Here is a 57,671-nt window from a genome sequence, read left to right as displayed (position 1 = left end):
AACAAATAAGCAAAGTAGAATTTTTGCATAATATCCTCATATTTAGCCTAAAAATAGGACTTTAACTCCTACAAAACAAAAAAACAATGTTAATTTTATATGTTGTTTTGTGAATAGTTATTTTTTTGTTGTTCTAAAATGCTTTGGAAGGCTTTTAATTTTTCAAGATTTTTGAGAGCAGGAGAGTCCTCAAAACGGCTATTGAGATCTATTACCTCAATCAGTAATTGTGGATGACTTTCTAAAAATGTGAATAACTCTTGAATGTTTTCCAAGCTTATTCCGCCACTTATCCACAATGGAACATTCAAATTGTAGTTTTTTAAAATATTCCAGTCAAAAGAAACGCCATTTCCACCTCTTTCCTGACCTTTGGTATCAAAAAGGAAGGCATTTACATAAGTAGAATAAGACTCTAAAATGGAGAAATCAAAATCTTCAGAAACTCCAAATGCTTTTATGATATTTAGAGAAGTTTTTGAAGCCAATTCTTCACAAAAATCCATAGTTTCTTCTCCGTGCAACTGAATTGTGGATAACCCATATTTCTTTGTTTTTTCAAGGATATTATACACATTTTCATTGACAAATACACCTACTTTGTGGATAGATATAGGCAGAGAAGGTATACTGAAATTTTCACCTACAAAACGTTTGGAAGCTGGATAGAAAATAAAGCCCATATAATTGGGCTTTAAATGGGAAATCAATTCGATGTTGTGAGTATCTCGCATCCCACAAATTTTCCAAGAAATATTCATTGTTTAATTGCTCTTTTCTGTGGGTAAAGTAAAAGTAAAAATAGACCCTTTATTGAGTTCGCTGATTACGGAAATTGTTCCTCCACTTTTTTCTACAAAATCTTTAGAAAGCATAAGCCCCAAACCTGTTCCTTTTTCGCCTAATGTACCAGGAGTAACATGTTTGTTATCCCAACGGAAAATAGATTTAAGCATTTGTGGGTCAATACCAACACCTGTATCAGAAACAGAAATTTCTACATAACCATTTTTAGTCTTGGCTGTTACTTTTACTTCACCACCATTAGGAGTAAATTTCATGGCATTGGAAACTAAATTTCTAATTACCATATCTGTATAATTGGGATCTGCATATACAGTAAGATTTTTAGATGCAATATATTTCAATGTAATATTTTTGGATTGAGCATATACTTTAAACAATTGTAGCTGTTTTTCTACAAGATCTTTTAAGTCAAAATGTTGTGATTGGAAACCAACTTCTTGCATTTGTATTTTTGCCCATGTGAGTAAATTATTGATAAACTCAAAAAGGTTATCAATGGATTGGTTCAAATCTTCAGCTGTTTGTTGAATTTCCTCTTTGGTTATTTTATCTGTAAAACGATATAATAGACCCGTAAGAGCTTTGAGTGAATTGAGAGGGCTTTTTAAATCATGAACAATAATTGAAAAGAACTTGTCTTTCATCAAATTACTATCTTTTAACTCATGTTGCGACTTTACAAGCTCACCATTGGTTCGGGCTAAATTTTCTGCATTTAATTTTAGTTGAGATTCGTTTGCTTTGATTTGGTCGTAAGCAAGTTGTAAATCCTGATTTTTCTTATTTACTTCTTCAATATAGCTCTTGATAGTATTGGCAGCAGGTCTGAAAATAATAATAGCTTCTAATAATAGCACCAATAATGTAAAAATAGTAAGCCAAAATTCTACTCTACCCCAATAAGCAAGCTCATCAGCAGCTTTTTGGTCGTAAGAAAAGCTCAAATCAAGCATTTTATTGGAAAAATCGCTGGCTGCTTCTGTAAGTTTTGGTTGAATACCTCTGATACTGGTAAAAAATAAAAGGCTATCTTTGGGTAAAACTTCGTTTTTTAGGCTTAATATGTCTTTGACTTGCGTAACCATTGGATTATAGTACAAATCTGTATTTTTGAAGTCAGCTAAAATATCTGGGGTATTAAAACGGGCATTCAAACCATAATCATCATCACCTTGCTTTAAACCTTTATAGGCTTTATCTAAAAGTTCCCACTTGAATTCCATTTGTTCTATCAGAGTAGCTGCTGAATCTTTGGTAGGGGCATTGCAAGCAAGCATAGAAAGTAAAGCTATTTCTTGACTATAGGTGGCACAAGCTCCATTAAAATTGATCATCCTACCTATATGAGAACGTCTATCAGAAGGATTTTCAGGGTCAGTTACAAGATATTCACTTACAAAAAAATAGCTGAGAATGGTCATTAATGCAATAATACTTAACGCAATCGAATAGGTAAGTGTTAATCTTTTATAAGGATTGTATGCCATTATGCACAGTTGTTTAAGTTCTTAAATTTAAAGTTTTTTTATATCTCTTTTTTTTGCGTTATTGACAAACTGAAAAATACATATTATTTCAAATTTAACACAAAATTATACAAAAAAAGAAACTTTTTAATTTTTTATGGGTTTAATAGTAAAACTATTAGTAGCATGAATAGCCACCACATAGACCAAATAGTACGGAAACTTGCATTAGGTATCGAACACAATTTCAACGAGTTTGATATCAAAGAATCTTATTCAGATAAACGAGATTATACAATTGATGAAATATATCATTTTGTGGATGACTTGGGTGATACAGCAAGAAAGATTAATTTGAATATTCTTAAAAACAACATGCCTCTGCAAGATTTTGATTTGTTTGTAGAGCAAGCAGAATTTCCCATGTTGGTTTTTTTGAAAAAAGATGAGCAAAAGGCAGAGCCCTTACTTCTTAAAAAAGATAAAAAAGGTAGGACAGTTGTTTATAACTTTCATACACAATCAGAAAAAGAGTATTATGATTCTCGCTTGGATGTGAATAGTTTGGTGGTTTATCAGAATAACCCTCATCAAGAGTTAAATGGGCAAATTATTATCGTTACATGCTTTCCAATGGAATATTTGGAGGATGACTATTATAATAAAGGTAAAATACCAACACCTGCTCAAAGAGTATTCAGATTACTGCGTTCAGAACGAAAAGATATAGCTTATATCTATATTTATTCCATAGTAATTGGACTTTTATCACTTTCGTTACCTCTTGGTATTCAGGCTATTATTACGCTTATTTCAGCAGGTTCTGTTGTAAGTTCTACGGTAGTTTTGATGGTACTTATTATAGTTGGGGTAATGATTACAGGAGGTTTACAAATTATGCAGATGACAGTTGTGGAAATTTTACAACAACGTGTTTTTGCAAAGACAGCCTTTGAGTTTATTTATAGGTTGCCACGTATGAAGCCCGAAAAATTGAGCAAATATTATCCTCCTGAGTTAATGAACCGATTTTTTGATATTTTAACAATCCAAAAAGGTTTACCAAAACTCTTGATTGATATCTTGGGGGCAATTATCCAAATTCTTGCGGGTTTGTTATTACTTGCCTTTTATCATCCATCTTTCATGGCATTTTCAATCATAACGATTGGTTCATTGATAGCAACTTTTTACTTTGCTGGAGCGAAAGGTTTAGAAGCAAGTATGATGGAGTCAAAATATAAATATAAAATTGCTCATTGGCTTGAGGAAGTAGCAAGAACGGTGAATTCGTTTAGACTAGCAAGTAATTCTAATTTGCCTTTACAAAAAATGGATAATTATGTAAATAATTATCTTTATTACAGAAAAAAACACTTTAAAGTACTTATTGGGCATTATTTAAGCATTACCATATTTAAAATTGCTGTTACAGCTGGTTTATTGATAGTCGGTACTTTTTTGGTAGTAGATGGACAAATCACGTTGGGGCAGTTTGTAGCCTCTGAAGTCGTGATTATCTTGGTAGTGGGTTCAGTAGAAAAATTGGTTGTGAGTATGGATATTATTTATGATTTGATGACTTCTGCAGAGAAAATAGGAAATGTTACAGATGTACCCTTAAACAAAGAACATGGTATTAAAGTAGATTTGACAAAAGTACATGGGGGCTTATCATTACATCTTAAAGATTTATCTGTACATTATGGGGATAAATATATGCTTAAGAACATTAATTTGGATATTTCTTCTAATGAAAGAGTCTGTATTTCTGGAGGGGATGGAGCAGGAAAAAATTCCTTGATTAAAATGATTTTAGGTAGTTTTGATGAATTTGATGGAGTAGCAACCATAGCAAATTGTTCTTTAAGAGACATTAATATTTATAGTTATCAGGCTGTAACAGAAGATAATTTCTCTGAAGATGAGATTTTTGCAGGAACAATTCTCGATAATATTTCAATGGGTAAAGGTAAAGTAACCTATAGCGATATTGTTTGGGCTTTAGAGAATGTAGGCTTATTGGAGCAAATAAATGCTTTGCCTGATGGTTTACATACTGAAATGACTGCAGGAGGGAAAGAACTCTCATCAGTACAAAGACGTAAGCTGGTTTTAGCAAGATGTATAGCTTCTAAACCTAAAATGCTTATTATCAATGACTTTTTGAAGGACTTTTCTATAAATGAGAAAAATAAAATTATTAACTTCTTAATGAACCCTGAGAATGAATGGACACTTATTTTAATATCTAATGATATTACCATTTTAGCCAATTGTCCACGCATAGTTTTAATGCAAAATCGAACAATTGCTAAAATAGGAGATTATAATGAAATGCTTACCAATGAAGATTTTAGAGAATTGATTTCACAGCAAAATGTAGTATTAGACATTTTACGTAATGTAGCTCCCAAACGTACAGAAAGATAATAACCTTGATAAATAAAAATATAATATATGTTGAAAATATCGAATGAACATATCAATGCCCAAGAAGTAGAAAAAAAGGTTTATTCTTTAAGGCTTTTGCAAACACCTCGTTCAGCAAGAATTCTAACATATTGGATAACAGGAATTATGGTGTTTGGCTTTTTCTGTTTATTTTTGCCTTGGCAACAAAACGTTAGAGGAAATGGAAGAATAACGGCTTTTGCACCACAAGACCGTCCCCAAGATGTTACAGCCGTTATTGCTGGACAAATAAAAGAATGGCATGTTCAAGAAGGACAATTTGTAGCTCAAAACGATACAATTCTTATTTTGTCAGAAGTTAAGACAGATTATTTTGACCCAGAACAACTCAAAAGAATAGAAGAACAGGTTCTTGCAAAAGGAGAAAGTATAGAAGCGACCATGAGAAATATTAATGCTATTGATAATCGTTTAGCAGCTTTGCAAGAAGGGCAAATATTTGGTTTAGAGAAATCAAGGGCGAAAATAGCACAAAATCGTAATAAACTCTCTGCTGATAGTATGGATTTTCAAAATGCTAAATTGCAATATGAGCTAGAAAAAACACAATTTGATAACTCTAAAAAACAACATGAAGCAGGTTTAATTTCGTTGAATGAGTTTTTGAAAAGACAAGGTACATTCCAAGACAAATTTGCCAAATACAATTCTTCCGAAAATAAATATTTAGGAGCAAAACAAGAGCTTTATCAAAGTTTGGCTGACTATAATTCTACAAGAGCCGATTATATGGATAAAATAGCCAAAGCTGAATCGGAAAAAAGTTATTATCAGTCTTATTTGGCTACTTCCAAAGGAGAACTCTCCGAAAAACAAAACAAATTCTCAAATATTCAAATCCGTAATAATCAGTATTTTATATTAGCTCCGCAAGCTGGTTATGTGATAAAAGCCTTAAAAGCTGGTATTGGAGAAACTGTAAAAGAAGGGGATGCTGTGGTTACCATTCAACCTGCTCAACCCAAAAAGGCAATTGAATTGTATGTAAAAGCAATGGATTTGCCACTGATTTCAAAAGGTACAAAAGTTCGTTTGGAATTTGATGGTTTCCCCGCATTACAATTTTCTGGTTGGCCTGCTGTAAATATTGGTACATTTGGAGGCGAGGTAATCGTCATTGATTATGTCAATACCAAAGATAACAAATATAGGGTACTGATAGCTCCAGACGAAAAAGAAAAACCTTGGCCTACTCAACTGCGTATAGGTACAGGAACTTATGGTTGGTTTATGCTCAGAGATGTTCCCATTTGGTATGAAATCTGGCGACAACTCAATGGTTTCCCTCCTAGTTTAGATGAAGAGCCTCGTATCAAAGATGAGAAGCTTCCTCCTAATCTAAAAGAACAAAAGAAAGATAAAAAATAATATTTTAATATCTTAGGGCAAATGTATATTTGCCCTATTCATTGTTATATTCTTTGAAGGCTTAGATGGTAATTTTATGCATTTTATATATTTTTTATTTATTTTTTTAGTTTCATTTACTACCCTTGCTCAAATTGATACTGCTGGCAAGAAGGTATTTAGCATTAAAGATTTGTACGCTCAAATGCTAAAAAATCATCCAATGGTAAAGGCAACTGATTATTTGCCTCGTATAGCTCAGGAAGAAATCAGAATTTCTAGGGGGAATTTTGACCCAAAAATAGAAGTAGATTATGCACAAAAAACTTTAAAAGATAAGTTTTATTATAGTTATTGGGACAGTCGTCTAAAAGCTCCCATTTGGATAGGAGAACTCAAAGCTGGATATGAACTCAATGAAGGTTCCTTACTTGGTGAAGATGAAAAATCGCCACAACAAGGACTTATGTATGCTGGTATTAGTATTCCTTTAGGTCAAAATTTACTCATAGATGCCAGAAGAGCAACACTCAGACAAGCTCAGGTAGCTCAAAAAATAGCTGGAGCTGAAAGAATAAAAATATTAAATAAATTGTTTTATTCAGCGAGTAAAGATTATTGGGAATGGTTTTTTGCCTACAATGAACTTGCATTTATTCAAAGAGGTTATCAATTGGCAGAAGACCGATTCAAATTTGTAAAACAACGCATTTCTTTTGGAGAATCACCAGGGATAGATTCTGTAGAGGCTAAAATTACTTTTCAAGAACGTACAATACAACTCAGGCAAGCTGAAATTGACTTCAAAAATGCAACTTTGGTGTTATCTAATCATTTATGGCTTGAAGATCAACCTGTTGAACTTCCAACTAATGCAATTCCTCAAAATTTAGATATCACGGAAAACTTGACAGAAGCTCGTTTGAACCAACTGCTTGCATTTGCTCAAGAAAATCATCCTGAACTCCAAAAAATACGATTCAAAATCACACAATTAGAAATTGAAAGAAAGTTTCAGCAAGATAGACTAAAACCAAGAATCAACTTAAATTATAATTTGCTTGCAGGGTATAATCCTAATAAGCTTGAAGTAAGTGGAGAGTATTTTTCTAACAATTATAAAATAGGTTTTGATGTAAGTTTTCCTGTACTTTTACGAAAAGAAAGAGGAAAATTATTCCAAACACGTTTTAAATTAGATCAAAATAGACTTGATCAAAATCAGACAGCAAGAGAAATTATCACAGAAATCAAAGCTACTTACAACGAAACACTTCTTTTACAGCAAAATATAGTTCGTCAGCAAGATATTGTAAGTAATCAAGAATTATTAAGAAGTGCTGAATATCAGCGTTTTACTAACGGAGAAAGTTCAGTATTCTTAATCAATACTAGAGAGAGTAAACTCATTGAATTACAGATAAAATTGGTGTCTTTACAAAGTAAATATGAGAAATCAAAAGTGATGCTTCGTTGGGCTGCTGGAGAAAGATTTTGGGAATAATTTGATGTAAGCAAGATTATTGGTTACATTGCACAAAATGCTACGAAAACATTTTATAGTTTTGCGTTTGCAAAAATAAAAAATATATAGCATATTTGTTTTCTTGAAAATAACATGACAGACTCTAAGCCCGCAGACGATATGATTGACCTTGTAATGCTTGTAGATGATAATGATACTGACAATTTTATCAGTAAACGTATCATTGAAATTACAAAATTCGCTAAACGAGTAGAAATTAAAAATTCAGGTAAAAGTGCTTTACAATATCTACAAGATAATCAGGGTAATGTAGAAAATCTACCTGATTTGATATTTCTGGATATCAATATGCCAATCGTGGATGGATTCGTATTCTTATTTGAATTTGAAATGTTTCCTGATGAACTTAAAAATAAGTGCAAGGTTGTCATCCTTTCCAGTTCAGATAATAAACGAGATATTGAGAAAATAGTTGATAATGAATATGTAATCAAGTTTATTACTAAACCATTGACAGACAATGCTTTGAATGAAGTAAAAAATTTACTCTCAGCATTAAATCAACAAAGCTAAAAAGACAATTAAAAATAAAAAGCCTGATTAATCAGGCTTTTTTTATGATAACAAAGGTTGCTTTATAGCTTAAATGTAATAGGTCGTGTAACTTCAACTCTTACAGGCGAACCTCCTTGTTTTCCTGCACTCCATTTAGGAGCACTCTTAATAAGTCTAATAGCTTCTTCATCACATCCACTTCCTAAACCTTTGCTTACTTGTACATTACTCAAAGAACCATCAGCTTCTACAATGAATGTAACATGTACCCTACCTTCAATTTTTTTTGCTTTGGCATCTTCAGGGTATTTAAGGTTAGCACTAATATAATCATAGAATGCTTTTAAACCACCAACGGGCTCGGGCATTTGTTCAGCAGACTTCAATACATCTTGGGAATATGCAGATGAAAAAAGAAAAAAAGAAAAAAACAGTAAAAATATTGACTTTGCCATTTTGAAAGAATAGTTTTGTTCTGTCAGAAATATAGCAAAATTCTTTCCAAATTTTTTAGTTTAGGAAAAAATAAAATTGCTCTTTTTGAGTTACCGAGTATTTGTCAAAATTTCAAAAAAATAATATGGCAAAATTTATATTTGTGGTACAAGGAGAGGGCAGAGGACATCTTACTCAAGCTATTTCCTTACGAACTATCCTGCATGATGCAGGACATGAGTTAGTGGCAGTTTTGGTAGGCAAAAGCCACCGAAAAATTCCAACTTTTTTTGAAGAGCAAATCAAAGCTCCTATTCATTACTTCGAAAGTCCCAACTTTGTAAAAGATAAAGATAATCGTAAAATTCTTATTGGAGCAACTATCAAATATAATACGTTGAAAATAAGAACTTTTATTAAAAGCTTGAAAGAACTCAATACTTGGTATAAACAATATCAGCCTGATGTAATCATTAATTTTTATGATTTTTTAGGAGGTTTCTATAATATTTTTTATAGAAATCGAATTCCAATGGCTGTGGTAGGGCATCAGTATTTTTTAGAACATTCGCAGTTTGAGTACCCAAAAGGACATCAAATAGATAAATTTTTACTTGCTCAAAATACCAAAATAACAGCTTGGGGAGCAAAAACGAAGTTAGCTCTTTCATTTGCTCCATATCTCCAAAATGAGGGTAAAATAAAAGTTGTTCCACCTCTTTTACGCAAAGAAGTACTCAAGTTAGAGCCTGAAAAACAAGATTTTATACTAGCTTATGTCAATAATGACGGTTATGGAGAAGATATCATGGATTGGCATAAAAAGAATCCTGAAACTAAAATAGAATGTTTTTGGGATAGAAAAGATGCACCAGCAGAAGAAAAATTTGATGATACGCTTATATTCCATCAAATCAGTGACGTGAAATTTTTAGAGAAAATGCGTACTTGTAAAGCTTTTGTGAGTACAGCAGGTTTTGAATCTGTTTGTGAGGCAATGTGTCTAGAAAAGCCAACCATGATGATGCCTGTAGAAGGGCAATTTGAACAAATGTGTAATGCTTTGGATGGTGAAAGAGCAGGGGCAGGTATCGCAAGTAATGATTTCAATATTACAAAACTTCTCGATTACATAAAAAATCATCAACCCAAAGGAAATCCAAAAGAGTGGGTAATGAAGGCTCCAAGTATGTTTGTTGAGGAACTTGAAAAGCTTGTAAAAAAATAATTTACATTAAATGATTAGCATAAAAATTTTAGGCTAATCATTTTTATATACGAATAATCTTTTTCTCTGAAAGGATTGATGTAGTAAGTACTTCAGAATGAAAAGAAACATACTTTTCTACCTCCCAAACATATAGTACATGGTCACCAGTTTGCTGAAAACTGATTTTTTTCAGTAAAAGACAAGCGGATATATTTTTTAATATTTCATAGTCATTCCATAATTGTAATAAATCTTTTTTAGAAAGATAGGCTTGTTTATCATAGTTTTTTCCACTCTTTTTACCCAAAACATTAACTAAGGCATATTGTGAAGGATGTAATAATTGAAGAATGGCATACTCCGATTCTTGAACGTTTTCAAGAGTTTGTGTATGATGATAGACAGCCACCCCATACAGTTTAGGTTTCATGCTCAGAGCTGTAACATACGTACAGATATTCATGTTTAACATATTCTTATAGGTTGCCAAACTATAAACAGGCATATCAGGAATATTCCAAGGGCGTTTCATAAGCTATTTTTTACTTGAATATTTAAACAAAGAGTTTAAATAATAGTTTCGAAAAGAAAAACTAAGACAAGTATGAAAATATCTGAAAAATATACTTTATCAGAACAAGATATAGATAGAATCATTGAAATGGCATGGGAAGATAGAACACCTTTCGAAGCCATAGAATTACAGTTTGGTATCAAAGAAAAAGAAGTAATAGAACTGATGAGACAGGAAATGAAACTTTCATCTTGGAAAATGTGGCGAAAAAGAACGAATACACGAGGTACAAAACATATAGCCAAACGTAATGAGGAGGTAAATCGTTTTAAATGCTCTCGCCAAAAATCCATCTCATCAAACTATATTTCTAAAAGATAAATTTTTGTATTTGAAAAGTTTACACTAATTTTGCATTCATAAAACCCTCTAAAGTGCATAGTTATGTAATCGCTAATACCATTCAATCTTAATAAACCTATATAAAAGTATAGGCTGCCATGGTATTATCTAAAAATTACAACTATGTCTATTTCAACTAAGTACGGTCGTACTTATCACTATCCATTTTCACTAGGGACAACTTCAGATGACCGTTTTAATTATCAATATTGGCAAGATTTACAAAAAATAAACTCAGTCGTACATACTGAAAAATTAGATGGAGAAAATAACTGTCTGAGTAAATATGGTGTATTTGCTCGTTCACATGTGGCTCCAACCACATCAGCATGGACTACCCAACTTAGACAACAATGGTCTTCACTCAAAAACGATTTGGGAGATTTGGAAATCTTTGGAGAAAATCTGTATGCAATTCATTCTATTGAATATCAAAAACTTGAGTCTTATTTTTATGTTTTTGCTGTTCGGTTATATAATGTGTGGCTTTCTTGGGAAGAAACTAAGTTTTATGCAAATTGCTTTGATTTTCCAACTGTACCTGAAATAAAAATTATAGAAAAGCCTCGTGATGAGGAAATTTATACTCAAGATATTCTTCAAATAGTAGAGCAACCAAGCATTTTTGAATCTTATGATATACATACTCAAAAGCCTTGTAGTATGGAGGGAATTGTTACAAGAAATATAGAGGAATATGAAGTTTCTGATTTTGAGCATAATGTATTTAAGTATGTGCGTAAAAATCATGTAAAAACAGATGAGCATTGGACTCGTAATTGGAAAAGAGCGAGTTTGGTATGGGAAAAATAAATTAAAATAACTATGTGGAAATTATCAGAAAATAAAGAATGGCAATACCTGACTGAGAGATTCAATTGGGTAGAAGATATGCATGGTGTGCCTCAAGATCCACACCATCACGCTGAAGGAAATGTAGCAATTCATACACAAATGGTAATTGCAGAGCTTTTAAAAACAGAATTTTATCAGAATACAGATAAACAAACACAAGAAATTCTCTGGACATCTGCTTTGATGCATGATATAGAAAAACGTTCAACCACAGTTATAGAAGCAGATGGGCGAATAGGTTCACCTAATCATGCTAAAAAAGGAGAAATGACAACCAGACAAATCTTGTATAAAGACATTCAAACACCATTTGATACTCGGGAGAAAATTGCCAAAATAGTTAGGTATCATGGTTTACCTTTATGGGTATTTCATAAACCGAACCCAATAAAGGCTATTATACAGGCAAGTTTGGAAGTAGAATTACCTTTACTGGCATGTATTGCAGAAGCTGATGTAAAAGGGCGAATTTGTGAAGACAAAGAAGATTTACTTTATAGAATAGAAATGTTTAGGGAATTAGCCAAAGAACAAGATTGTTGGGATAAAGCGAAAGCTTTTCCATCAAATTTGGCTAAATTTGAATATTTTCAAAAAGAAGATAGTTTTCCTGATTATCAACCATTTGATAATACGAATAATGAGGTGATTATGCTTTCTGGGCTACCAGGGGCTGGTAAAGACACATATATCAAAAATAATCTCAAAGATTGGAAAATAGTGAGTTTAGATGCTATTCGTAGAGAAATGAAAATTTCACCTACCGATTCTAGTGGTAATGGAAAAGTAATTCAGGTGGCCAAAGAGCGAGCTAAAGTATATTTGAGAGAGAAAACATCCTTCATTTGGAATGCTACCAATATTACAAAATCTTTGCGTATGCCTCTCATTGATCTTTTCGCTTCGTATGGTGCTAAAGTGAAAATTATTTATTTAGAAGTTCCTTATAATAAACTAATGAGCCAAAATGCAGATAGAGAGCATATTGTTCCAGAAAATGTAATGCATAAACTTATTCAGAAACTGGAAATTCCAACACTTTCAGAGGTTCATGAGTTAATTTATGAAGTAAAATAAAAATGGAGAGAAAATTTTCTCTCCATTTTTTACCTGATATATTTGTAAAACAAACTCAAAACTCAATCAATATGGCTTGGCAAGAAATTGATAATCAGTTAAAAATGAAATTCTTATTCAAAGATTTTGTACATGCTTTTGGCTTTATGACGCAAGTGGCACTTGTTGCTGAAAAACACGACCATCATCCTTGGTGGGCAAACGTATATAACCAAGTAGAAATTGCTTTAACCACCCACGATGCGGGCAATATTGTTACTGAAAAAGACAGAAAGCTTGCACAAGCTATTGACGAAATTTATAAACTATATCAATAGCCATTATTTTGAAATAACTATTTTTTTTACCCATACAGACTGATTTTTCTGGATATGAACATGATACATTCCAGACTTTAAAACAATATTGGGATTATATAAAGAGCTAAGAACATGAGATTCTTCAAATACAACTTTGCCCATAATATCTGTAATCTTAATATCGTAATCAGATAAATCAGTCTCTAGGGTGAAATTTTGAATACTTGGATTTGGATAAACCTTGAAAGAATCATCTTTTAAATCATTGATTGAGGTGATATTACAAGGATTTCTTACTAAATTGACTCTTTTCCATATTTCATTGCATAAGCCCACAGCAACCAATCCATCATTTCCGTTATTGGTAGGGCTTTCCCCCATTCTGATAACAATAAGTCCTGTACTAGGCGAAATACTTAAAATTTGTCCATCTTTACCCAAAGCTGCATAAATATCAGCAGGAGCATTAGGAAATAAAGCCCCTTGAAAAGTTAGTTGACTTTGAGGGAGCATATAACTGCTTTTTCCATTGAGCCACCATAAATAGCCATAAGAAGGATTCATGGTTTGAGATGTATTTCTTGCTTGATTAAGGTAGTTTAAATCTCCTAAAATAGTTTGACCATTCCAAACTCCATTATTTTGCATCAGAATTCCAAAACGAGCCATTATTCTGGGCTTGCTATAAAAAACGTTGTTATATCCAGATTTAAACCATAAACCTGTAATTCCTGTTTTACTTTGAAGTATATTTGTGGTATAAGCTTGTAAAGTCTGCCCTGTTGCTCCTTCAATTACACCATCCAACAAAGTATAAGGTCCGTTATGATAAGCCCAACGAGTATTGGGTGGAGCAAGATAAGTTAAACAACTAGGTAATGTACAAAAACTGTCACCAGCGTCATTCAACCCAGAACTCATAGAAAGCTGATTTTTAATAGTGATAGCATTTTCTTGAGCTGTTGTACAGCTTGTCCAGCCTGCTCCTAAATATTGAGAAGCTTTATGATTGATAGATAACAGACCATCTTCTTGAGCTTTTCCTATTAAGAAAGAGGTAAGTGTTTTGCCAGCAGAAGCCCAATACCAACTATTATCAGCTGTAAAGCTTCCAAAATACCATTCGACAACAATTTTGCCATCTTTTAATATGATAAAAGCTTTTGTATTTTGAGCAGAAAGATAAGTTTTTAAAGAGTCAAGATTTGACTCACACCAACCAAGACTATTAGGTGTAGTTGTCTCCCAAACATTTGAAGTATTGGGAGGAAAATATAGATTTTGTGAGTGTAGAAGGGATAAACCCCAAAAATAAAGAATAATAGAAAGTAGAAATCTTGCCATAAGTTTTAAATATCTATAAACTTATAGACTAAAAAAGACTCAAAAGGTTTAATCAAGCATGTTGATAATTTTAATCAATTTTTTTTGAATAGGGGCAAAATCTAAAGGTTCTTTAGCAATATACATAATAGCTAAAGAAGAAAGAGGAAATAAATGACTTTGTAAAGGTTCTTTGTTGAGGCGATAAGCTTCTTTAATTCTTCTTCGTACAAGATTTCTATCTACTGCTTTTTTAAAATGTCTTTTGGATACTACAAAAAGAACATGAGGAAATGAGGAATCAACAGTTTCTGTGCTTTTTTTTTGAAATCTAATTTGAAAAGGGTATAAATACAAAGAAGAACTACTCTTACGGAATAGTTCTTGAATGATTTTTTTGCTTCTCAGAATTTCTGATTTAGGAAGGGATTGATTCATAAAAGTACACAACTGAAATTAAATTAGTAATTTATAAAAAAGTTACTATATTTACATTTCGTGTATTTGTACATTAAAGATTATCCTTTATGTCTTTTTTCGTCAGAAACAGTCAATTTTTTTCTGCCTTTAGCTCTACGGCTAGCCAATACACGTCTGCCATTTGCAGAAGCCATTCTATCACGGAATCCATGCTTATTGCGGCGTTTTCTATTCGAGGGCTGATACGTCCTTTTCATAATATGAATATTTTAATTGTTACTAACTGATTTTGAGCCTGCAAATATAGAATATGCAGTTGGAAATTCCAAATTTATTTTTCTTTTTGTAAAAATCGTAACAAAATCTTAACATAAACTACAAACCTATACTAAAAAGAATATATAAATTTGCCCCATCAAACCAAATAACAATATGAAGCAAACCAAACATCTAAAGAAACTATGGATTTTCTGCTTTGTGCTTTTATCTCACTTTGCTTTTTCTCAAGGTGTTACAACAGCCAGCATGAGTGGAAGAATCCTAGACAACAAAAAACAAGCTGTGCCGGGTGCCACAGTTGTAGTGATACATCAGCCTTCAGGGTCTAAATACGGAACGTCCACTCAAGAAAATGGAAGTTTCAATTTACCCAACCTGCGTATTGGTGGTCCTTACACAGTAGAAGTATCTGCAGTAGGGTACAACACTATAAAAGAACAAATTGCAACTTTAAGTTTAGGACAAAATGTGTCAGTAAACTATGAAATGAAAGAAGAAAACAGTGAAATTGTAGGAATTCAGATTGTGAGTAAAAAAGATGCTGTATTTAATGCAGACCGTACAGGTGCTGCAACCAACATCACAAATACTCAACTAATGAGCATGCCTACTATCTCACGTAGTTTTACAGACATGACTCGTCTTGTACCTCAAAGTTCAGGAAGTAGTTTTGGAGGTAGAAATAACCTATTCAATAACTTATCTATTGATGGTTCTATTTTCAATAACTCTTTTGGACTTGCTTCATTGCCTGGTGGTCAGACAAACTCACAACCTATCAGTTTAGATGCTCTTGACGAAATTCAAGTAAACCTTGCTCCTTACGATGTACGTCAAGGTGGTTTTACAGGTGCTGGTATCAATGCTGTAACTCGTAGTGGTACAAATGACGTGAAAGGTTCTGCTTATTACTTCTTCCGCAACAACAATTTAGTAGCTGATAAAGTAGGCGATAACAAACTAAATATCGCTAACTTCGATTATTATCAAGCTGGTTTCCGTTTAGGAGGTCCTATCATTAAGAATAAATTATTCTTTTTCGTAAATGCTGAATTAGAAAAACGTAACGACCCAGTAGGTCAGTTTGTAGCAAATCGTGGAGCTACAGGCTCTAATGTATCTAATGTTAGTGGTGAAGCTGCTGATGGATTAAGTCAGTTCTTAGCAAATCAATTTGGATATAATACAGGAGGTATTGATGGGTATGATTTAGAAACAGAAAGTCAAAAAATCTTAGCTCGTTTGGATTGGAACGTAACCAAAAGCACAAGAGCAAGTTTACGTTATACTTATCTTAAATCTTATAGAGATGTGCCCATGAGTGGTTCTGGCTCACAAGGCGGTAGAAACAATAGTGCTTTATCATTACCTTTCCAAAATGGTAATTATAATATCAATAACAATTATAACTCTATTGTTGGTGAAGTAAACAGTACAGTTGGTAATAAATATTCAAATAATTTAATTATAGGTTGGACAGGCTTCAGAGATTTTCGTGGTTCTAAAGGTGGTATCTTCCCATTTGTTGATATAGAAAATGGAAGTAATCAAACTGCAACTTCTTTTGGTTATGAATTATTTACAGCTAATAACCTTTTAGATTCAGATGTTTTTCAATTGTCTGATAACTTTAATATCTATAAAGGAAAGCATACTTTTACAATTGGTACTGCTAATGAATACTACAAATTCCGTAACGGATTCATGCCTAATTTCTACAGCCGTTACCGTTTTGCTAATTTAGAGTCGTTCTATAACAGTTTACCTGCTGGCACAGCTATTCCTACGGGAGCTGATATTACAGGTACTGCTATGGTAAACCAAACAGGTTTGAGTACAGGTGCAGGCAGACCTACTTTGTTTGGTTATAGATATTCTGCAGTAGAAGAGGAAGTTCCTTTTGCAAGATTTGAGGCAGCTCAAGTGGGTTTATATGTACAAGATGAGTGGAAACCCAATGATAGAATTAAAGTTACTTTGGGTGTAAGAGCTGATATGCCTTTCTTCCCTAAAGATCCTATTGACAATGCTGCCGTAAAAGATTTATTCTTTGAAAACCAAGAACAATTTAATGTTGGTAAATTCCCTGATGCTCAGGTATTATGGTCACCAAGAGTTGGATTTAACTGGGATGTAAAAGGTGATAGAACTTTCCAAGTACGTGGTGGTACTGGTGTATTTACAGGACGTGTTCCTTTTGTTTGGATGAGTAATCAAGCAAGTAATACAGGTGCTTTATTTGGAACAATAGATGAACAAAGTGCTACAGGTGTAAATAGACCTTTCCCTGCAGATGGAAGTCCTTTTGCTTATAAACCTGCCAATACAATTGGTCAAGTTCCTGCAAGTTACGAAATTAACGTAACAACTAATAAATTCCGTTTCCCTCAGGTTTGGAGGTCTAATTTAGGTACAGACTTTACATTTGGTGAAGGTTTAACAGCGTCTTTAGACCTTTCTTTTACCAAAGATATCAATGCAATCTATGTAAGAAATGCTAACTTGGCAGCTCCTATTGGTGTCATTCCTGGTGATGGAAGACCTCGTTATGCGGGTAATACAGGTAATGCAAATCGTATCAATGCTAATATTACAAATGCATTTGTTTTGGATAATAATAGCCAAGGTTGGTCTGGTGCAGTAACAGCTCAAATTCAAAAACAATTTGATGGTGGGTGGTTTACATCATTGGCTTATAACTATGGACCTTCTTGGGATATTAATGCTGCTCAAGCTAGTACAGCATTTAGTTTCTTTACAGGAAACCAGATAGTAAATAACCCAAATAAACCTGAACTTTCGTTCTCTTCTAACCAACAATTACATAGAATTGTGGGTGGTGCATCTTGGAAAAAAGAATATGCTAAATATTTTGCAACTGGTATCTCTGTTTTCATAGAAGCTCGTTCTGGTGGTACATTCTCTTATGTAAGTGGTGGAGATATGAATGGTGATGGTGTAAATGCTAACGAACTAATTTACATTCCTAGAAGTAGAGATGAAATTATTTTAGCTCCTACCAATGCTTCAGATACAAGAACTCCTGAACAAATCTGGAATGAATTAGATGCATATATCAATCAAGATAAGTATTTGAACAATAATAGAGGTAATTTTGCAGAGCGTAATGGTGCAGCTTCTCCTTGGGTATTCAAATCAGATTTGCGTATCACGCAAGATTTTAAATTCAAGAAAAATACATTGCAACTTACGTTTGATATATTCAACTTTACCAATGCTATTTCTTCTTCTTGGGGTGTTGTTAAATCACCTATCAGAACCCAATTGCTTAACTTTATTGGTTACGAATCGCCAAGTGGAAGACCAGTTTATACTTTTGCACCTGTAGTAGATGGCTTGACAGGTAGAAGTAATGTAACATTCCAAAACAATATCAATAATTTTGCTTCTCAATGGCAAATGCAGTTTGGTATTCGTTATATTTTTGAATAATCTATCAAAAATAAGGGTATAGAATTCTAATTTCTATACCCGAATTTTACAACCAAAAAAAAGCAAGTATATGAAGAATTTAAAATATATATTTACTGCTGGAGCTTTAGCAACTTTAGTATTTTCTTGTAGCCCGGATTATCCTGAGCCTCAAGTAAATAAAGCATTAGTTGCTCCTTTAGCAAAAACAAATGCCAATAATGCTAGAATCATGGTATTCAATGCATTGGTAGATTTGAGCCCAGATGAAAACAATCCTCAATCTCGTTTTCAAATAGCTTTAGATGGTACGCCACTAACAAACTTTGATGGAACACCAGCCGTTGTATTTAGTAATCAGTTTCGTTTGGATGGAGCCACAGTGGTACCTTTGATGAGAAAATATCCAAGTGCTGTAACAACCCCCATCGGTCTTGCAGGTGCTTTAGAGCAATCAAGTCAATATGTACCAGCAGCAGCAAACCCTGGTTTTACAGCCGCTAATACAGCATTTACCAATTTTGCAGCTGCTGTGCCTGCTTCTATTTTAAATAGTATAGAGATTACTCCTGCACAACCAGAAAGAGGTATGTTTATTTCAGCAGGTAGAAGAGATATTTCATTCTTAGATGTTGAAGGTGTTTCTTTAAATGCTTTGAGAGTAAATACCAACTTAAATGCAGGAAGTTTAACTACCATATTTTTAAGAGGTAAATTAGGAACAACATCTGGTACAGATGCACAAGGTTCAACCACAATTACAGAAACTATCCCAACACCTACAGGTGCTGCTATTCGTTTTCTTAATTTAGCTTCAGATTTGGGTGAAGTACAGTTACTTACAGCAGATGCAAGTAGTCCTGCTCCATTTAATATCAGTAGAAGACCTATGATTGTTTTCCCTAATGCTCCTACAAATACTCGTTATTCGTTAGACCAAGGAAAAACAGCACTTCAACAAGATTCTTTAAGAGCAACTAGAGATTCTTTGGCTTCTCGTAGAAGATATAATGTTTTGACTAATACTATAGCAGCTACTTCTGCAAGACAAATAAGTGTAGAAAGAACATCTGATGGAACAGCTATACCAGGTTATACTCAAGCATTAACATTTAGCAATTATACAAATATCCCTGCTGGAACTTTCTTATTTAACTTTTATAATTTGAATAGAAGACATACAGCAGCCATTGTAGCTAAAAATATTGGTTTTAACTTTGTTGCAGGTGGTGTATATACTATTGTATTGCATGGCTCTGCACAAGAGGGTTACAAATGTGATATTATCAGAATGAACTAATAGCTCATTTAAAAGTATTATGATAAGAAAAGTACCCAGTTGGGTACTTTTCTTTTTTGTTAAAGCATTTTTCTTTATTTTTGGCTTTTTAGCTTAAAATCTATGAAGTATATTTTTATTTCTATCCTCTATTTATTTCTATCCTCTACTATATCAGCTCAAGATAAAATAGATAGCTTACAAAAGGTTCTTCAAAATAATACAAGAGAAAAAGAAATTGAAACCTTATTAGCCTTGAGTCAAGAATGGCTATTTAAAAATCAAGAAAATGCGTTTAAGTATGCATACATGTCATTACAAAAAGCTCAAACTATCAAATATAAAGCAGGAGAGGCAGGAGCATACAATGCTTTGGGTAATGCTTATTTGTTACGAGCTAAAGAAGGAGATATAAAAGAAGCTCATAAAGCATACAGTAGAACTTTAGATGTTTTGACAAGTACTAAAACTGAAAAAGAAGAAACTGAAAAAGCAAAAGCTATGAGTGGACTTGCCAATGTATATTATCAATGGGGTGAGTATAAAGAAGCTACAGCACTAAATATTACTTCTTTAAAAATTAGAGAGAAATACAATGATGAATTTGGAAAGGCAAGATGCTATACTACAAGTGGTATAATTTATGATGCTTTAGGCGACTATAAGAAGGCAACACTTGAATATACCAAAGCTCTTAATATTTATGAAAAACTTAAAAAGAAAAGAGAAATTGCAGGTATTTTAAATAATTTGGCTGCTTCTTTAAAATTACAAATAGAAACTTCAGAAGAAGGAAATATAGATTATTCTCAAATTGTAGATTATTATAATCGCTCTCTAAAAATTAGTGAAGAGATAAATGATAAGGCAGGAATAGCAAGAATCTTTAATAATCTCGGTGTTTTAGCCCAAAGTCAAAAAAACTACGAAAAAGCTCTGATGTTTTATGAAAAATCCGTTGAAGTTTCTTTGAGTGTTGAAGACAAACAAGGGCTTGCCAGTACTTATAACAATATTGCTAAAGTTTATAAAGAACAAAATGATTTAGACAAAGCTCTTAGATTTTACGAAAAAGCCTTAGAAACAGCGGATGAATCAGAATCTAAATTTGAACTATACATTACACTCAAAGAACGTTCTCTGGTTTATGCAGAGAAAAATATGTTCTCAGAAGCATATTCAGATTTATTAGCTTCCAATGCTCTTAAAAATCAATTGGATGAAGTTGAAAATTTACGTGCAATTACAAGCTTGACCAGTAAATATGAGATAGAAAAATATCAAAAAGAGAATAATAAGTTACGATACGAAGCTGAAATCAAAAGACAAGAAGATCAAATTTTATGGGGTTTCTTAGCTTTTTTATTTGTAATGATAGGCTTGGTAGCAGTATTTTTATATCGCCAAAACCAATTGAAAGAAAATCATAATAAAAAATTGGAAAAGGTAAACCATGAATTACAGGATAAAAACACCGAAATCAAGAAACAAAGTTTAGAGTTGAATCAGCAAAAACAGGCTATTGAAGACAAAAACAAAGAAATAGAAGAAAAAAGTAGAGCTTTACAAGAGAACTTTGGGAAGTTAGCTGAAAAAAATCAAGCTCTCCAAGATAGTATTGTGTATGCAAAGAGTATTCAACAAACTATTTTGCCTACACAAGAGCAACTCAATCTGGTTTTTGAAGACATGATGCTTTATTATCGTCCTAAATCTATGTTGAGTGGTGATTTTTACTGGATAACACAAACCCAAGATTATAGAATACTTGTATGTGGTGACTGTACTGGGCATGGTGTACCAGGAGCCATGATGACTATGATGGCAACAGCTTTACTCAATGAAATTATATTAGCTCATCAAATCTATGAGCCTGCTAAAGTGCTTAATATGATGGATGAAAAAATAAAGCTTTATAAATCAGATAGATATGGTGCAGATGGAATGGATTTGGCTATATTGTGTGTAAATAAACATAAAAAAGAAATTGTATTTGCTGGAGCAAAAATGGGATTACTATATTACCAAGATGGAGTAATGAAGCAAATCAAAGCCAACAGATATGCTATCAGTGGTTTAGTTTCTGAAAATAAACAATTTACACAAGAAACATTAGAATATACAGATTCTATATTATGTTATATGCATTCTGATGGAATCATAGACCAATTTGGAGAAGAAACGAACAAGAAGTTTAAAACAAATCGATTGGAACAAACACTCTTACAAAATATTCATTTGCCACTTGCTGAACAAAAAACACAATTGGGTAAAACACTTACTATTTGGAAAGGAGAGCTTTCTCAAACAGATGATATGATTTTAGTGGGGGTAAGAGTATAAATTATGCAAAAACTAATCAGTTATTTGAGTGTTTATTTGATGGCAAGTGTAAAATTTGCACTCGCTCCTCCTATGGGTTATGGTTTAAAACTTTCACCCATTGAAATAATTATATGCACCATAGCGGGCATGATGACAACAGCTACTATCGTACCTGTTTTGGGGCAAAAACTTATTATCTATTTGCGAAATAGACGTTTAAAGAAAGGAAAACCTATCAAAGTTTTTACGCCCAGAAAACGCATGATTGTAAAAATATGGCAAAAATTTAGTATTTGGGGAATAGCTTTGCTTACTCCTATACTATTTAGCCCTATTGTAGGATGTATTATTGCTGTTTCGTTTGGTGTGAAGAGAAATAAAATTTTACTGACCATGTTTGTAAGTGCTGTTTTTTGGGCTTTGGTAATGACTTTTGGAGTGAATTTCTTTGGAGATATTTTTTTTAAAAAATAATTACACCTTTTTGAACTTTTTTTGAAAAGCTTTAGTTTACACTTTATACTTGGGGACGACCGGTCTTGACAGGCTGAGTTCTTTAAATGTATAAGCACGCCGAGAAATGGGAGTATTCTCGTCAAAATTCCTTCCAAACCATAATAGGCGAGTCTAACTACGCCCTTGCTGCTTAATTAAGTTAGTTAACAGCATTGCATCTCACTTGCACTTTACTCTGTCCTGCAAGTAATAGAGGTGTCAAACTTACAGAGTTAGTGAGTGATTTGTTGCGGATTACTTGCGAAACCCAAGCAACTAAGAAATAAGGAGTCGTTTGTTTTGTACCTTTTTTATTTCCGACAATTGAACAAAACTAAGCGTGTAGAAGGCATTTGAAAACCTTCTCTGGACGAGAGTTCGAATCTCTCCGTCTCCACTAAAAGCCCTTAAAACTATATTTAAGGGCTTTTTTATTGATATGAACCCCTAAATTCAGGCAATACAATTGCCAACAAGTATTTAAAAATAGCCGTTTCATGCATTTCCAAATAAGTTTTATTTGCACCTAAATTTTATAAAGTTTTGAAACTGGTAAAAAGGAAATTTTAGAAAAAGTTACCAGCTAATCACTTACGGATTTAGAAAAAAGTGAAAAAAAGATAAAAATCTTACACCTTTTTAGCAATCCTAAAAATACATAAAAAGCCCTTAGGATTACTCTTCAAGATTTAAAAAATACAATCTTATACTTTTTCTTACACTCCCTAAAAATCAGGGATTCCCTGATGCGTGGAAGTTTTTTATTGCTTAGATTAACAAGAAAAAAAATCTATGGAATTGCTTTATATCTGGATAGAAGAATACAAAAATATCAAAGAGCAAGGCTTTAATTTTAGCTCCAAACACCGTTTTGAGTTTATCCCTGAAAAAGATAAAGATGGTAAAATAATAGGAGGCGAACTCCACCACGAAAACAACCCCAACCATATCGAAAACTTTTTTGGTGAAAACATCACCAATATTACCGCCATTATCGGCGAAAATGGAACGGGGAAGAGTACGTTGATAGAATTTACAATAAATATTTTCGTGAATTCTATTTTTGACGGAAAACCTGATGGAATAATTTGTGTTACAAAACGTAATCAAACAGATGAAAAATATAAAATAGAAGGTTATGAAGAGTTATTAGAAAGTGTAATACTAATAAGTAAACAAGAAACCTTATTTGAAAAGTATTTTCATGATAAAACTAAAGGTGGAGGATTTAGTCTTCCTTTTGCAAAAACTAAAGTGGTAAAAGATTATAATCCACCAGTTTTATTTTACTCTAATATTTATGATGGGAAAAGAGAGTCTTATCTTAGTTCTCATATTGTATCTATTTCTACTAATTATTTGATAGAGAATGAAGTCATACGTTCTCAGGATATTCTAAGACAACTTCTATTTATTGAAGAAAACCCTAATATAAATATAAAATTTAGTTTGCCTAAGGAGTTAGTAATTGATTTTAATCCAATATTTATAAAGGTAAGAATGGCACTTGATAAGGGAAATATTATAGAAAATTATCACACAATACTTTCTAATTATATTTCTAAAAGCTTAACAGATAGATTATGTCAATCTTTGCTCATAATCTTTATAGACTTATTTGAAAATTCTGGCAGTTTTTGGCAAGAGACATTAATACAGATATTAAAAGAATTCCAAGAACAAATCCTCAAAGGAAATTTAGGAGAAGTTACAAAAGCAATCTTGAAAAAATATAAATTAAATTATGATAATAGCCCCTTAAATAAGGAAATAGATGCAATGTTTGAAATAATAGATATTTTAGAGAATGATGAAAAAAGTGGTAAAATCCAGCCCAAAAAACATCAAGGTTTTTCTATTATATATGATATTGGTGATATTTCAAATCGACAGAACGTAAAGAAAATTTTAAAAAACTATCAATTAATCAGAAATAATAAAAAAGGAACATTTTTCTTTATTATGGATTGGCGTAGTTTAAGTTCAGGAGAAAAAGCTCTATTAAACTTATATTCAAGATTTTATAGTGCTGTTGAAGATAAAAAAGAGCTTAAGCCTAATGAATTAATAATTTTAGTAGACGAGGGGGAAACAGGTTTCAACCCACAATGGCAAAAAGAGTATTTAAAGATTTTGATAGATTTTTTGCCTCAGATATTTCCAGATAAGAAAATCCAAATTATTATTACTTCTCATTCGCCGTTTTTGGTATCCAATTTACCCAAAGAAAATATCATATTCTTGAGCAAAAATGAAAAAGGTGAGTGTATGGTTTCTAAACTTCAAGACCGTAAAGAGACTTTTGGAGCTAATATTCATACATTGTTCACAGATTCCTTTTTTATGAAAGGCGGACTGATGGGAACTTTTGCCCAAAAAAGAATAGATGAAGTAATTGCTTATTTAAACAGTGAAGAGTTAGAGGGTTCACTTTTTAAGGGGAGAACACAAAAAGACCAGCAAGATTTAGCTCAAAAATACATTTCTATGATAGGAGAGCCTATTATTAAAAATATGCTCCAAAAACAACTCAACACCAAACGCCTCGAAAAAGTAGAAAGCCATGAGGAACGAATACAGAAATTAGAAGAAGAGTTGGAAAAACTAAAAAAAGACAAAAAATGATACCTATTAGACACCCAAATCTCAATGAATTAGCTCAAAAACATTGGGAGGCGATAAAAAACAGAGATATAACTGCTTTTTCTAAAAAAGACTTTCAAAATGTAGAAAACTGGTTTTTGAACAAAGGTTATACTTTTGAAAACGTAGTAAAAGCAAAGCCTCATGAATTGGATGAAATAGCATCCAAATTACAACAAAAGCAATATCATGTACATATCTCTAAATTAATAGATTTGTATAAAGACTTTGCTAAATTTTCAAGTAACTGGAATGTGAAAGGAGGAGATAAATATAATGCTTATGAACTTGTAAAGGAACTTGGTATGCAAGTTTGTCCATACTGCAATCGAAATTACATCAGAAATCTGCAAGAAAAACGTACTTGCGAATTTGACCATTTTTATCCAAAGGAAGCATACCCATTTTTAGCAATGTCCTTTTACAACCTAATACCTAGTTGTAAAACTTGTAATCAGACATTGAAAGGCTCAAAAGAAATTTCTATAAACCCTTATGATACAGATTTTTTTGAGGAAAAATTCAGTTTCAAACTAAAAATTAAGAAAGCAAGTTTCTATCATGATTCAAAACAGGGGTTTGAGTTAGATTTTACAGAAGTTAAAAATAAACTTCAAGAAAATTTTACAGTTTTTGAAATAGAAAACCTCTATAATCAACATAAAGATATCATTCTAGAACTTATCCAGAAACAAGTGACATATTCTGATGATTACATAGACGATTTATTCAAACGTTATGAAGGTACACTTTTTAAGAATAGAGAAGATGTGTTAAGACATATTGGAGGTAACTATGTTTCTGAAGAAAACTTTCATAAACGTCCACTATCCAAACTTACTCATGATATAGCTGAAGATTTAGGCTTTATTTAAACTTACACCTTGCAGTTTTATCTGCCTCTATCTTTCTTGAGGATATTTGCTTTAGAGCCTAAATCTCGATAAGGGATTTTCTTTACAAATTTTGCATAAAAAAAATCTAAATTTTAGTTTTTTGTAACTTGTTTTTAATTACTTTCACATAAACTACAAAACCCCTTTTCGGCTTTATCATACTTTCCAAAGCCAAAAAAATATAATTGTATAACAAAACAATGAACATTATTTTTTAACCCCAAAAACATTTTCTGATATGAAAAAATTAATTATGTTGTGGTTGCTTTATGCAAACTGCTATCAATTATTTGCACAAAATACTCCTTTGAATCCTGCAACAGAACGTAGTTATTTACTTCAAAATGTTAAAGAAGTTCCAGCCATAGGTACTTGGGGCGAACTTATCTTGCTTAATAATAGCTTTCCTATTTTAGTAAACGCTCAAGGAGCAAGAGAAGCCATCGTAGGTGGTGCTATGATGGGCAAAGGAAAAGTAGTAGCTTTTGGACATGATGGCTTTTTTGATAAAGAAGGCTTAAAAAATACTCAAACAAAACAACTAATCAATAATGCTATTCGTTGGACAGCAAACAAAAAAGACAAACCTGTAATTCTTATAAGAGGTTTAGATGTTTTGGCAGATTATTTGGTAACACAAGGTTTTTCACTTCAGAAAATAAATAATGAAACTGTACTTTCTGCTGAATTATTGAATACCGTAGATGTGATTATATTAAATCCTGATAGATTAAAAACAGAAAATAATGAAATAGAAATCCTAAAAAAAGCCCTCAAAAGTGGAAAAGGTGGATTATTTGCAGGGCTTGGTTGGGGTTGGCAACAATTAAATCCTAATTTAAGCCTTAAAGATGATTTTAAAGGGAATATTTTACTTGCTGATGCAGGAATAGAATGGGGAGAAGAGGCAAGTTATGCCAAAAAAGTCGTTGCAGATGTAGAGCTTGAAGGTATTTTCTCATATACAGACGCCAAAAAGTATGTATTGGCTAATAATTTAGCACAAGCAGATAAGAAAAAATTTGGAAGTGCCTTGAAAAAATTAATGCAAGTATTACCTGCAATCATTCAAAATGAAAAACCATTTGTAATTCCTTCCGATTTCCCAGGGAATGCTCCTGCCAATACTCCAACAGTTACAAAAAATGTTACGATAAACACACAAATTCCTTATTGGCATTGTACTGGATTATATGCACCAGCAGGAGCCATGATTACCCTCATTACACAAAATAACATAAAAACAGGAAAATATAAAGTAAGAATAGGTTCGCATACTGATAAGCTATATGAGGTTAAAGAAAATTGGCAAAGAGTACCAGAGGTAAGTTTAGCCTTTTCATTACAAAAAGGTACTACACAAGTATTTAATCCGTTTGGAGGCATGATTTATATAGAAGTTCCTGAAAAAAATCAGGAAAATATAAAACTAAATATTAGCATTTCAGGGGCAATAGAAGCACCTTTTTTCAAACTGGGGCAAACTTCCATAGAAGACTGGAGAAGCAAAATACGCAATTTTTCTGCTCCTTGGGCAGAAATTGAGGGTGAAAACTTTGCTTTTACTATAGAAAGTGAATATATCAGAAACCTGAACAATCCACAAGAAGTTGCACAATTCTGGGATAAAATTCAAGCTGCCAACAGGGAACTTGTAGCTTGGAAAACAGACAAACCACACAAAATGAGACTTGTATTTGACAGACAAATTTCATTAGGTTATATGCATTCAGGCTATCCTATTATGGCACTCACAGGCAAAGCATACGCAGATGAGCAAGCAAGTATTATTGATATAAAAAATCCGAAAAAATGGGGCTTTGTGCATGAGTTGGGGCATAATCATCAAGAATCTGCTTGGACGTTTGATGGTACTGTAGAGGTTACTTGCAACCTTTTTTCTATGTTTGCTTTAGAAAAAGTAATGAATCTCAAACAAGAAGAGATGATAGATGCCTTAACTCCTACAGAGACAAAAAAAATGTGGGATGAATATACTAAATCAGGAAAATCCTTTGAAAAATGGAAAAAAGAGCCTTTTATTGCTTTGATCATGTATCAACAACTGATCAATTATTATGGTTGGGAAAACCTCAAAAAAGTATTCAAAGTTTATCGCAATATGCCTGAAAAGGAACTTCCAAAAGATAATAAGAGCAAAATGGATACTTGGCTCAAAACATATTCAAATGTTGTAGGGGAAGATTTAAGTGATTTCTTTGATATTTGGAATCTCCCTGTATCTATGGATGCTAAAAACAGCCTCAAAAATTTACCAAAAGCCAATACCAAAAAAATTATGGGTTTTTGAAAATAACTTAAATCTATGATAATTTTGAGAAGTACATGAAAGCAAAATCATCTATTTTCTATCACGGTTGGTATAACACCAATCGTGATTTTTATGATGAACCATTATTTTCTATCATTTTAAAATTGACTTTTTTGTATTTTTACTTCTTTCTTTACTCATTTTCCAAAAAGTCTCCCATAAGAACTTTATCTACATGAGCCATGGTTACAACTTTCCACCAATTAGGGCTGTCATGGTTATCAGGAACAAGATTGTACAATTCTACTAACTCTTTTGTAATATCCTCATTGCGAATAGATACAATATTCATGTAAGGATTATAGTAGTAATCTATACCCTTTTTAGATAGCTCATCACAAAGCCATTTGGTTCTATTAACCATTTTCAAAACTTTTTCTCTTAAACCACTGGAACCATAAGTCATCAAAACCATCCAAATGGCAATAGCACTAGCCCCCGAACGGCTACCAGAGAGAGTTAAATCTGTTTCAGTAAGAAAGGCTTTTTCTTCAGGTTTTAAATACTCAAAATAACCTTTACGTACAATAAACATACCTGTCCCATAAGGCGTTTGAAGCATTTTGTGAGCATCAAGACTTACAGAAGCTATTCTTTTATTGGCAAATGAAAGTTCATTTTCAGCATTGGTAAAAGGATATATAAATCCACCAAAAGCAGCATCTACATGCACTTTATAAAATACTTCAGTTTTATCAAAGATTGAAGTAATCATCTCTATATCATCCACTGAGCCAAACATAGTCGTACCCATATTGGCTACAAAAATGAAATATTTTTTACCATTTTCTTTGGCGGAGATTATTTTGTCTTCTAATACATGAGGTTTAATTTGACGAGTGTTGTTATCTACTTGAAGGGAAACAACATCTATGCCTAAAAGATTGCCTCCTTTATAAATAGAATAATGAGTATCACGAGAGCAGAAAATAACCATCTCGCTACTTTTAGCTTCATAGCGTCTTTTAAATAAGTTTCTGAAAATCCACAAGGCTGTGATATTAGCTTCTGTACCTCCAGAAGCGATGTAGCCATCTTGCATACCAGCTTGTCCTCTCAGGAGCTCCTCAGCACAAATTCTAATAACATCTAATTCAAGCTCTTTTGTACCTTCAAATAAACCACCATTGACATTGAGTGTATGGCAACCCCGATGGTCAGGATTATGAATCATGGAAGTCAAGAAAGGAGCGTTACGCATGTACTTTTTGTCAAAGACTATGGGATCTAAAAAAGAAATAGATGCCCCCATGATTTTATTTTTATCAAAACGAATATTTTTACTAAGAGCCTGATTCACTTTAGAAGTGATAGCTTCTTTTGAGAGCTTTTCCCAATACATCATAAATAAGAATAAGGTAAAATTAATAAACAGTATATTTGCTAGAAATAATTTTGAGAAATTTTTAATCTTTAATATTCAATAAATTCATCAATCAAATGTTCTCGAACATGCTCCATTACTACCACACGCCACCATTGAGGATTTTCTTTATCATTAGGGGTTAAACCATATAACTGCTCTATTCTACGTGTAATATGTTTATCGTGTATGGCAACAATGTTTAAGAATGGATTTCTGAAATAGGTAATATTTTTTTTATCTAACTCTTGACATAACAAATCTGTTCGGTAGAGTATGTGGTTTATTTTTTGTTTTAAACCTTCAGAACCATACGCTTTTAAAAGCATCCATACGGCAATAGCATTAGCCCCTGAACGACTTCCAGAAAGAGTATAATCTTTCCCACTAACATAACTAGCTTCTTCTGTTACGACATAATGCAATAAATTCTTACGAATAAGTATAATACCTGTTCCAAAAGGAGCTTGTAAGATTCTGTAAGCATCAACAGAAATAGAAGAAATATGTGGGTGAGTAAAATTAAGAGGGTTATCAGGATTGGCAATGGGGTATATAAATCCACCAAATGAAGCATCTACATGAATTTTGAATGGAACTTGAAACTCCTGTAAAACTTCTACAAATAATTCTATATCATCTACTTTGCCAAACTTCAAATTACCCATATTAACTATGCAAATGAAGTATTTGATGCCCTGACTTAGAGCTTTTAGCAATTGATCTATAAAAGTTTGGCGTTGGATAGCTCTAGTAAATGTTTCAACATTTAGTATAATTGGCTGAATTTCTAAAATATCAGCTCCTTTTACTACAGATACATTAGAATCTTGACTAAACAAAACACCAATTTCTTCTGTTTTAGCTTTGTATTCTTTTTGAAAGAAATTACGATATACCCACATAGCTTGGATATTGCCTTCATAATCGATAGGAGCAACATAGCCATCATAACTATTGGGTTCTGCTTTGAAAATCTCTTCTGCACACATACTAATCAGCTCTTTTTCAATTTGATGTGTACCTTTGAAAAAACCTTCAGAATCACCAAATGTATGGCACCCAATATGGTTGGGGTTTTCAACCATTGATTCTAAAAATGGGGAATCAGCTGCAGCTTCTAAGTTAAAAACGGAAGAGTCAAGATAAGAACCTGGTACTCCCATAATTTTACTTCTCAAATAAGAAACATTTTGAGATAATGCATCTTTTACCTTTTCTTGAATTTCCTCTTCTGTGAATGCAGTCCAATACATGATTTATTAATAAAATTAAGTGATAATTAAAAAGCATTCTGTATGTTCTTTTCAACTAGTTTACAAGCTGAAATTTCTTTAATTCCCTCAAAAACGAGTTTTTCTTCAAAAACAAATGTTTTGTAAGGGATAGAAAAAAAGTCTTGATAATGAAGTTTTTGTAAAGTAATATGTTGACTTGCTAAACCCGTTACACAAGAAACTATTTTCTGAAAACCATGTTTAGAAGCTACATTTTCGCTAGCTCCCCATAAAATTGTAGAAATTCCTCTATTCCAATAAGTAGGAACAGTAATACCTACCAATAACTCCATGATGTATCCTTTTTCTATATTAGGGTTTTCTTCAAGATAACGCCCTACAAGTTCACCCATAAGAGCAAATACTGGTAAAAGTTTAGGACAAACTTCTGGGACATCAATTGGTAAATCCTCTACAAAATCTTTTAGAATAGTTACAGATACCACTTTTTGAGTCTTTTTATCTTTAGCGATTAAAGAAAGCTTTTTTTCTATCACATAGTTTGTCATTAATTCAGCAAACTTAGCAAAATCTTGTGTTGTGATACCCACACTATGATTCATGGGCTCAAAAGGACCAAAATAATTTGTCAAAATACTGATAACTTGATCTCTATCAGTTTCTTGAATAGTATCGTAATGTATATCTTGATGTTCAAAGGGTAGTTGATAATGAAGCATAGTTACAATTTTTAAGTGATAATAGGTTTTATAATACTTTTTCCATGAGGACACATGTTGGATTTGACCCTTCAGGGAATTTGGCAAATACTTTTTCTCCTTGGTATTCAAAATCCTTGTAACGAAGCTCAAACAAAGGCTTAAATTGAAATCTTTTTTTAGCAAAGTTTTGGGAATAAATACCTGTTACTTCTGTAATCATTTTTTCATAATGAAGTTTTTTAGCTTGTTTGACAGTAATATCAAATAAAGGAAATGTAAGATTTTTACCTTCATAGTCTTTATCAACACCAACAGTAAATGCCACAATTACTTTACCTTTCTCTGTAACATGGTAGTCATCAATATATTTTTGTTGTAGTCCACCCAACAATGAAAATATAATATCTAAACCTTCATGAAGGTTATCAAAAGTGAGTTCGTCTTCTAAAGCATCTTGAAGAATACTTATCCCTACAACTTTCTCTTCATGTATTGCTACCAAAGCCATATCTTGTTCCAAAGCTTTTTTGCATACATTAAAAGCAAAATTATAAAAGTCTTCATAAGGGATTTCTAAAGCCTTTACCATAGGTTCTCTTTGAAAGGACAAAGTAAAACATTCGGTAGCTTGATGTATCTGATTTTCTTGAAGCAAGCTAAAAGTAATACCTTGTTCCAAAATATTTTCAATATTCATATTATTTTTACTATTTGATTTTTATAAAAAATTATTATCTTTAAAACAACCTGATTTGTATAAGGCTTTTTATAGTTATGCAAGATATTCCTAACAATGCAAAGTTAATAGCTAATACTGTAAATTCCCAAATTTACTACACAGAAAGTGGTGAATATCAACTCCCTATTGTTATAAAGGTACTTAAATCGGAATTTCCTAGTACTAAACAAATTGTACAACTCAAAAATGAATTAGATTATACAACTAAAGTAGATATTACTGGAATCAGAAAAGGGTACAAACACATAAAGATAAATAATCGTCATGCTTTATTGTTAGAATATTTTGATGGATGTAGTATTAAAGACGCTATTAAGCAAAAATTATTTGATTTAAGGTCGTTTCTTGAAATTTCTATTGCAATTACAGAAATTTTGGGTGAAATACACCAAAAAAATATTATTCATAAAGATCTCAATAGTAACAACATACTTGTTGATATAGCCAAGAAATCTATTCGTATAATAGATTTTGGAATGGCTGTAAACATGGATTTAAAAAACCAAAAATTAGAAAGCCCTGAAACATTAGAAGGTACGCTTGCCTATATTTCTCCTGAACAAACAGGAAGAATGAATCGTGTTGTAGATTACCGTTCGGATTTATATTCGTTGGGTATAACTTTTTATGAAATAGTTACAGGACATTTACCATTTGAATCCCAAGATGCAGCTGAACTTGTACACTGCCATTTGGCAAAAACACCTCAGGCTCCTCATTTATTAGAAAATACTTCATTTTCTGTTCCTGTGATAATTTCTAATATTATTTTAAAACTTTTAGAGAAAAATGCAGAAAATCGTTATCAATCTGCACAAGGACTCAAAAAAGATTTGGAAAACTGTTTAGAACAACTTAAAAAGTATGATAAAATCACATTAGTAGGTATTGGTGAGAACGACCATTCAGGCAGATTTCAAATCAATCAATTCCTTTATGGTAGAGCAAAAGAAATACAAACCTTGATACAAGCCTTTGGGAATGCAAGTAAAGGTAACAACGAGATAGTAATGGTTGGAGGCTATTCGGGCGTTGGAAAAACAGCTCTCATACACGAAATACACAAACCTATCACAGAAAGTAAAGGATACTTTATCTCAGGAAAATTCGAACAATTACAAAGAAATATTCCATATAGTGCTATTAATCATGCTTTTACTGAACTGGTCGATATTTTGTTAACAGAAAGCCAAGAAAAACTAGCATATTGGAAGGCTATTTTAAATCAGGCTCTCAAGCCCAACGGAAAGATTCTAACAGATGTGATACCTCAGTTAGAGCTTATTATGGGTGTCCAACCAGATATAGAAATCTTAGCACCTTCAGAAGCTCAAAATAGATTTAAAACTGTATTCCAAAAATTTCTAAATACCATTGCTTCTAAAGAACACCCATTGGTTATCTTTTTAGATGACCTTCAATGGTCTGATATAGCATCTTTCAATATTATCAAGGAAGTGATGGACGACTATCGTCAGTCACATCTGATGATAATAGGGGCTTATAGAACCAATGAAATCCATGAAACACACCCATTACAACAAATTTTAAATAATTTAGCAAATAACAAGTTTTATCATCATATTCATTTACAAAACCTTACACAAGAAAATACCAATCAATTGGTTGCTGATACATTAAAATGTCAGGTAGATGAAACCATTGCTCTAAGCGAGTTGATATTTAATAAAACACAAGGCAATGCATTTTTTGTAACTCATTTCTTAAAAGCTCTTCATGAAAATAATTTATTAAAATTTGATTTTGATAGAAAGGTATGGAAGTGGGATATGGCTCAAATAAAAAAATTGCATTTACCTAATAACATAGTAGAGTTCATGGCATCCAAAATACAAAGCTTAGATGATTCTACACAAGATGTCTTGAAATTAGCGGCATGCATTGGTAATAAATTTGATTTAAAAACACTATCAATTATTTATGAAAGGTCTCTTATAGACACTTTTTTTCATTTGGGAAAAGCTATTAGCGAAGGTTTTATCATACCTTCGGAAGGTAAGATATTTATGTTAGATGATGAGATTATTCAAGCAGAGGACTTTACATATAAAAACTACGAATACAAATTTGTCCATGATCGCATTCAGCAAGCTGTTTATTCGTTAATTGAAGAAGATAAAAAAAGCGTTTTTCATTATAAAATAGCTAAACTTCTCCATAATATATTTCAAAAAGAACCATCAAATGTGGGACTTTTGGACATTGCTAATCATTTTAATCAAGGGCAAACACATATCCAAAATGATGAAATCATTACATTGATAAAATTAAATTTAGAAGCTTGTCATTTAACAACTCAAGCAACAGCATTTGAGGCAGCATTGATATATATTAATCAGGCATTTAATCTTTTCAATCAATATGCAATCTCTGATGATGAGCTAAAATATCAATTATTATTAAGAAAATCAGAATTAGAATTTTTGAATGGTAATTTAGAGCAAAGTTTAGAGATTTCTAATGAACTACTAAGTTTAGCTGATTCGGAGTTTGATAAAGCTACTTTGTATAATCGTCTGATATTACACATCACCATGAAAGGTGATTATCATGCTGCTACAGAATATGGAATTAAAGCTTTACACCTTTTAGATATGCCTTTTTCTATTGAGCAGATAGAGATTCAAATTGGAGCGGAAATACAGGAGATAGGAAAATTATTAGAAGGTAAAACGATAGATTCTTTAATTCAATTACCAGAATTAAATGATACAAAAAATAAATTGGCTATTGCAGTATTGATGAATATGCAAACCTCTGCATTTTATACAGATAAAGGCCTATGGACATTACTTAATTTAAAAGCAGTTTCACTATCAGTAAAACATGGCAATGTACCAGAGTCTGCTTCTGCATATTTTGGTTATGGGGTAGTGCTTTGTGCTGTAATGGGTAATTATCAAGCAGGTTATCAGTTTGGTAAACTTGCTTATGATTTAAGCTTAGAATTTAATAGCCTTTCTCAGTTATGTAAAAGTTGTAATATTTTTGCCAATTTTATTACCATTTGGACCAAACACCTTTCTTATGCAGAAAGACTGAATAATTTAGGTTTTCAAGCAGGTGTAGATTCAGGAGAGCTACAATTTGCAGGTTTTTTATTGGTTCATAAAACACTTAATCCTTTTTTTCAAGGAAAAAATTTGCAAATTATCAATCAACAAGTTACAGAATATATCAGATTCGCTCAAAAAACTAACAATAGAGCTTCTTTTGATTCCCTCTCAGCTACAAAAGTGATTTTAGATAATCTTTTAGGCGATACAAAAAGTATGTTTCATTTTACTAACAATTTTTTTGATGAAAATCAGATTGAAGTAATGAAACAAAGAAATGAGTTTTTACCATTAGGGGTTTTTCTTACACTAAAAGGAATTGTATACTGTTTCTATGATGAATTCTATAAGGCTAAAAGCTTATTGATAGAAGCATCTCAATTTATTTTTGTTTTAACAGGCTCTTTTTTCAATATAGAATATAATTTCTTTTACTCACTAAGTTTACTTCAAACATTTGAAAATATTGATATAGAAGAACAAAATGATATTCTACAACAAATAAATGATAACCAAAAACAAATGAAGGCTTGGGCAGATAGTTGCCCAGAAAACTTCTTACATAAGTATTATTTGGTAGAAGCTGAACTTGCTCGTGTTAAAGGTAATACGCTTGAAGCAATGGATTTGTATGATAAGGCCATTAAAGGTGCTGAAGAAAATGAGTTTGTCTACAATGAAGCTATTGCTCATGAGTTAGCAGCCAAGTTTTGGCTATCACTTCAAAAGTTTGACTTTGCAAAATTATATCTTAAAAGGGCATATTATTTATATGATCAATGGGGAGCAAAAAGAAAAAAAGAATTATTATTCAAAAGTATTCTTATCTCTTAACAGAAGAAATTAGTAAAAACTCATTATTTGCAGAACTAACCACTATCGCTACTACCAATTCAGGTAATGCATCTAATATTATAGATCTAAATAGCATTCTTAAAGCATCTCAAGCGATTTCCAAAGAAATAGTCTTAGAAAGTCTATTAAAAAATATGCTTAAAATTGTTATAGAGAATGCTGGGGCTGAAAAAGGATACCTAATAGATTACGAATTGGGAGAGTTAAAAGTATTGGTAAAAGGAACAACGGATGACCAGCAGATAGAATATAAACTTTCTGTTAACAAATATCAACAGAGTTTACCTTTATCTATTATCAATTATGTAGCAAGAACACGTAAAAATGTAGTTATCAAAAATGCCTCAGAAGACCTGCTTTATAACCATGACTTATACATTCAGAAATCAAAACCAAAATCTGTTCTTTGTTTTCCTGTAATCCGAAAAGGAGAATTAAGTTGTGTTATATATTTAGAAAACAATTTGGTGGCGGGTGTTTTTACAGATAATAGAATTGCCATTTTAGATATTCTGTCATCACAAATAGCTATTTCTATTGAAAATGCTTTACTCTACGAAAGCTTAGAAAACAAGATTAAAGAATTAACCATTGCCAATAAAGAATTAGATTTATTTATTTATAGAGCTTCACATGACCTCAAAGGCCCTATAGCCAGTTTATTAGGGTTATCAGAAATAGCACAACAGGATGTAAAAGATGAGGAAGCCAAAGGGTATTTTGATATGCTCCGAAGAACAGCTCAAAATATGAATAAAACATTAGAAAAGCTCCTTATAGTAAATCTTATTAATCAAGAAGAAGAAAAAAGTGAAATAGATTTTGTCAAAACCCAAAAAAATATTGAGCATAAATTTGAAAACATTGCTTCTACAAACAGTGTACATTTATATTTTGATATAGAATCTAACTTATCCTTGTATTCTTATGCATACCTTATGCATATTGTTATTGAAAACCTTATAGAGAATAGTATCATCTTCAGAGTATTGCATCATAATCATCAAGAGCAGTATATACATACACGTATATTCTCTCAAAACAAAAATATAATTATAGAAGTAGAAGATAATGGAACAGGTATTCATCCAGACCAATTACCTAAAATATTTGAAATGTTTTATCGTGGTTCGGAACTATCCAATGGAAATGGTTTGGGATTGTATCTTGTAGATAAAATTATTAAACGTATGGGTGGACGTATTGAAGTAAATACTACTTTAGGTATTGGTTCTACATTTACAATCTACTTGCCTATCGTTTAAACTAGAAAAAAGGCTATGAAAACAAATTCATAGCCTTGATATAAAAAAGATTTACATTATTCTTCTTCTGCTCCATCATAAGTGAAATTATATTCACCATCAATAGCATATTCTTCACACAATTGTTCTAAATCTGCAATAAAATCATCTAATGCTTCAGTGTTGATTTCAAAATTAGAAATCTCTAAAGAAGTTTCGTCGTACTCATAATCGAAATAAAAATCTTCTTCTGATTCTACATATTCCAAACAGAGATTTTCCAGTTGTGCTGCAAAATCTTCGGGGTCTTCGCATGTAATGTAAAAGTCGTAGAGTACAAAAGCCCCTTCTTCTGCTAAATAAGAGCCTTCATCTTCAACCCAAATATCACTGCTAAATTCTAAATCACTCACAGATTTGATAATCCAAGAATCATGTCCATTGTATTCTTGATGAATCATATAAGCATAAGGAATATAACAATATCCTCTATCTCCCCACTGTTCACCCCAAGAATTCCGAACAATAAACATTTTGTCCTTATCAGAGTAGCCTACGCAAAGCATGGCATGCCAGCCATGTGTTTCACGTACATTATCTGTTTTTTTAGGCATAGGTACTTTGCCTTTATTTTGGTTAGCCTCATCAAAAGATTCAAAGGTGTTTAGAGCAAATGCAATGGGATAGCCTTCTGCAAGCGTATGTCTCCAAAGGTCTAAATCTGTTTCAATGTATTCTGCTTCTTCGATAGTAAAACGAGCTGCATGTTCGTAAGCTTCATCAGGTGGAGATTCTATAATCATATCCTCATTATTAGGCCACACATCTTCAGCACAAGCTCCATACTCTTTGAGACCTTCAATGGCATGGCTCATAATTGAACCACAGTCTTCATCTTGCATTTCTTCCGCTGCTCTTGCATTGTAGTAAATAAAAAGCCTACTTACATCACCAGAATCACCTAAATGCCTTTTTGCTAGATACTCATAAGCTCCTGCAAAAGCATTGGCAACACAACTATTGCCCACTTGCTCTTCAACTGATGTCATAAACTTGCGTAAATCTACAATAGGAGGAAGTTCTTCATTTGTAAATTTTTTAGAAGATTTCTTTTTTGCATTGTTGGAAGAGCCACCAGCTCTGTAACCTCCAATTCTATTCTGTTTGTTCATAAAGATTTGTCCAATTTTTTTCTAAAAAGGTAAGAAAAAAAAGAATATAGGTAAAGAGTTTTTTTTATTTATATTATCAATAACTTTGAAAAACAGAGTTTGTCAATCTTTTAACCAAACTAATAAATGGTTTTTATCCACAATACTCCAAGAATGTGGATGAACAGTTCCATTGGCTCTGATACCCTTATTTTCAGTTTTAATAAATTCTATGGAATGACTGCCTAGGCTACGCAATAAATCATAGGCTTTTTCGAGTATATAGGCATTGAGATCTTCATAAGACTTGTTTCTGTTTTTGTTCTGCCACTCTAAAGCGGGTTCTGTATAAAATCGTACTTTGATATTTTTTAAATAATCCATATTGGTCGTAGAGTTTTCTGAAAGTAAAAAAGCAGAAAACTCTCTAAGTTTGGCTAAGTTTTCAGGTGACTTACCAAAATTATGCTCAATTAAATTTACGATAAAAACACTTTCGTTGTAAGAATCTTCAGAGGCTTTTTCTATGATGCCTTTTTGAGCATTTTTATAAAGTTGTTCTATATCAAGTGGTGAATCTACTGCAAAAATTCCCTTAGGTTGAATGACATCACGATTTTTTAATAAATAATTTGCTAAAATAACAGCAACATTGCCACCACTTGAAAAACCACCTAAAAAAATGTTTTTCTTTTCTACTTTATTACTGTCTAAAATCTTGTTGATGAGTTTACTATATTCTTCTTTTTCGGCTTGTGTGAGCCATAATTTTTGATTGATATTGAGTAGCAGTGTTGTAATACCTTCTTTTTCTATATTTTCTAAAAATTTAGCCTCATGTTTTGTATGCTCTATATCACATGGATAACAAGGAAAAACAATCAAAATAGCTTTTTGATTGGGAGCAATTTTGAGTTCGTATTTCTCTTTTTTGATGGTTCTGATTTTCTGTGCAGATGGAGTACACGAATAAGATAAAACAATAATGATTATTGCTAAGCAGGCTACAAATATATTTTTAAGCATATTTTTGAGATATACCAATTCGAACGTTGTTTTTGCATATTTTATTGAAAAATACTGGCTAAATCTGATAACACTGTTTGAGGGTGAGCATCAATGATTTTTATTTCTGGATTCCATGCTGAAAATTCTGTATGGAATAAGTTTCTGCTTTCTGTATCTACACCTCCTCCAATAACAACAGCCTGAATATTATTTTGCTTGAATGTAGTAATGGCATTTTCATTGGTAAGCTCTCCAATAGCTTCATAACCTTCATTTTGAAGCATTTTTAAGACTTTCTGCATCATATCTTGGTGTCTGCCAATTACCAAGACTTTTTGTGTATGTTCCATAAAAAAGATATTTTATCATAAAACATCTTTTTTGCTTTTTTTATTTATATAAATCTAAAAAACAAATCTAGCCCACCGAAAATACTTGCCAATATGATAATAGACCATGAAGTCCAGTCTTTAAACTCATTTTTTTGATGTTTTAAAAATAGGATATGGAGAAAACAATGAATGATTAGAAAAATATCTAGACCTTTTTGAAAAGCCATATTTTCTAAAAAGTAAAAAATGATAAAAAATAAGGGTACATGAGCAAATATAAAAATAGTCTGCCCAAGTTTATCATCTAACAAAGAAAGACCAGGGAATATACGCCACTCTTTGCAACGAATAGCGTCCATTTCATGCATCAATATAAAAGTAAGCCCTAAATACAAATATATATTTTCCATAACTAAAATTACTTGATAGCAGCAAAATGGATAGCATCTTTATCCCAAGGCATAGCATTTTGAATGGCTGGAATCACTTCTTCGGGTTCATTTACAAAATCGAACATTTTGAGATGTACAGCACCCATGAAGTTTTCCTCCACACAACGCTCAAGCATGGTTTTGAGAGGGTCGTAGTAGCCTTTTGTATTTAAAATGACAATTGGTTTTGTGAAAATGCCTAATTTTTTGAGAGTAATGGCTTCTAAAACTTCTTCTAGAGTACCTGTACCACCAGCCAACGTAATGATTCCATCAATACCCTCTAAAAACTTGGCTTTGCGTTCGTGCATGGTTTCGGTATATTCAAAATCTGTTACTTGTTTGTGTCCCCATTCTACCTCATTCATAAATTTGGGCATAATCCCTTTTATTTTTCCACTATTTTCAAGGACTACATCAGCGAGTTTGCCCATCAATCCCGTTCCACCACCGCCATAAACCACCTCAATATTTTGTTTTACGAGTTCTTTGGCAAGTTTTTCGGTTGCTTCAAAATAAGCATTGTCAATTTTATTGCTGGACGCACAGTAAACACAGACTTTCATGGGATTGAAATGTTAAATATTTGTAAAAATTTGATGCAATGTGTTTTCAAGATTTTGAGGAATCTGATATGATACTTTTAGTAAAAAACTTTCAATTTCGTACTCAATTTCAATTTTATACCATGAATCGTTAAAACTCCAAACCTTCAAATGCATTAGCTGATTAGAATAATAAGATAAATCATTTTCTAACAAAATACAGGCATCTATGGAATATTTTTGTGGTGCTACAATATGACTTGTTGCACAACGATAATACATAAAAGATTCAGGATTGAGCGTTTCTTCTTTCCAGCTAATTTGAGGAGGTAAAATGTCTTTAAAACCATCTAACGCATTAATTTTCTGATAAAAGCTATTCCAAATGCTTTGATTAAAAAAATCAGTTTCTGAATGAATAGAGAAAGATTGCATGATGTAGTTTTTTAACCAAAGAATTTTTAATACAACTATAACTATTTAAAATGATAGAAAATCTTCAGGTAAGTTTTTCAGTTGCTTCAAAATAAGCATTGTCAATTTTATTGCTGGAGGCACAGTAAATGCAGACTTTCATGGTGTAATGAGTTTTATAAAAACTATTTAATGAGTAATGTACATTTTAACTTCATATTATTTAATCTTTCATTTTCTTTTCTCATGTGTTGAAAATTCTGATTAAAGTTTTCAATTAAAATGTTAATATGTTGAACAGCCATCTGTCTATTATTAGAAAACAATAAACAAACATTTTGTAAATCATGTAAAGTTTTCCACATTTCCTTATAGATACTCGAATGTTCTTCATTGATATTTTCCTCACAAAAAACTAACAATTTTTCAATAGTATCTTGATTAGAAGTTATATTGATAGTTTTAAAATCTTTATAGAGTTCTTTTACTGAGTTGGGTAGTATGGAATAATTATCTATTACAATATTTCTGAATTTATCAAAAGTTTGATTCCACTTATTATTTAATTCTGTTATTTGAGATTTAAAAATTGAGTAAAACTCTAATATTTGTTTTTCATTATTGATAATTATATCCTTTGTTTCAACTAAATTCCTTAAATAATCAGTTTTTTTTATAACATCTTTATCCCTTGTATTAATTGAATAAATTTGCATTAAATCTTTTAACTTAAACTCATCTAACTTATCAAATAATAATTTATTGGTATTTAGGTATGGTAAAATAAAGTTTTCTAAATTTTCAATTTCTTTTTTGAAGTTTTCCAATCTTGTTGTAAATGGACTTATAGTCTTAACAGAATTATCAATCCAACTATAAAACATTTGTTTAGAAGCCATCAATTCTTGTTTTTTACTAATACGGCTTCTAAACCAATGAATAATAGGAGTTAAACCTAAAATAGTCAATGAAGTAGCACATGAAATCAAAACAGAATCTATAGGTGTCATAATAAAAAAGTTTTAATTAAAAATCAAAAATAGAGATTCCTCACTATGTTCGGAATGACTAAAAGAAAAACCTAATTACTTGCAAACTCTTCTTGCAGATTGCGTAAATCTACAGGTACAAGTTTGGAAACACCAGGGTCTTCAGGGAACATGGTTACACCATACATAATATCCGTTGCTGCCATGGTTCGTTTGTTGTGGGTCACAATGATAAACTGAGATTGCTCCGAAAATCTACGAATAATTTTTGTAAATTTATCTACATTCGCATCATCCAATGGAGCATCTACCTCATCAAAAATACAGAAGGGGGCAGGCTTAATCAGATAAATGGCAAATAGGAGAGAGGTCGCTGTCAGCGTTTTTTCTCCTCCTGAAAGCTGATTGATGGTCAAAGGGCGTTTTCCTTTGGGTTTGGCAATAATATCAATGGGGCTTTCGAGTGGATTATCAGGGTTTACGAGTATCAAATCGCAGGTGTCTTCTTCTGTAAACAAAGACCTGAAAACTGTCTGAAAGTGTTGTCTGATGGCTGCAAACGTAGTCAGGAAGTTTTCTTTGGCTACTGTATCAATTTCATGGATGGTTTCAAGAAGAGAGTTTTTAGCTTTTACTAAATCATCTTTTTGAGCTAAAATAAAATTATTTCTTTCACTGATTTCTTGGTATGCCTCCATAGCCATTGGGTTGATAGCTCCAATGGTATCCAAAACATTTTTGAAACGCTGTACTTCTGCTCTGAGTTCTTCTTCTGTTTTTTCAGAAATTTGAAGGTTTTCTTCATTCATCAGAACATCTAAATCCACATTAAACTCCACAGAAAGGCGTTCTTTTGTACTTGCAAAAGCAAGTTTGGTATCATTGATTTTATTCTGAATTTCAGAAGCCAAAGAGTCCAGATTTTCACGTTTACGTTGGAGTTCTCGAACTTCTTTTTCTTCTCTGTCTATATTTCCTCTGGCTGCATAATATTCTTTTTCTGCCTCGTTTAGGCCTTTTTCCATGTCATCTTTTTGCTTGTACATATCTACAAGGCTGTCATCTTGGCTTTCAGCAATTTCTTCAAGTCCTTCTATTTCAATACTTACTCTTGAAAGTTCTTCGTTGTTTTTTTGCAAACGATTTCTCAAATTTTCTACACCACTTTCATTGAATTTCATTTCCTGTTCGATACTCTGAACACGGTTTTCTTGTTGATGGTAACGCAAATTTTGCTGATTAAAAACTCCTGATTTCTGTGAAAGTAAATCATTTTCTTTGGCTAAAAACTCAGCTTGAGCATGATTATTTTCTTGTAAAATCTTGAGTTCTCTCTCAAGATTTTCTATTTCAGGTTGTAAATTTTTAAGCTCTTCTTTGGCTTTTTCTAATTTATTTTCCAAATCTTCACTTTTTTCTCCAGTGTTTTCAATCAAGCTTTGGAGTTGTTCGGTACGGGTACGAAGCGAAATAAACTGTTCGTTTTTCTTATTGAAAAGCACTTGTGTTTCTCTGATTTCATCTTTGTACGAAGCATTTTTGAGTTCCTGAATTTCTGCTTGTTTAGCTTCAGTTTGTTCTTTAATATCTTGTATTTCAGACTCTAATGTTTCAATTTCAGTTTTAAGAATCTCAAGTTGTTTGGTTCTTCCAATGGTTTTACCCTCAAAAGCACCTACTGAACCTCCAGAAATACTTGCATTTCTGCTGATAATTTTTGCGTTTTTAGCAACAAAAACAGCTTCTGGGTTTTTCTTTTGAAGATTTTTCAACTCAGACTCTTCAGCTACAAAAACATTTTGAAATAGATAAGTAAAAAGGTTTAGGTACTTTTTGTCAAATTCCACAATATCCATGAGAGCTTCTGCTCCTGAAATTTTGGAAGTGTTAGCTTTTGTATTTTTTAAGTTTTCTAAAACAAAGAAATTTGCTTTTCCTTTTTTAGCATTGAAAAGCAAATCAATAGCTCCTAAAGCTTGCTGGCTCGTTTCAAGAACATAATAACCCAAAAGATTATCTAAGAATGCTTCTACGGCTGGTTTATAAACATCAGCACAAGTAAAAATGTCAGAAAGTAAAGGCGTATTGGCATCAAAATCTGGATTTTTCTTTAAAAACTTAATGGCATCAGGAAAGCCTTCTAAGTTTTCTACCAATGATTTTGTTAAATTGTATTCGTTCTTTTTAGCATCTAGTGTTCTATTTTTAGCAATCAAGATTTCTTTAAGACTATCATTTTCATCTAATAAATCTTGTAAACGACTTTGTAAATCGTTTTCGTCTGTTTGGAGGCGTTCAAGCCCATCTCTGAGTTCCTGTAATTCTTCTCTACAATCTGCTAATTGTTCTTCGTATAAAGCTAAATCTTCGTTTCTTTGGGTACTTTCTGATTTACTTTTAACAAGTTCTTGTTCCAAGCCTACAATTTGAGCCTGCTTAATCTCATAACTTTTAGTTAAGGAAAAAACTTGCTGTTGCTTGGTGTTCAGGTTTTGTATAAGGTCTTTGTTTTCGTGTTGTAATGCTAGTGTTTTTTGTTGTTGAGCTTCATATTCAGCCTTGATAGTTTCAAGCTCAATCCACGATTCACGCATCATTTTTTCAGCAGAAGTACGTTCTATCTGTAAATTACTGATTTGATGTGTAAACTCTTGTTCACGTTCTTTATCCTGAATAATCTGTTCTATGAGTGATAGCCTTTTTTCCCCAAGCATTTTCACTCGTTCATTCTTGATTTTCTTTTCGTTTTCGTATTGTCTGATTTCGTTGATAAACTCATTGACAGATTTTTGACGAGAAGAAACCGTTTTTTCTTTTAGAATTAAATCAGTTTTTTCTTTTTCCAAAAAAGCCTCTTTTTCAAGAATTTGCTTTTGTAAATTGATTTTTAAATCTGTTTCCTGATTGAGTTGCCCAGCTAAATGTAACATCAATTCACGTTTATCGCTGATGCTTTTTTTAGCAAACTCAATGCTTGCTAATTTGTATTGTTCTTTGGTTTGAAAATATTTTTCAGTTCTCTTTGCCTGTTTTTCAAGCGTTTTGAGTTGCTTATCAAGTTCAAATAATAAGTCTTCTACACGAGCCAGATCTTGGTCGGCATCTTCAAGTTTTTTAAGAGTTTCTTTTTTACGAACTTTAAATTTTGAAATACCAGCAGCTTCTTCAAATAGATTTCTACGAGAATTTTCTTTGTCATTCAGAATTTCATCTACCATTTTAAGTTCAATAATGGCATAACTATCTGAACCAATACCTGTATCTAAAAAAAGATTGGTAATGTCTTTCAGCCTACATGTAACCCCATTGAGTAAATATTCACTATCACCAGAGCGATACAAACGGCGTGTAATGGTTACCTCAGAATATTCTGTAGCAATAATATTTTTTGTATTTTTAAATGTTAGAGAAACTTCTGCCAAATGCAAAGGCTTACGTTTGCGTGTACCGTTGAAAATGATATTTTCCATTTTGTCAGAACGCAAGGCTTTTGTTTTTTGCTCGCCAAGCACCCAACGAATCGCATCCACTACATTCGACTTCCCACAACCATTTTGCCCTACAATACCTGTTACCCCTTCATCAAAATTGATAACAACTTTATCTCCAAAACTCTTGAAGCCCTTGATTTCTAACTTGGTTAATAACATTTTTTTCTTGAAATGAAATTTTAGAGTGCAAATTTACAATTATTTTTTTAGATTTGAATCGTATAAACGTCTGAAAAAAATGGATAACATTTTTGAATATCTGCCTATTATTGTAGCTGTTTTGGTATTTTTAGTAAGATTATTCTCTAAAAAACAACCCCAAAACCCCGAACCAACCAATACTCCAGCCGAAACAGGAGGATTTGAGGATTTGCTTAAGCAAATCACCAAGCAGATTAATGAAGCTAAAGAACAACAAACTACTACCACTACTCAAGAAAAGAGCAAAAAAATACCAACTATTCAAGGTGATGTAGTTGGTAAAGAGAAAGGTTTAACTGAAATAGAGAGAAATAAAGACCAACATTTTAAACCTTATGAAATTAAAAAAGAAACTAAAAAAGAAAAACAAGTAACTATTTCTAAATATACCCCTGAAAGCCAGGTTAAAGAAGTTTTTCAAGGTGAAAAAGGATTAACTAAACAACAAAGGGCAAATATAGGAAAATCAAGTGCCTACCAAATCCATAAGAAAAAATCAAGTAAGTTTGCCAATATTTTAAAAAACAAAGATACATTTAAGAATGCTTTGATAGTAAATGAACTTCTCAATCGAAAACATTTTTAAGCATTTTAACAACCATCTTGATAAACCATATTTTTTGTGAAAAACATATTTAAGATTTTTTTATCGTATATTTTACCTTTGGGCATTGGTATTGCCCTTTTTTATTTTGTGGTTCTGCCTAATGTGGACTTTGCTCTTATCAAAAAAATATTCTCTGAAGCAAATCCACTCTGGATAATCCTTTCTTGTTTTTTTGGACTTGTAAGCCATTGGGCAAGAGGCTATCGTTCTCGAATGCTCTTAAAGCCACTGGGTTACAATGTTGGCTGGTTTACTTCATTTTTGGCAGTGATGGTGGGTTATTTGGCAAATTTGGCTTTGCCAAGAGCTGGGGAAGTAGTTCGTTGTGGCTCACTTCAGAAAATGGAAGGTGTTCCTGCTCAAATTACCTTTGGAACAGTTGTTACGGAGCGTATCATTGATGTAATCATTCTTTTTTCATTGGTTTTATTGGTTTTAGTTTTAGAATTTGACAGAATCAGTAATATTCTTTTCGGATTCATCAGTAAGGTGTGGAGTGGCATTCCTTCAGATAAAGTTTATTTGGTAATAGGTATTTTAGGCTTTTTGATGATTGCTGGAGGGATAGGGATTTATGTTCTCAGAAATAAGATCAGAGTGTTTTTTCAGAGTAAAGTGGGAGCATTTTTAAAAGGAATTTGGGAAGGAGTCTTGAGTATCAGAAAACTAGAAAACAAATGGAGTTTTATCGCTTTTACAATACTTATTTGGGTTTTGTATTATCTGATGGCTTATGTATTATTTTTTGCAACACCCGAAACGGCTGTGCTTACACCTGTACAAGGTTTAGCAATATTGGTAATGGGCGGAATAGGTATGGCAATGCCTGTACAAGGTGGTGTAGGGGCTTATAATATTTTGGTAGGAAAAACACTCGAAAGCTATAATATTGTAAAAGATGCTAAACAAAATATTGTGTTGAGTAATACAATCAGCACATTTATGCATATTGTTCAAACGCTTGTTATCCTTGTTTTTGGAGGAATAGCCTTTATACTAGTTTGGTTTATTCAAAAGAAAAAATCAGAATAAATAATATAAAAAAAGAGGCTCTATTTTTTTAGAGCCTCTTTTTTTTGTATTAATGATCATGTCCATGTGGTCCATGAACATGCCCATGAGCTAACTCTGAAGGGTCTGCTTGGCGAACGCCCAAAACTTCTCCTTTGAAGTGTAAACCAGAACCAGCCAAAGGATGATTGAAATCCATTTTTATAAATTCGTTGGAAACTTCTTTAACAATACCAGTCATTCTATGACCTTGACTGTTCACCATTGGAATGGTATTACCTACTTGAAATGTTTCGTTATCAAAATTTCCGTTTTCATCAAAGAAAACATTTTTTGGAATATCAACCACTGCACTGGGGTCAGGTAAACCATAACCATTTTCTGCTGTAATATGAAAATCAAACATATCACCTACTTTTTTCCCTAAAAGATTTTGTTCAAAATCAGGGAGCAACTGACCTATACCCACGATAAACTCAAGAGGTGAATCATCGGTTGTTTGTTCTATGAATTTTTCATTACCAGATATTTCTGGAGTGAAAAGTTGGTAACTAACAGTTACCACATGATGTTGAGAAATAATCATGATGTTGTTTTTTATATTTAAAAATGTATTTGCTATTTTTTTGCTCCAAACCAACTTTCTATACTGGTGGAACTTTCTATTTTCTTTTCCATATCATCAGGTAATAATGAAAGAAAATCTAAGCCTGTTTGTTTTTCAACTTCATCAATACTTACTTGATATTGTTTATATTCCTCCTTTTTATTTACATTCGGAACGATGAAGGCAATGGCTTTTTGTTCTTTTTCACTGAAAATAATTTTAAAATAAGCAGGAGGGACAGAAATTTTATTTTTTCTACCAATTTTCGGCATATTTTCACCAAATACAGGTCCTGAAATAACATAAATTTCTTTCTTTTTTTCACACCAACGTCTTGTTTGTTCTTCTAAAAGTCTCCACGTTTCTCGATTACACAAAGGGCGTTGTGGACTCATATTGCTCATATAGAATGTTTCAGTCATCATCGTATGATTTCCTGTAAAATCACCAGCAGGAGCAAGGTGCCCTCTATCATATCCTGAACCATTATAGTCTGCATGAACAGCCGAACCTGTAGTTACTTTGGGGTCTGGTTCAAAACGTTCATCTTTTCTATCTACATTTTTTTCTAAGTTTTTTTTGCTCATTTTATATGCTACCCAACGAGCTTGTTCATATTCTTCTACATAAGCCAATGTATAATAAGTATGTTTGATGATTTCATCTTTATAAGATGATTGAGGGATTTCAATGTTTTCATCATTGGTATAAGAAGGTTTCTTTTTTTCTTGGTTTGTATTTTTTTGATTATCAACTTCAAACTCTTTTTCAATTTCTTTTTGGGATTTTGTAGAAGAATTAGATGTCTTTTTGGAGAAATAATCTACTTTCCAGTTATATAATGTGCTAGTAATACTTTGATTAGGGAAAACATTTTCTATTGCTCCAAGAGTTGATTTTAAGATTTCATTTGATGCAAAAACATAAAACAATAAAAAAGATACCCCGCCAAAGATTAAAAAACGAGTAGTATAAGTTTTTGCTTTACTAATTAAAGGATTTGCCATGTTCTATAAATGGGTTCTAAAAAACTGCAATTTAAAAAATATCTATTGAAATTCTTGAATTTTGTTTCCAAATCATAAATTTACATTTTTGTTTTTATTTTTATGCAGTTTGGCTGGACAGATTTAATACAATTTTTTAGCTTTAATAAAGAAGCTCCGTGGGACTTTTTGCAACCATTGTTTTGGGTTTTTTTCTTAATAGCCATTTTTTTCTATAGTTTGATTTATAAGAATATTTTTATCAAAAACCTTTGGTTATTGATAATTAGTTTGTTTTTCTATTATAAATCAGGTGGTTTTTACTTTTGGCTGTTGGTTTTTAGTACTATTACAGACTTTTACTTTGCTGGATTTATGGAGAAAGCAAAGTCAAGAGTGGGGAAAACCTTTTGGCTTGTTATGAGTCTTGTTTGTAATTTAGGATTATTAGCCTATTACAAGTATGCTTATTTATTTACAGATTTTATCAACTATGTATTCCATACCAATTTTGTATCAGTAGATTACTTAGCTAAATTATCCAATTCACTCACAGGTAGTAATTTTGATATTACGCAAATTATATTGCCTGTAGGTATTTCTTTTTATGTTTTTCAAACACTTAGTTATACCATTGATATCTATCGAGGCAAATTAAAAGCTTTGGACAGTATTTTTGATTTTGCATTATTTGTTACATTTTTTCCACATTTGGTAGCTGGTCCTATTGTAAAAGCAGTAGATTTTCTACCACAAATTAAAGCCCCTTATCAAGTATCTAAAGATGATTTTAATAGAGCTTTAATTTTGATTATAGGAGGGCTTACCAAAAAACTAATTGCAGATTATCTGGGTATCAATTTAGTAAACCGAATTTTTGAAAACCCTTTTGCTTATACAGGTTTCGAAAATTTGATGGGAGTGTATGGTTTTGCTATTCAAATCTATTTCGATTTCTCAGGTTATACAGATACAGCCATTGGGCTTGCCTTATTGTTCGGATTTCGACTGAGTATTAATTTTGACCAACCCTATAAGGCTGGTAATATTACAGATTTTTGGCGAAAGTGGCATATTTCGCTTTCTACATGGCTTAGAGATTATTTGTATATATCTCTTGGTGGGAATAAAAGAGCTTCTTGGTTTACATACCTAATGCTTCCAACTTTTCTGGTGATAGCCCTTTTTATTGATGGATTTGAGTGGGCATCTGTTGGGTTTATAGCTTTAACCATGCTATTTTGGATAATTTGGCTACAAAACTACAAAGATATGTGGGGATATGTAGGATTACATATCATGGTATTTTGGGCAGGGTTACTTTATACTCAAAAAGCTTGGGCTTCTTTGTATTGTATTGCTTTTGTATTTTTGATGTGGCTTTCAGCTATTTGGAGTAAAAAACGTAGAATAGCTCTCAGTACGGATGCTAATTTAATGCTTACCATGCTTTTAGGAGGGCTTTGGCATGGGAGTCATCTGCGTTTCATTATTTGGGGGGGCTTGCATGGTTTGGCTTTGGGGGTTCATAAATCTTGGATGGAATTCACAAACAAAAAAGATTTTTTTCAAAAAAATAAAATATACATATTTTTAACACAAATACTAACCTTTCATTTTGTGTGTTTTTGTTGGATATTTTTTAGAGCTACCCCTATCAGCATCAATGGAAATGAAGAATTGGATGCTTTGGTAGTTGTTAGAACCATGTTAGAAAAAATAGCCTATTCATTTCAATCACAACTGATTATACAAATTTTGATAGGTTATAAAAATGTTTTTATACTCTTATTTTTAGCCTATTTTTTACACTTCATACCTCAAAAAAGTAAGAAATACATACAAAACTTATTTGTTAAAACTCCAGATTTAGTGAAGGCTTTTTTTGTTTTTTTGTGGATATTCTTTGTTTTTGTTCAAATAAGAGCATCGGGTATACAACCTTTTATATACTTTCAGTTCTAAAAGGTACATACGCAAAGCTGGTGTTCATGAAAAAAAAATTGTTTATCTTCATATTTTTTATAAATTTGTATGCTAAATCAAAACTATTCTATAAATAATATGTTTGATTAGTAAATAAAAATGAGCACCAATACCTTTAAACTTTTCATTCTTGAAAATAATAAGCTATGATGATTTCTGCTGAAAAAATCCAAAATTGGTGCAATGAAAATATTTCGCCTGTTTCTTGGCAGAGAGTTGTTGTAAAATCATTGCCTCAATTAAGAGAATATGGTTTTGAACTTTCTGACTTGATGAACCCTGTTGCAACATTAAGTGTTGTCTGAGGATGCTTATGTAATTATAGCATCTTGTGTAGAAGAATTGTACCAAACTCAGTTAGTAGCAGAGTTGGTTTTTGTTTAAAAATTTAATAATAAAATTATGGCAAATGCATTGAGCATAAAAAAATGGTGTGATGAAAACATTTCACCTGTTGCATGGCAAAGAGTAGTTATGAAAAATTTAGATTTGTTTAGAACTAAAAGCTTAGGTTTGGCGGATTTAGAAACTCCTGCCAACACCATCAATTTAGAGAATGAATTGGTAGAAGCTGTAAAAAAAACAATTCAAGAATTATATAAAATGGAACTACCAGTAGCTGTGTTGGCTTAGCATTGTGCTGTAAATCAAAAAAATACCTAATCTTAAAGCCTACTTAGTTATCAAGTAGGCTTTATCATTTTGAAAATCAGGACTCATCTAATGCAAATTTTGAGAAAAAATTTGTACAATGATTTTTTCTTTGTACCTTTGCACTTCAAAAATTAAAATAATCCAAAATTTATTAATAAATGCCTACTATACAGCAACTAGTAAGAAAAGGAAGGGAAGTAAAGAAAGCGAAATCCAAGTCGCCTGCTCTTGATGCTTGCCCTCAAAAGCGTGGCGTATGTACAAAGGTATATACTACTACGCCTAAAAAGCCAAATTCGGCTTTGCGTAAAGTAGCCAAAGTACGCTTGTCTAACCAACAAGAAGTAATTGCCTACATTCCAGGTGAAGGTCATAATCTTCAAGAACACTCAATCGTTTTGATTCGTGGTGGTCGTGTGAAAGATTTACCTGGTGTTCGTTATCACATTGTACGTGGTGCATTAGACACTGCTGGTGTGGCAAATCGTCGCCAACGCCGTTCTAAATATGGTGCAAAACGCCCTAAACCAGGACAGGTAGCTGCGACTGGAAAAGGCAAACCCGCAGGTAAGAAAAAATAATTTAAAGATTTAGTAATCAATGATGCTATGCATCTCTTGGAAATTAATTACTAAATTCACAGGCTAAAAGCCAACTTCATTTAAAATTATAATGTGAAGAACAACAGCCGATAGAGTTTCGGTTGAGTAACTACAACAAATATGAGAAAAGCAAAACCTAAAAAAAGATACGTATTACCTGATCCTAAATTTAAGGATACTCTGGTAACCAAGTTTGTAAATAGCTTGATGTACGATGGCAAGAAAAGTATTGCCTATACTATATTTTATGATGCCATTGATATGGTAGCTGAAAAAACAAAAGAAGATGGCTTAGAAGTTTGGAGAAAAGCATTAAACAATGTAATGCCTAGTGTAGAAGTAAGAAGCCGTAGAGTGGGTGGTGCTACTTTTCAAGTACCTACAGAAGTTCGCCCTGATCGTAAAACTTCTTTAGGCATCAAATGGCTTATCAAATATGCTCGTATGCGTAACGATAAAACCATGAAAGAATGTTTATCAAGTGAAATTATAGCAGCTGCTAAAGGTGAAGGTGCTGCTGTGAAGAAGAAAGATGATACTCACAGAATGGCAGAAGCTAACAAAGCATTCTCTCATTTTAAATTCTAATTTCATTATTTATATATACTCATAAAACCATACAACAATGGCTGATTTAAAGTATCTCAGAAATATTGGTATCTCTGCTCACATCGATGCAGGTAAAACAACCACTTCTGAGCGTATTCTCTACTATACTGGTAAAACGCACAAAATTGGTGAAGTACACGAAGGTGCTGCAACAATGGACTGGATGGAGCAAGAGCAAGAGCGTGGTATTACTATCACATCGGCTGCTACTTCTACCCGTTGGAACTACCCAACTGTACAAGGAGAAATGACACCAGATACTAAAACTTTTAGCATCAACTTGATTGACACCCCTGGTCACGTGGACTTTACTGTTGAGGTAGAACGTTCTTTGCGTGTATTGGATGGTGCTATCGCTTTGTTCTGTTCTGTTTCTGGCGTTGAGCCTCAATCTGAAACAGTTTGGAGACAAATGGATAAATACTATGTGCCTCGTATCTGTTTCGTAAACAAAATGGATAGAGCTGGTGCTGACTTCTTCAAAGCTGTTAAGGAAATTAAAGAGAAATTAGGTGGTAATCCTGTTCCTTTGCAAGTTCCCATTGGTGCTGAAGAGACATTTAAAGGTGTAGTAGATTTAATTACAAATCAAGCAATTGTATGGAATGAATCTGATGAAGGAAGAACCTTCCAAGTGATTCCTATCCCTGAGGACTTAAAAGAAGAAGTTGTTCAGTGGAGACAAAACTTGGTAGAGGCTGTAGCTTCTTACGATGATAAATTATTAGAGAAATTCTTTGAAGATGCAGATTCTATTACTCCTGAAGAAATGCGTGCAGCTATTCGTAAAGCAGTAATTGATATGACAATGCAACCTGTAATGTGTGGTTCTGCCTTTAAAAACAAAGGTGTTCAGACTTTATTGGATGCTGTTTGCGAATTCTTACCTTCTCCATTAGATTTACCTCCTGCTAAAGGTATCAACCCTGATACAGAAGGTGAAATTGAGCGTAAACCTGATGTAAAAGAGCCTTTTGCAGCTTTGGCATTCAAAATTGCAACTGACCCTTATGTAGGACGTTTGTGTTTCTTCCGTGTATATTCTGGTGCTTTGGACGCTGGTTCTTATGTATTGAACATGCGTACTGGTAAAAAAGAACGTATCTCTCGTTTGATGCAAATGCACGCTAACAAACAAAACCCTATTGATAGAGTAGAAGCTGGTGATATTTGTGCTGGTGTTGGTTTCAAAGATATCAAGACAGGTGATACACTTTGTGATGAAAACAGTCCTATTGTTTTAGAATCAATGAGTTTCCCTGAGCCTGTAATTGGTTATGCTATTGAGCCAAAAACACAAGCTGATGTAGATAAAATGGGTATTGCAATTGCAAAACTTTTAGAAGAAGACCCTACTTTGAGTATTTTCACTGACCAAGAAACAGGACAAACTATATTACGTGGTATGGGTGAATTGCACTTGGAAATCATCTTAGACCGTATGAAGCGTGAATTCAAGGTTGAAGTGAACCAAGGTGCTCCTCAAGTAGCTTATAAAGAAGCTCTTACAGGAACTGTAGAACATAAAGAAGTTTATAAGAAACAATCAGGTGGTCGTGGTAAATTCGCTGATATCGTATTTGAAATCGGTCCCCGTGAAGATGATAAAGCTGGTTTGGAATTTGTAAATGATATTGTAGGTGGTGTGATTCCAAGAGAATTTATCCCTTCAGTTCAGAAAGGTTTTGAAGCTGCTATGAAAAACGGTCCTTTGGCTGGTTATCCTATTGATTCAATGAAAGTTCGTTTGTTCCATGGTTCTTACCATGATGTGGACTCGGATTCATTCTCTTTCGAGATGGCTGCATCTATTGGATTCAAAGAGGCTGCTAAGAAAGCTACTCCAAGATTGATGGAACCTATCATGGGTGTAGAAGTAGTAACTCCTGATGAGTTTACTGGTCCTATCACTGGTGACTTGAACCGTAGAAGAGGTTTAATGAAAGGAATGGATACAAAAGGTGGTGCTCAAGTAATCAAAGCTGATGTTCCTTTATCAGAACTATTTGGTTATGTTACTACTTTGCGTACAATTTCTTCTGGTCGTGCTTCAGCAACACTTACGTTTTCGCATTACGACTTCGTTCCTCAGAACTTTGCAGATAAAGTAATTGCTGACGTAAAAGGAGCAAAAGCTAACTAAGATTATACAAAGTACAGAGCCTTAAAACTCTGTACTTTTCAATATTAAAAATACTTTTGGAATAAATGACGCTTTCAAAAGTGTTTTATCAAAACAGCGTCTATCATTTGATACAAAAGAGTATCTGTAACTCAAAAAAAAATGAGCCAAAAAATTAGAATTAAATTAAAATCTTACGATCACAACTTAGTAGATAAATCTGCTGCTAAAATCGTGAAGGCTGTGAAAGACAATGGTGCTGTAGTAAGCGGACCAATTCCTTTGCCTACTCGTAAAGAAATCTTTACAGTATTGCGTTCACCTCACGTAAACAAAAAATCTCGTGAGCAATTCCAACTTTGTACTTACAAAAGATTGATTGATATTTATTCAACAAGCCCTAAAATTGTAGATGCTTTGATGAAATTGGAGTTACCAAGTGGTGTTGATGTAAAAATTAAAGTATAATTTTTTTGGATTGTAAATGTAAGTTCCTATATTTGCAATCCAATTTGGACTCGTAGCTCAATTGGATAGAGCATCTGACTACGGATCAGAAGGTTTGGGGTTCGACTCCCTACGAGTTCACAAAAGTGCCTCTACGTTCAATAGAGGCACTTTTTTTGCCTAAAATTTGAAAAGGTATCTAAAAAAGAGAAAATTTTTAAGCCCTTAAACTACTATAAATGAGTAATTTAAGGGCTTCATATTAATAATTCACACTTTGAATTTTAAATTGCGGTAGTTTTGTTATAAAATATTGATTATGAAATACTTACAAAGCTACTTTTTTAGCATCAAAAAATCATTAAAATCTTTATAATCCTGATAAGATCCACGACAATCTATCACTTGGAAAAATTGGCTAAAATGGCTGGTGAGTTGGTCAGTTGCTTTACTTCCTGCGGAGTCATTATCTAAAAACAAATAGACTTTTTCAGTATCAGGAGTGGGTACTTCGAGTATTTTCTCAGCTGTATTGATTGTGTGTAGAATGATGACATTGGATTCAATAAGCTTCTTGAAATAGGTCATGGATGCTAGAAAATCAAACATACCTTCAAAGATACTCCATGTTCTATATTGTGGATTTTTAATGATGGTAGCATCTTTTGAACCCAAACAGTAGTATTTGCCTGATTTACTATTTTTTACTTCAAAGCCTCCACTTTGATTCTCCATACCTATTCCAAAGTAACTTTGAGGTTGATTCTGTGAGGTTTTGTAATATATTTCCTTCAGATATTTTTTTGCAAACTCAATGTTTATTTTACGTTTCTCTACATATTTAATGAAGTAAGGATTAGATAGGGGCTTAATACTGTCTACTTTAAAGTATTTCTCCTGAGGTTCTTTTTTAGATAGTACAGGACTGATAAAGGAAAAATTCTTTTCCAAAATCATATCCACAGCCTTTGGGAAGCTGATGTTTTCTAAAAGCATGAGTAGATCTATGACTGAATACTTCTTTTCTCCACTTCCATAGTCCCAGAAAGTATTGGTAGCAGGATAGACATAAAAACTGGGTTCTTTTTCAGTCCTCAAAGGGTTTTGATATAAGAGTGTACCATTTGACTCTCTAATAGGCTGGTGTCCGTAATCACTGAGAAGTTCTCGGATAGGATAACTCTTAGCTTTCTCAATTTCAGATATTGGTTTCATAAAGTTATAATAGATTTATAGTGATTTAATGAGTGTAAAATATTGGTTATCAGTGTTTTGAAATATGAAAAATACAAGTATTTATTTTTTGTAAAGTATTAATAATCAGGATTATAATTTTCTAATTCATCGCTAAATCAAGTGTTACTAAAATACTACCCTCCCTATATATTTTTCTCCATTTCTTAATGCACAGAGGTACAAAACTGAATATCAATATTTTATATAAGGAACAGGTAAAGAACAATCAGTTATCATAAGGAACAAGAGGTTCTAAAATTTATAAAAAAAAGATATAATATGTTGATTATTAAGATTTTAATTATAAGTATTCATAAAGCACTATAACGCACAAAAAATATTCTCTATCATTCAAGTGGAATTATTACGCATAAAATATTCATAATCAGGTGTGTGCCTTATGTTTTTTTTTGCTAAATATTCATTATCAGTATTTTACTGTTTTTGTGTCTTATAAACATGAAATGTTATTTATGTGTTGTTTGTCTAAAATATTGATACTCAGATTTGTGCCTCTGTTCTTTATTATTCTTTAAAAAATAGGGAGAGAGGGGTATATATATAATATATAAAAACCATTATGGGTTTTTCTTTTATCAGCCTTAGAATGGCTCAAATGCAATTAATTCAAGAAACTCCTTTGGATTAACAGGATTTCTCCTCTTTTCCTCTT

47 protein-coding genes, 1 tRNA gene and 2 pseudogenes (2 of these 50 running past the window's edge) are annotated in these 57,671 nt (G+C 32.4%); 26 read left to right on the top strand and 24 right to left on the bottom strand.

Going from position 1 to position 57,671, the window contains the following annotated elements; all coding sequences use genetic code 11:
- The 3 genes and pseudogenes from AD998_18555 to AD998_18545 all read right to left on the bottom strand — a co-directional run.
- Positions 1 to 29, bottom strand: partial view of a hypothetical protein gene (locus AD998_18555; protein ID KOY87869.1) — the start only. Its footprint begins 835 nt before the window's first position; only the first 29 of its 864 coding nucleotides appear in the window; the start codon lies at positions 27 to 29; its stop codon lies beyond the left edge, outside the window.
- A gap of 66 nt (positions 30 to 95) precedes the next feature.
- Complete coding sequence (locus AD998_18550; GenBank protein ID KOY87868.1) at positions 96 to 761, bottom strand: hypothetical protein; 666 nt, start codon at positions 759 to 761, stop codon at positions 96 to 98.
- 3 nt (positions 762 to 764) lie between these two features.
- Positions 765 to 1,529 (bottom strand): annotated as a pseudogene (locus tag AD998_18545) (hypothetical protein).
- Between the two features lie 930 nt (positions 1,530 to 2,459).
- Here AD998_18545 and AD998_18540 point away from each other — a divergent pair.
- The 4 genes from AD998_18540 (at position 2,460) to AD998_18525 (ending at position 8,154) form a co-directional block, all read left to right on the top strand.
- Positions 2,460 to 4,706 carry a hypothetical protein gene (locus AD998_18540; protein KOY87867.1) on the top strand — a complete coding sequence of 749 codons (2,247 nt, stop codon included), beginning with the start codon at positions 2,460 to 2,462 and terminating at the stop codon, positions 4,704 to 4,706.
- A 27-nt stretch (positions 4,707 to 4,733) separates the two neighbouring features.
- Positions 4,734 to 6,116: a biotin attachment protein gene (locus AD998_18535; GenBank protein ID KOY87866.1), complete on the top strand. Its 1,383-nt coding sequence runs from the start codon at positions 4,734 to 4,736 to the stop codon at positions 6,114 to 6,116.
- A gap of 76 nt (positions 6,117 to 6,192) precedes the next feature.
- Positions 6,193 to 7,599, top strand: a complete 1,407-nt coding sequence (locus AD998_18530; GenBank protein KOY87865.1) for a hypothetical protein — start codon at positions 6,193 to 6,195, stop codon at positions 7,597 to 7,599.
- A gap of 156 nt (positions 7,600 to 7,755) precedes the next feature.
- Complete coding sequence (locus tag AD998_18525; protein KOY88280.1) at positions 7,756 to 8,154, top strand: chemotaxis protein CheY; 399 nt, start codon at positions 7,756 to 7,758, stop codon at positions 8,152 to 8,154.
- A 62-nt stretch (positions 8,155 to 8,216) separates the two neighbouring features.
- Here the strand turns inward: AD998_18525 and AD998_18520 are convergent, their stop codons facing one another.
- Positions 8,217 to 8,591, bottom strand: a complete 375-nt coding sequence (locus tag AD998_18520) for a hypothetical protein (protein ID KOY87864.1) — start codon at positions 8,589 to 8,591, stop codon at positions 8,217 to 8,219.
- Between the two features lie 125 nt (positions 8,592 to 8,716).
- On the opposite strand from AD998_18520, the gene AD998_18515 reads away from it, so the two are divergent.
- Entirely contained in the window at positions 8,717 to 9,799 is a 1,083-nt protein-coding gene (locus tag AD998_18515) for a hypothetical protein (protein ID KOY87863.1), read from the top strand.
- Between the two features lie 43 nt (positions 9,800 to 9,842).
- Here the strand turns inward: AD998_18515 and AD998_18510 are convergent, their stop codons facing one another.
- Complete coding sequence (locus AD998_18510) at positions 9,843 to 10,313, bottom strand: hypothetical protein (GenBank protein ID KOY87862.1); 471 nt, start codon at positions 10,311 to 10,313, stop codon at positions 9,843 to 9,845.
- Between the two features lie 72 nt (positions 10,314 to 10,385).
- On the opposite strand from AD998_18510, the gene AD998_18505 reads away from it, so the two are divergent.
- From AD998_18505 to AD998_18490, 4 genes are all read left to right on the top strand, one after another.
- Entirely contained in the window at positions 10,386 to 10,676 is a 291-nt protein-coding gene (locus tag AD998_18505; protein ID KOY87861.1) for an RNA methyltransferase, read from the top strand.
- Positions 10,677 to 10,820: 144 nt separating this feature from the next.
- Positions 10,821 to 11,510: a 2'-5' RNA ligase gene (locus AD998_18500; GenBank protein ID KOY87860.1), complete on the top strand. Its 690-nt coding sequence runs from the start codon at positions 10,821 to 10,823 to the stop codon at positions 11,508 to 11,510.
- Positions 11,511 to 11,522: 12 nt separating this feature from the next.
- Positions 11,523 to 12,629, top strand: coding sequence for a poly(A) polymerase (locus tag AD998_18495; GenBank protein ID KOY87859.1), 1,107 nt, complete (start codon positions 11,523 to 11,525; stop codon positions 12,627 to 12,629).
- Positions 12,630 to 12,700: 71 nt separating this feature from the next.
- Positions 12,701 to 12,946, top strand: coding sequence for a pterin-4-alpha-carbinolamine dehydratase (locus AD998_18490; GenBank protein KOY88279.1), 246 nt, complete (start codon positions 12,701 to 12,703; stop codon positions 12,944 to 12,946).
- Positions 12,947 to 12,949: 3 nt separating this feature from the next.
- Here AD998_18490 and AD998_18485 read toward each other — a convergent pair whose 3' ends face one another.
- The 3 genes from AD998_18485 to AD998_18475 all read right to left on the bottom strand — a co-directional run bounded on the left by AD998_18485 (position 12,950) and on the right by AD998_18475 (position 14,928).
- A complete protein-coding gene (locus AD998_18485; GenBank protein KOY87858.1) occupies positions 12,950 to 14,272 on the bottom strand; it encodes a hypothetical protein in 1,323 nt (440 codons plus the stop codon).
- Positions 14,273 to 14,320: 48 nt separating this feature from the next.
- Entirely contained in the window at positions 14,321 to 14,689 is a 369-nt protein-coding gene (locus AD998_18480) for a hypothetical protein (GenBank protein KOY87857.1), read from the bottom strand.
- Between the two features lie 80 nt (positions 14,690 to 14,769).
- On the bottom strand, positions 14,770 to 14,928 hold the full coding sequence (locus tag AD998_18475) for a 50S ribosomal protein L34 (protein ID KOY87856.1): 159 nt from the start codon (positions 14,926 to 14,928) through the stop codon (positions 14,770 to 14,772).
- Between the two features lie 175 nt (positions 14,929 to 15,103).
- Between AD998_18475 and AD998_18470 the strand changes: the two genes are divergently transcribed.
- The 7 genes from AD998_18470 (at position 15,104) to AD998_18440 (ending at position 28,331) form a co-directional block, all read left to right on the top strand.
- Positions 15,104 to 18,403, top strand: coding sequence for a hypothetical protein (locus tag AD998_18470; GenBank protein ID KOY87855.1), 3,300 nt, complete (start codon positions 15,104 to 15,106; stop codon positions 18,401 to 18,403).
- Positions 18,404 to 18,473: 70 nt separating this feature from the next.
- Positions 18,474 to 19,682, top strand: coding sequence for a hypothetical protein (locus AD998_18465; GenBank protein KOY87854.1), 1,209 nt, complete (start codon positions 18,474 to 18,476; stop codon positions 19,680 to 19,682).
- Between the two features lie 102 nt (positions 19,683 to 19,784).
- Positions 19,785 to 22,004: a hypothetical protein gene (locus tag AD998_18460; GenBank protein ID KOY87853.1), complete on the top strand. Its 2,220-nt coding sequence runs from the start codon at positions 19,785 to 19,787 to the stop codon at positions 22,002 to 22,004.
- The gene (locus AD998_18455; GenBank protein ID KOY87852.1) at positions 22,005 to 22,460 is read left to right on the top strand and encodes a hypothetical protein; all 456 of its coding nucleotides are present in this window, start codon (positions 22,005 to 22,007) and stop codon (positions 22,458 to 22,460) included. It begins immediately after the preceding gene.
- Between the two features lie 1,890 nt (positions 22,461 to 24,350).
- Positions 24,351 to 25,106, top strand: coding sequence for a hypothetical protein (locus tag AD998_18450; protein ID KOY88278.1), 756 nt, complete (start codon positions 24,351 to 24,353; stop codon positions 25,104 to 25,106).
- The gene (locus tag AD998_18445) at positions 25,103 to 25,999 is read left to right on the top strand and encodes a hypothetical protein (protein KOY87851.1); all 897 of its coding nucleotides are present in this window, start codon (positions 25,103 to 25,105) and stop codon (positions 25,997 to 25,999) included. Before AD998_18450 ends, AD998_18445 begins: the two co-directional genes overlap by 4 nt.
- A gap of 259 nt (positions 26,000 to 26,258) precedes the next feature.
- A complete protein-coding gene (locus AD998_18440; GenBank protein KOY87850.1) occupies positions 26,259 to 28,331 on the top strand; it encodes a hypothetical protein in 2,073 nt (690 codons plus the stop codon).
- Positions 28,332 to 28,485: 154 nt separating this feature from the next.
- Here the strand turns inward: AD998_18440 and AD998_18435 are convergent, their stop codons facing one another.
- The 4 genes from AD998_18435 to AD998_18420 form a co-directional block, all read right to left on the bottom strand.
- Positions 28,486 to 29,697: a hypothetical protein gene (locus AD998_18435; GenBank protein KOY87849.1), complete on the bottom strand. Its 1,212-nt coding sequence runs from the start codon at positions 29,695 to 29,697 to the stop codon at positions 28,486 to 28,488.
- A 68-nt stretch (positions 29,698 to 29,765) separates the two neighbouring features.
- Entirely contained in the window at positions 29,766 to 30,971 is a 1,206-nt protein-coding gene (locus AD998_18430) for a hypothetical protein (protein ID KOY87848.1), read from the bottom strand.
- Positions 30,972 to 30,997: 26 nt separating this feature from the next.
- Positions 30,998 to 31,672 (bottom strand): hypothetical protein, encoded by a 675-nt coding sequence (locus AD998_18425; GenBank protein KOY87847.1) that lies wholly within the window; start codon positions 31,670 to 31,672, stop codon positions 30,998 to 31,000.
- Positions 31,673 to 31,700: 28 nt separating this feature from the next.
- Positions 31,701 to 32,351: a hypothetical protein gene (locus AD998_18420; protein ID KOY87846.1), complete on the bottom strand. Its 651-nt coding sequence runs from the start codon at positions 32,349 to 32,351 to the stop codon at positions 31,701 to 31,703.
- Between the two features lie 77 nt (positions 32,352 to 32,428).
- On the opposite strand from AD998_18420, the pseudogene AD998_18415 reads away from it, so the two are divergent.
- Positions 32,429 to 36,930: pseudogene (locus AD998_18415) on the top strand (hypothetical protein).
- Positions 36,931 to 37,646: 716 nt separating this feature from the next.
- Here AD998_18415 and AD998_18410 read toward each other — a convergent pair.
- The 8 genes from AD998_18410 to AD998_18375 form a co-directional block, all read right to left on the bottom strand.
- Positions 37,647 to 38,741 (bottom strand): peptidase C1, encoded by a 1,095-nt coding sequence (locus AD998_18410; GenBank protein KOY87845.1) that lies wholly within the window; start codon positions 38,739 to 38,741, stop codon positions 37,647 to 37,649.
- Positions 38,742 to 38,843: 102 nt separating this feature from the next.
- Positions 38,844 to 39,746 (bottom strand): hypothetical protein, encoded by a 903-nt coding sequence (locus tag AD998_18405; protein KOY87844.1) that lies wholly within the window; start codon positions 39,744 to 39,746, stop codon positions 38,844 to 38,846.
- A 41-nt stretch (positions 39,747 to 39,787) separates the two neighbouring features.
- The gene (locus AD998_18400) at positions 39,788 to 40,078 is read right to left on the bottom strand and encodes a hypothetical protein (protein ID KOY87843.1); all 291 of its coding nucleotides are present in this window, start codon (positions 40,076 to 40,078) and stop codon (positions 39,788 to 39,790) included.
- A gap of 44 nt (positions 40,079 to 40,122) precedes the next feature.
- Entirely contained in the window at positions 40,123 to 40,470 is a 348-nt protein-coding gene (locus AD998_18395; GenBank protein ID KOY87842.1) for a hypothetical protein, read from the bottom strand.
- 8 nt (positions 40,471 to 40,478) lie between these two features.
- Positions 40,479 to 41,057, bottom strand: coding sequence for a lysine decarboxylase (locus tag AD998_18390; protein KOY87841.1), 579 nt, complete (start codon positions 41,055 to 41,057; stop codon positions 40,479 to 40,481).
- A 12-nt stretch (positions 41,058 to 41,069) separates the two neighbouring features.
- A complete protein-coding gene (locus AD998_18385; protein KOY87840.1) occupies positions 41,070 to 41,471 on the bottom strand; it encodes a hypothetical protein in 402 nt (133 codons plus the stop codon).
- Positions 41,472 to 41,635: 164 nt separating this feature from the next.
- Entirely contained in the window at positions 41,636 to 42,460 is an 825-nt protein-coding gene (locus AD998_18380) for a hypothetical protein (GenBank protein KOY87839.1), read from the bottom strand.
- Between the two features lie 71 nt (positions 42,461 to 42,531).
- Entirely contained in the window at positions 42,532 to 46,089 is a 3,558-nt protein-coding gene (locus AD998_18375) for a chromosome segregation protein SMC (GenBank protein ID KOY87838.1), read from the bottom strand.
- 79 nt (positions 46,090 to 46,168) lie between these two features.
- Here AD998_18375 and AD998_18370 point away from each other — a divergent pair, with 79 nt between their 5' ends.
- Positions 46,169 to 46,717 (top strand): hypothetical protein, encoded by a 549-nt coding sequence (locus AD998_18370; GenBank protein ID KOY87837.1) that lies wholly within the window; start codon positions 46,169 to 46,171, stop codon positions 46,715 to 46,717.
- A 36-nt stretch (positions 46,718 to 46,753) separates the two neighbouring features.
- Positions 46,754 to 47,770 carry a hypothetical protein gene (locus tag AD998_18365; protein ID KOY87836.1) on the top strand — a complete coding sequence of 339 codons (1,017 nt, stop codon included), beginning with the start codon at positions 46,754 to 46,756 and terminating at the stop codon, positions 47,768 to 47,770.
- Positions 47,771 to 47,819: 49 nt separating this feature from the next.
- On the opposite strand, the gene AD998_18360 is transcribed toward AD998_18365, so the two are convergent.
- Together AD998_18360 and AD998_18355 are read right to left on the bottom strand one after the other, a co-directional pair.
- The gene (locus AD998_18360) at positions 47,820 to 48,335 is read right to left on the bottom strand and encodes a hypothetical protein (GenBank protein ID KOY87835.1); all 516 of its coding nucleotides are present in this window, start codon (positions 48,333 to 48,335) and stop codon (positions 47,820 to 47,822) included.
- Between the two features lie 32 nt (positions 48,336 to 48,367).
- A complete protein-coding gene (locus AD998_18355; protein KOY88277.1) occupies positions 48,368 to 49,048 on the bottom strand; it encodes a hypothetical protein in 681 nt (226 codons plus the stop codon).
- A 417-nt stretch (positions 49,049 to 49,465) separates the two neighbouring features.
- On the opposite strand from AD998_18355, the gene AD998_18350 reads away from it, so the two are divergent.
- The 7 genes from AD998_18350 to AD998_18320 all read left to right on the top strand — a co-directional run bounded on the left by AD998_18350 (position 49,466) and on the right by AD998_18320 (position 55,906).
- A complete protein-coding gene (locus tag AD998_18350) occupies positions 49,466 to 51,307 on the top strand; it encodes a hypothetical protein (GenBank protein ID KOY87834.1) in 1,842 nt (613 codons plus the stop codon).
- A 423-nt stretch (positions 51,308 to 51,730) separates the two neighbouring features.
- Positions 51,731 to 51,961: a hypothetical protein gene (locus AD998_18345; GenBank protein ID KOY87833.1), complete on the top strand. Its 231-nt coding sequence runs from the start codon at positions 51,731 to 51,733 to the stop codon at positions 51,959 to 51,961.
- A gap of 179 nt (positions 51,962 to 52,140) precedes the next feature.
- On the top strand, positions 52,141 to 52,563 hold the full coding sequence (locus AD998_18340; protein KOY87832.1) for a 30S ribosomal protein S12: 423 nt from the start codon (positions 52,141 to 52,143) through the stop codon (positions 52,561 to 52,563).
- Positions 52,564 to 52,704: 141 nt separating this feature from the next.
- On the top strand, positions 52,705 to 53,172 hold the full coding sequence (locus tag AD998_18335; protein KOY87831.1) for a 30S ribosomal protein S7: 468 nt from the start codon (positions 52,705 to 52,707) through the stop codon (positions 53,170 to 53,172).
- Between the two features lie 37 nt (positions 53,173 to 53,209).
- Complete coding sequence (fusA, locus tag AD998_18330) at positions 53,210 to 55,336, top strand: elongation factor G (GenBank protein KOY87830.1); 2,127 nt, start codon at positions 53,210 to 53,212, stop codon at positions 55,334 to 55,336.
- Positions 55,337 to 55,477: 141 nt separating this feature from the next.
- Positions 55,478 to 55,783 (top strand): 30S ribosomal protein S10, encoded by a 306-nt coding sequence (locus AD998_18325; protein ID KOY87829.1) that lies wholly within the window; start codon positions 55,478 to 55,480, stop codon positions 55,781 to 55,783.
- A 46-nt stretch (positions 55,784 to 55,829) separates the two neighbouring features.
- Positions 55,830 to 55,906: transfer RNA gene (locus tag AD998_18320), tRNA-Arg, on the top strand.
- Positions 55,907 to 56,098: 192 nt separating this feature from the next.
- On the opposite strand, the gene AD998_18315 is transcribed toward AD998_18320, so the two are convergent.
- Together AD998_18315 and AD998_18310 are read right to left on the bottom strand one after the other, a co-directional pair.
- Positions 56,099 to 56,977: a hypothetical protein gene (locus AD998_18315; protein KOY87828.1), complete on the bottom strand. Its 879-nt coding sequence runs from the start codon at positions 56,975 to 56,977 to the stop codon at positions 56,099 to 56,101.
- Between the two features lie 623 nt (positions 56,978 to 57,600).
- On the bottom strand, positions 57,601 to 57,671 hold the end of the coding sequence (locus AD998_18310) for a hypothetical protein (protein ID KOY87827.1). It continues 1,435 nt past the right edge of the window; 71 of the gene's 1,506 nt are visible here — the last part of the coding sequence; its start codon lies off the right edge, out of view; the stop codon is at positions 57,601 to 57,603.

The organism is bacterium 336/3 (assembly GCA_001281695.1).
GTDB lineage: Bacteria > Bacteroidota > Bacteroidia > Cytophagales > Thermonemataceae > Raineya.
The sequence above is the reverse complement of the archived record's forward strand: the minus strand, read 5'-3'. Positions and strand labels throughout refer to the sequence as shown.

Excerpts from the sequence above, each read along its gene's own strand:
- AD998_18375 (KOY87838.1), bottom strand. The coding sequence starts at position 46,089 with ATGTTATTAACCAAGTTAGAAATCAAGGGCTTCAAGAGTTTTGGAGAT.
- AD998_18475 (KOY87856.1), bottom strand. The coding sequence starts at position 14,928 with ATGAAAAGGACGTATCAGCCCTCGAATAGAAAACGCCGCAATAAGCAT.
- AD998_18395 (KOY87842.1), bottom strand. The coding sequence starts at position 40,470 with ATGGAAAATATATATTTGTATTTAGGGCTTACTTTTATATTGATGCAT.
- AD998_18435 (KOY87849.1), bottom strand. The coding sequence starts at position 29,697 with ATGATGTATTGGGAAAAGCTCTCAAAAGAAGCTATCACTTCTAAAGTG.
- AD998_18480 (KOY87857.1), bottom strand. The coding sequence starts at position 14,689 with ATGAATCAATCCCTTCCTAAATCAGAAATTCTGAGAAGCAAAAAAATC.
- fusA (KOY87830.1), top strand. The coding sequence starts at position 53,210 with ATGGCTGATTTAAAGTATCTCAGAAATATTGGTATCTCTGCTCACATC.
- AD998_18420 (KOY87846.1), bottom strand. The coding sequence starts at position 32,351 with ATGAATATTGAAAATATTTTGGAACAAGGTATTACTTTTAGCTTGCTT.
- AD998_18400 (KOY87843.1), bottom strand. The coding sequence starts at position 40,078 with ATGGAACATACACAAAAAGTCTTGGTAATTGGCAGACACCAAGATATG.
- AD998_18440 (KOY87850.1), top strand. The coding sequence starts at position 26,259 with ATGAAAAAATTAATTATGTTGTGGTTGCTTTATGCAAACTGCTATCAA.
- AD998_18535 (KOY87866.1), top strand. The coding sequence starts at position 4,734 with ATGTTGAAAATATCGAATGAACATATCAATGCCCAAGAAGTAGAAAAA.
- AD998_18350 (KOY87834.1), top strand. The coding sequence starts at position 49,466 with ATGCAGTTTGGCTGGACAGATTTAATACAATTTTTTAGCTTTAATAAA.
- AD998_18325 (KOY87829.1), top strand. The coding sequence starts at position 55,478 with ATGAGCCAAAAAATTAGAATTAAATTAAAATCTTACGATCACAACTTA.
- AD998_18530 (KOY87865.1), top strand. The coding sequence starts at position 6,193 with ATGCATTTTATATATTTTTTATTTATTTTTTTAGTTTCATTTACTACC.
- AD998_18510 (KOY87862.1), bottom strand. The coding sequence starts at position 10,313 with ATGAAACGCCCTTGGAATATTCCTGATATGCCTGTTTATAGTTTGGCA.
- AD998_18490 (KOY88279.1), top strand. The coding sequence starts at position 12,701 with ATGGCTTGGCAAGAAATTGATAATCAGTTAAAAATGAAATTCTTATTC.
- AD998_18460 (KOY87853.1), top strand. The coding sequence starts at position 19,785 with ATGAAGTATATTTTTATTTCTATCCTCTATTTATTTCTATCCTCTACT.
- AD998_18500 (KOY87860.1), top strand. The coding sequence starts at position 10,821 with ATGTCTATTTCAACTAAGTACGGTCGTACTTATCACTATCCATTTTCA.
- AD998_18345 (KOY87833.1), top strand. The coding sequence starts at position 51,731 with ATGGCAAATGCATTGAGCATAAAAAAATGGTGTGATGAAAACATTTCA.
- AD998_18385 (KOY87840.1), bottom strand. The coding sequence starts at position 41,471 with ATGCAATCTTTCTCTATTCATTCAGAAACTGATTTTTTTAATCAAAGC.
- AD998_18405 (KOY87844.1), bottom strand. The coding sequence starts at position 39,746 with ATGCTTAAAAATATATTTGTAGCCTGCTTAGCAATAATCATTATTGTT.
- AD998_18335 (KOY87831.1), top strand. The coding sequence starts at position 52,705 with ATGAGAAAAGCAAAACCTAAAAAAAGATACGTATTACCTGATCCTAAA.
- AD998_18485 (KOY87858.1), bottom strand. The coding sequence starts at position 14,272 with ATGGCAAGATTTCTACTTTCTATTATTCTTTATTTTTGGGGTTTATCC.
- AD998_18425 (KOY87847.1), bottom strand. The coding sequence starts at position 31,672 with ATGCTTCATTATCAACTACCCTTTGAACATCAAGATATACATTACGAT.
- AD998_18505 (KOY87861.1), top strand. The coding sequence starts at position 10,386 with ATGAAAATATCTGAAAAATATACTTTATCAGAACAAGATATAGATAGA.
- AD998_18370 (KOY87837.1), top strand. The coding sequence starts at position 46,169 with ATGGATAACATTTTTGAATATCTGCCTATTATTGTAGCTGTTTTGGTA.
- AD998_18550 (KOY87868.1), bottom strand. The coding sequence starts at position 761 with ATGAATATTTCTTGGAAAATTTGTGGGATGCGAGATACTCACAACATC.
- AD998_18445 (KOY87851.1), top strand. The coding sequence starts at position 25,103 with ATGATACCTATTAGACACCCAAATCTCAATGAATTAGCTCAAAAACAT.
- AD998_18360 (KOY87835.1), bottom strand. The coding sequence starts at position 48,335 with ATGATTATTTCTCAACATCATGTGGTAACTGTTAGTTACCAACTTTTC.
- AD998_18410 (KOY87845.1), bottom strand. The coding sequence starts at position 38,741 with ATGAACAAACAGAATAGAATTGGAGGTTACAGAGCTGGTGGCTCTTCC.
- AD998_18495 (KOY87859.1), top strand. The coding sequence starts at position 11,523 with ATGTGGAAATTATCAGAAAATAAAGAATGGCAATACCTGACTGAGAGA.
- AD998_18465 (KOY87854.1), top strand. The coding sequence starts at position 18,474 with ATGAAGAATTTAAAATATATATTTACTGCTGGAGCTTTAGCAACTTTA.
- AD998_18390 (KOY87841.1), bottom strand. The coding sequence starts at position 41,057 with ATGAAAGTCTGTGTTTACTGTGCGTCCAGCAATAAAATTGACAATGCT.
- AD998_18515 (KOY87863.1), top strand. The coding sequence starts at position 8,717 with ATGGCAAAATTTATATTTGTGGTACAAGGAGAGGGCAGAGGACATCTT.
- AD998_18430 (KOY87848.1), bottom strand. The coding sequence starts at position 30,971 with ATGTATTGGACTGCATTCACAGAAGAGGAAATTCAAGAAAAGGTAAAA.
- AD998_18470 (KOY87855.1), top strand. The coding sequence starts at position 15,104 with ATGAAGCAAACCAAACATCTAAAGAAACTATGGATTTTCTGCTTTGTG.
- AD998_18340 (KOY87832.1), top strand. The coding sequence starts at position 52,141 with ATGCCTACTATACAGCAACTAGTAAGAAAAGGAAGGGAAGTAAAGAAA.
- AD998_18540 (KOY87867.1), top strand. The coding sequence starts at position 2,460 with ATGAATAGCCACCACATAGACCAAATAGTACGGAAACTTGCATTAGGT.
- AD998_18315 (KOY87828.1), bottom strand. The coding sequence starts at position 56,977 with ATGAAACCAATATCTGAAATTGAGAAAGCTAAGAGTTATCCTATCCGA.
- AD998_18525 (KOY88280.1), top strand. The coding sequence starts at position 7,756 with ATGCTTGTAGATGATAATGATACTGACAATTTTATCAGTAAACGTATC.
- AD998_18520 (KOY87864.1), bottom strand. The coding sequence starts at position 8,591 with ATGGCAAAGTCAATATTTTTACTGTTTTTTTCTTTTTTTCTTTTTTCA.
- AD998_18380 (KOY87839.1), bottom strand. The coding sequence starts at position 42,460 with ATGACACCTATAGATTCTGTTTTGATTTCATGTGCTACTTCATTGACT.